This is a genomic window from Mycobacterium sp. (assembly GCF_004298145.1).
Taxonomy (GTDB): Bacteria; Actinomycetota; Actinomycetes; order Mycobacteriales; family Mycobacteriaceae; genus Mycobacterium.
The window spans coordinates 57,672-115,342 of record NZ_SCRH01000042.1 but is presented as its reverse complement, the minus strand read 5'-3'; the positions used below and the strand labels follow the sequence as shown (position 1 = coordinate 115,342).

At 63.3% G+C, this 57,671-nt stretch carries 48 protein-coding genes and 1 pseudogene (2 of these 49 cut by a window edge); 20 read left to right on the top strand and 29 right to left on the bottom strand.

The annotated features are described in order from the left end of the window. The 5 genes from EPN51_RS17380 to EPN51_RS17360 form a co-directional block, all read left to right on the top strand. Positions 1 to 2,825 carry the 3' portion of an RND family transporter gene (locus EPN51_RS17380; RefSeq protein WP_293044759.1) on the top strand. It extends 91 nt beyond the left edge of the window, so only the last 2,825 of its 2,916 coding nucleotides appear in the window; its start codon lies off the left edge, out of view; it ends in the stop codon at positions 2,823 to 2,825. Between the two features lie 361 nt (positions 2,826 to 3,186). Next, positions 3,187 to 3,951: a hypothetical protein gene (locus EPN51_RS17375; protein WP_293044758.1), complete on the top strand. Its 765-nt coding sequence runs from the start codon at positions 3,187 to 3,189 to the stop codon at positions 3,949 to 3,951. A gap of 13 nt (positions 3,952 to 3,964) precedes the next feature. Beyond that, positions 3,965 to 4,933 carry a glycosyltransferase family 2 protein gene (locus EPN51_RS17370; protein WP_293044757.1) on the top strand — a complete coding sequence of 323 codons (969 nt, stop codon included), beginning with the start codon at positions 3,965 to 3,967 and terminating at the stop codon, positions 4,931 to 4,933. A gap of 87 nt (positions 4,934 to 5,020) precedes the next feature. Next, the gene (locus EPN51_RS17365; protein WP_293044756.1) at positions 5,021 to 5,938 is read left to right on the top strand and encodes a GNAT family N-acetyltransferase; all 918 of its coding nucleotides are present in this window, start codon (positions 5,021 to 5,023) and stop codon (positions 5,936 to 5,938) included. Beyond that, positions 5,928 to 6,707, top strand: coding sequence for a methyltransferase domain-containing protein (locus tag EPN51_RS17360; RefSeq protein ID WP_293044755.1), 780 nt, complete (start codon positions 5,928 to 5,930; stop codon positions 6,705 to 6,707). Before EPN51_RS17365 ends, EPN51_RS17360 begins: the two co-directional genes overlap by 11 nt. Here EPN51_RS17360 and EPN51_RS17355 read toward each other — a convergent pair. From EPN51_RS17355 to EPN51_RS17345, 3 genes are all read right to left on the bottom strand, one after another. Beyond that, a complete protein-coding gene (locus EPN51_RS17355; RefSeq protein WP_293044754.1) occupies positions 6,688 to 7,815 on the bottom strand; it encodes a DegT/DnrJ/EryC1/StrS family aminotransferase in 1,128 nt (375 codons plus the stop codon). The genes EPN51_RS17360 and EPN51_RS17355 overlap by 20 nt on opposite strands. Positions 7,816 to 8,001: 186 nt before the next feature. Beyond that, positions 8,002 to 8,436, bottom strand: coding sequence for an FdtA/QdtA family cupin domain-containing protein (locus EPN51_RS17350; protein WP_293044753.1), 435 nt, complete (start codon positions 8,434 to 8,436; stop codon positions 8,002 to 8,004). Positions 8,437 to 8,439: 3 nt separating this feature from the next. Then, the gene (locus tag EPN51_RS17345; protein WP_293044752.1) at positions 8,440 to 8,835 is read right to left on the bottom strand and encodes an FdtA/QdtA family cupin domain-containing protein; all 396 of its coding nucleotides are present in this window, start codon (positions 8,833 to 8,835) and stop codon (positions 8,440 to 8,442) included. Between the two features lie 556 nt (positions 8,836 to 9,391). Between EPN51_RS17345 and EPN51_RS17340 the strand changes: the two genes are divergently transcribed. From EPN51_RS17340 to EPN51_RS17320, 5 genes are all read left to right on the top strand, one after another. Next, on the top strand, positions 9,392 to 10,339 hold the full coding sequence (locus EPN51_RS17340; protein WP_293044751.1) for an ATP-binding cassette domain-containing protein: 948 nt from the start codon (positions 9,392 to 9,394) through the stop codon (positions 10,337 to 10,339). Continuing rightward, positions 10,336 to 11,076, top strand: coding sequence for an ABC transporter permease (locus tag EPN51_RS17335; protein ID WP_293044750.1), 741 nt, complete (start codon positions 10,336 to 10,338; stop codon positions 11,074 to 11,076). The genes EPN51_RS17340 and EPN51_RS17335 overlap by 4 nt, the downstream gene beginning before the upstream one ends. A gap of 32 nt (positions 11,077 to 11,108) precedes the next feature. Beyond that, positions 11,109 to 11,867 carry an ABC transporter permease gene (locus tag EPN51_RS17330; protein WP_293044749.1) on the top strand — a complete coding sequence of 253 codons (759 nt, stop codon included), beginning with the start codon at positions 11,109 to 11,111 and terminating at the stop codon, positions 11,865 to 11,867. Then, positions 11,864 to 12,829 (top strand): glycosyltransferase family 2 protein, encoded by a 966-nt coding sequence (locus tag EPN51_RS17325; RefSeq protein WP_293044748.1) that lies wholly within the window; start codon positions 11,864 to 11,866, stop codon positions 12,827 to 12,829. The genes EPN51_RS17330 and EPN51_RS17325 overlap by 4 nt, the downstream gene beginning before the upstream one ends. A 499-nt stretch (positions 12,830 to 13,328) precedes the next feature. Continuing rightward, complete coding sequence (locus EPN51_RS17320; protein WP_293044747.1) at positions 13,329 to 15,491, top strand: acyltransferase family protein; 2,163 nt, start codon at positions 13,329 to 13,331, stop codon at positions 15,489 to 15,491. A 213-nt stretch (positions 15,492 to 15,704) separates the two neighbouring features. Here EPN51_RS17320 and EPN51_RS17315 read toward each other — a convergent pair whose 3' ends face one another. The 3 genes from EPN51_RS17315 to EPN51_RS17305 are packed head-to-tail and all read right to left on the bottom strand — an operon-like array spanning position 15,705 to position 18,288. Then, complete coding sequence (locus EPN51_RS17315) at positions 15,705 to 16,352, bottom strand: metallophosphoesterase family protein (protein WP_293044745.1); 648 nt, start codon at positions 16,350 to 16,352, stop codon at positions 15,705 to 15,707. Continuing rightward, positions 16,349 to 17,302 carry an NAD(P)-dependent oxidoreductase gene (locus EPN51_RS17310; RefSeq protein WP_293044743.1) on the bottom strand — a complete coding sequence of 318 codons (954 nt, stop codon included), beginning with the start codon at positions 17,300 to 17,302 and terminating at the stop codon, positions 16,349 to 16,351. The genes EPN51_RS17315 and EPN51_RS17310 overlap by 4 nt, the downstream gene beginning before the upstream one ends. Beyond that, complete coding sequence (locus EPN51_RS17305; protein WP_293044741.1) at positions 17,299 to 18,288, bottom strand: ATP-grasp domain-containing protein; 990 nt, start codon at positions 18,286 to 18,288, stop codon at positions 17,299 to 17,301. The genes EPN51_RS17310 and EPN51_RS17305 overlap by 4 nt, the downstream gene beginning before the upstream one ends. A 385-nt stretch (positions 18,289 to 18,673) precedes the next feature. Here EPN51_RS17305 and EPN51_RS17300 point away from each other — a divergent pair, with 385 nt between their 5' ends. Beyond that, positions 18,674 to 19,804 (top strand): DegT/DnrJ/EryC1/StrS family aminotransferase, encoded by a 1,131-nt coding sequence (locus EPN51_RS17300; protein ID WP_293044739.1) that lies wholly within the window; start codon positions 18,674 to 18,676, stop codon positions 19,802 to 19,804. Between the two features lie 29 nt (positions 19,805 to 19,833). Next, positions 19,834 to 20,778 carry a glycosyltransferase gene (locus EPN51_RS17295; RefSeq protein WP_293044788.1) on the top strand — a complete coding sequence of 315 codons (945 nt, stop codon included), beginning with the start codon at positions 19,834 to 19,836 and terminating at the stop codon, positions 20,776 to 20,778. A 14-nt stretch (positions 20,779 to 20,792) separates the two neighbouring features. On the opposite strand, the gene EPN51_RS17290 is transcribed toward EPN51_RS17295, so the two are convergent. Together EPN51_RS17290 and EPN51_RS17285 are read right to left on the bottom strand one after the other, a co-directional pair. Next, positions 20,793 to 21,590: a TylF/MycF/NovP-related O-methyltransferase gene (locus EPN51_RS17290; RefSeq protein WP_293044737.1), complete on the bottom strand. Its 798-nt coding sequence runs from the start codon at positions 21,588 to 21,590 to the stop codon at positions 20,793 to 20,795. A 131-nt stretch (positions 21,591 to 21,721) separates the two neighbouring features. Continuing rightward, positions 21,722 to 22,513: a methyltransferase domain-containing protein gene (locus tag EPN51_RS17285; RefSeq protein ID WP_293044735.1), complete on the bottom strand. Its 792-nt coding sequence runs from the start codon at positions 22,511 to 22,513 to the stop codon at positions 21,722 to 21,724. A 510-nt stretch (positions 22,514 to 23,023) separates the two neighbouring features. Here EPN51_RS17285 and EPN51_RS17280 point away from each other — a divergent pair. Continuing rightward, a complete protein-coding gene (locus EPN51_RS17280) occupies positions 23,024 to 23,590 on the top strand; it encodes a methyltransferase domain-containing protein (RefSeq protein ID WP_293044733.1) in 567 nt (188 codons plus the stop codon). Here the strand turns inward: EPN51_RS17280 and EPN51_RS17275 are convergent. Next, positions 23,546 to 24,238, bottom strand: coding sequence for a hypothetical protein (locus EPN51_RS17275; protein ID WP_293044731.1), 693 nt, complete (start codon positions 24,236 to 24,238; stop codon positions 23,546 to 23,548). The two genes, EPN51_RS17280 and EPN51_RS17275, sit on opposite strands and share 45 nt — an antisense overlap. A 340-nt stretch (positions 24,239 to 24,578) precedes the next feature. On the opposite strand from EPN51_RS17275, the gene EPN51_RS17270 reads away from it, so the two are divergent. From EPN51_RS17270 to EPN51_RS17260, 3 genes are all read left to right on the top strand, one after another. After that, positions 24,579 to 25,832: a glycosyltransferase gene (locus tag EPN51_RS17270; RefSeq protein ID WP_293044729.1), complete on the top strand. Its 1,254-nt coding sequence runs from the start codon at positions 24,579 to 24,581 to the stop codon at positions 25,830 to 25,832. A 242-nt stretch (positions 25,833 to 26,074) separates the two neighbouring features. Beyond that, positions 26,075 to 27,952 (top strand): hypothetical protein, encoded by a 1,878-nt coding sequence (locus EPN51_RS17265; RefSeq protein WP_293044727.1) that lies wholly within the window; start codon positions 26,075 to 26,077, stop codon positions 27,950 to 27,952. A 1,015-nt stretch (positions 27,953 to 28,967) separates the two neighbouring features. Then, entirely contained in the window at positions 28,968 to 30,224 is a 1,257-nt protein-coding gene (locus tag EPN51_RS17260; RefSeq protein ID WP_293044725.1) for a glycosyltransferase, read from the top strand. Positions 30,225 to 30,248: 24 nt separating this feature from the next. On the opposite strand, the gene EPN51_RS17255 is transcribed toward EPN51_RS17260, so the two are convergent. The 14 genes and pseudogenes from EPN51_RS17255 to mutA all read right to left on the bottom strand — a co-directional run bounded on the left by EPN51_RS17255 (position 30,249) and on the right by mutA (position 49,701). After that, positions 30,249 to 31,004 carry a class I SAM-dependent methyltransferase gene (locus EPN51_RS17255; protein WP_293044786.1) on the bottom strand — a complete coding sequence of 252 codons (756 nt, stop codon included), beginning with the start codon at positions 31,002 to 31,004 and terminating at the stop codon, positions 30,249 to 30,251. Positions 31,005 to 31,166: 162 nt separating this feature from the next. Next, positions 31,167 to 31,973, bottom strand: coding sequence for a TylF/MycF/NovP-related O-methyltransferase (locus EPN51_RS17250; protein ID WP_293044723.1), 807 nt, complete (start codon positions 31,971 to 31,973; stop codon positions 31,167 to 31,169). A gap of 98 nt (positions 31,974 to 32,071) precedes the next feature. After that, positions 32,072 to 33,358 (bottom strand): glycosyltransferase, encoded by a 1,287-nt coding sequence (locus tag EPN51_RS17245; RefSeq protein WP_293044721.1) that lies wholly within the window; start codon positions 33,356 to 33,358, stop codon positions 32,072 to 32,074. A 417-nt stretch (positions 33,359 to 33,775) separates the two neighbouring features. Further along, the gene (locus EPN51_RS17240; protein WP_293044719.1) at positions 33,776 to 35,044 is read right to left on the bottom strand and encodes a glycosyltransferase; all 1,269 of its coding nucleotides are present in this window, start codon (positions 35,042 to 35,044) and stop codon (positions 33,776 to 33,778) included. Positions 35,045 to 35,165: 121 nt separating this feature from the next. Beyond that, a complete protein-coding gene (locus EPN51_RS17235; protein ID WP_293044784.1) occupies positions 35,166 to 35,972 on the bottom strand; it encodes a TylF/MycF/NovP-related O-methyltransferase in 807 nt (268 codons plus the stop codon). A 379-nt stretch (positions 35,973 to 36,351) separates the two neighbouring features. After that, positions 36,352 to 37,458 (bottom strand): class I SAM-dependent methyltransferase, encoded by a 1,107-nt coding sequence (locus EPN51_RS17230; protein WP_293044782.1) that lies wholly within the window; start codon positions 37,456 to 37,458, stop codon positions 36,352 to 36,354. 245 nt (positions 37,459 to 37,703) lie between these two features. Continuing rightward, positions 37,704 to 38,822 (bottom strand): NAD-dependent epimerase/dehydratase family protein, encoded by a 1,119-nt coding sequence (locus EPN51_RS17225; protein ID WP_293044780.1) that lies wholly within the window; start codon positions 38,820 to 38,822, stop codon positions 37,704 to 37,706. Between the two features lie 173 nt (positions 38,823 to 38,995). After that, positions 38,996 to 40,006 (bottom strand): sulfotransferase family protein, encoded by a 1,011-nt coding sequence (locus EPN51_RS17220; RefSeq protein ID WP_293044717.1) that lies wholly within the window; start codon positions 40,004 to 40,006, stop codon positions 38,996 to 38,998. Between the two features lie 407 nt (positions 40,007 to 40,413). Then, the gene (locus EPN51_RS17215; protein WP_293044778.1) at positions 40,414 to 41,328 is read right to left on the bottom strand and encodes a sulfotransferase family protein; all 915 of its coding nucleotides are present in this window, start codon (positions 41,326 to 41,328) and stop codon (positions 40,414 to 40,416) included. 348 nt (positions 41,329 to 41,676) lie between these two features. Beyond that, positions 41,677 to 42,849: an acyltransferase gene (locus EPN51_RS17210; protein ID WP_293044715.1), complete on the bottom strand. Its 1,173-nt coding sequence runs from the start codon at positions 42,847 to 42,849 to the stop codon at positions 41,677 to 41,679. Between the two features lie 288 nt (positions 42,850 to 43,137). Beyond that, positions 43,138 to 44,424, bottom strand: coding sequence for a serine hydrolase domain-containing protein (locus EPN51_RS17205; protein ID WP_293044713.1), 1,287 nt, complete (start codon positions 44,422 to 44,424; stop codon positions 43,138 to 43,140). Positions 44,425 to 44,476: 52 nt separating this feature from the next. Then, positions 44,477 to 45,459, bottom strand: a pseudogene (gene meaB, locus EPN51_RS17200) (methylmalonyl Co-A mutase-associated GTPase MeaB). 91 nt (positions 45,460 to 45,550) lie between these two features. After that, complete coding sequence (gene scpA, locus EPN51_RS17195) at positions 45,551 to 47,818, bottom strand: methylmalonyl-CoA mutase (RefSeq protein ID WP_293044711.1); 2,268 nt, start codon at positions 47,816 to 47,818, stop codon at positions 45,551 to 45,553. A gap of 5 nt (positions 47,819 to 47,823) precedes the next feature. Beyond that, positions 47,824 to 49,701, bottom strand: a complete 1,878-nt coding sequence (gene mutA / locus EPN51_RS17190) for a methylmalonyl-CoA mutase small subunit (RefSeq protein ID WP_293044709.1) — start codon at positions 49,699 to 49,701, stop codon at positions 47,824 to 47,826. A gap of 180 nt (positions 49,702 to 49,881) precedes the next feature. On the opposite strand from mutA, the gene EPN51_RS17185 reads away from it, so the two are divergent. From EPN51_RS17185 to EPN51_RS17175, 3 genes are all read left to right on the top strand, one after another. After that, positions 49,882 to 50,649, top strand: a complete 768-nt coding sequence (locus EPN51_RS17185) for a TVP38/TMEM64 family protein (RefSeq protein ID WP_293044707.1) — start codon at positions 49,882 to 49,884, stop codon at positions 50,647 to 50,649. Between the two features lie 49 nt (positions 50,650 to 50,698). Beyond that, positions 50,699 to 51,682, top strand: a complete 984-nt coding sequence (locus EPN51_RS17180; RefSeq protein ID WP_293044705.1) for an endopeptidase — start codon at positions 50,699 to 50,701, stop codon at positions 51,680 to 51,682. 115 nt (positions 51,683 to 51,797) lie between these two features. Further along, positions 51,798 to 52,292 (top strand): nitroreductase family deazaflavin-dependent oxidoreductase, encoded by a 495-nt coding sequence (locus EPN51_RS17175; RefSeq protein WP_293044703.1) that lies wholly within the window; start codon positions 51,798 to 51,800, stop codon positions 52,290 to 52,292. Here the strand turns inward: EPN51_RS17175 and EPN51_RS17170 are convergent. From EPN51_RS17170 to EPN51_RS17160, 3 genes are read right to left on the bottom strand one after another with little or no spacing between them, the layout of a single operon-like run. Then, on the bottom strand, positions 52,289 to 52,645 hold the full coding sequence (locus EPN51_RS17170) for a DoxX family protein (RefSeq protein ID WP_293044702.1): 357 nt from the start codon (positions 52,643 to 52,645) through the stop codon (positions 52,289 to 52,291). The two genes, EPN51_RS17175 and EPN51_RS17170, sit on opposite strands and share 4 nt — an antisense overlap. Before the next feature lie 9 nt (positions 52,646 to 52,654). Beyond that, complete coding sequence (locus EPN51_RS17165; protein WP_293044701.1) at positions 52,655 to 53,785, bottom strand: SPFH domain-containing protein; 1,131 nt, start codon at positions 53,783 to 53,785, stop codon at positions 52,655 to 52,657. Between the two features lie 35 nt (positions 53,786 to 53,820). Then, complete coding sequence (locus EPN51_RS17160) at positions 53,821 to 54,258, bottom strand: NfeD family protein (protein WP_293044699.1); 438 nt, start codon at positions 54,256 to 54,258, stop codon at positions 53,821 to 53,823. 56 nt (positions 54,259 to 54,314) lie between these two features. Here EPN51_RS17160 and EPN51_RS17155 point away from each other — a divergent pair, with 56 nt between their 5' ends. Then, positions 54,315 to 55,259 (top strand): hypothetical protein, encoded by a 945-nt coding sequence (locus EPN51_RS17155; protein ID WP_293044697.1) that lies wholly within the window; start codon positions 54,315 to 54,317, stop codon positions 55,257 to 55,259. Between the two features lie 52 nt (positions 55,260 to 55,311). On the opposite strand, the gene EPN51_RS17150 is transcribed toward EPN51_RS17155, so the two are convergent. The 3 genes in view from EPN51_RS17150 to fabG1 are tightly spaced (at most 34 nt apart) and all read right to left on the bottom strand, a layout consistent with a single transcriptional unit that may run on beyond the window. After that, positions 55,312 to 56,373: a ferrochelatase gene (locus EPN51_RS17150; RefSeq protein WP_293044695.1), complete on the bottom strand. Its 1,062-nt coding sequence runs from the start codon at positions 56,371 to 56,373 to the stop codon at positions 55,312 to 55,314. Positions 56,374 to 56,389: 16 nt separating this feature from the next. After that, positions 56,390 to 57,199, bottom strand: a complete 810-nt coding sequence (gene inhA / locus EPN51_RS17145; RefSeq protein ID WP_293044693.1) for an NADH-dependent enoyl-ACP reductase InhA — start codon at positions 57,197 to 57,199, stop codon at positions 56,390 to 56,392. A gap of 34 nt (positions 57,200 to 57,233) precedes the next feature. Next, positions 57,234 to 57,671, bottom strand: partial view of a 3-oxoacyl-ACP reductase FabG1 gene (fabG1, locus tag EPN51_RS17140; protein WP_293044691.1) — the 3' portion only. 330 nt of this gene lie beyond the right edge of the window; only the last 438 of its 768 coding nucleotides appear in the window; its start codon lies off the right edge, out of view — the gene reads right to left on this strand; its stop codon occupies positions 57,234 to 57,236.

Below are 57,671 nucleotides of genomic sequence, written 5' to 3'. Positions count from 1 at the left end.
TGCTGGTGACGTTCGGCGTGCCGCGGCTCGAGATCGTGGGTCAACAGCATTCGGTGCCGCTGGCCCCTCAGGACGCGCCGGCGGTCCAGGCCATGCAGCGTATGGGCAGGGACTTCAAAGAGTCCGATTCGGACAGCTTCGCGATGCTGGTGCTGGAGGGGCAGCAGCAGCTGGGAGACCAGGCACACGCCTACTACGACAAATTGGTTCGTGAGCTCAAAAGCGACACCAAGCACATCGAGCACGTGCAGGATTTGTGGGGAGATCGCCTCACCGCGGCGGGTGCGCAAAGTCCCGACGGCAAGGCCGTCTATGTGCAGTTGAATCTGGCGGGTAATCAGGGCACGACTCTTGGCCAGGAATCTGTGGCGGCAATCCGCGATATTATCGCGCGGACGCCACCGCCTCCCGGTCTCAGCGCCTATGTCACCGGTCCGGCAGCGCTCTTTTCCGATATGCAGCTCGCCGGTGACCGATCCATTCTGAAAATGACGATGATCGGCGCCTTGATCATCTTCATTGTGCTGCTTTTCGTGTACCGCTCGATCACCACCGTCATTCTGTTGTTGCTCACGGTGGGCATCGAAGTGTTCACTGCGCGCGGTGTCATCGCGTTTATCGCCGACCACGATTTCATCGCGCTGTCTACGTTTGCCGTCAACCTGCTGGTGGCCCTGGCAATGGCCGCCGGGACCGACTATGCGATCTTCTTCTTCGGCCGCTATCAAGAGGCGCGTCAGGCCGGCGAAGACCGGGAAACGGCGTTTTTCACCACCTATCGCAGCGTCTCCCCCGTGGTCTTGGGTTCCGGTCTGACGATCGCCGGCGCGATGTTGTGTCTGAGCTTCACCCGCATGCCCATCTTCCAGACCATGGGCCTGCCTTGCTCCATCGGCATGCTGATTTCGGTGGTGATCGCCCTGACGTTGGTTCCGGCGGTGCTGACCGTCGGAGGTGGCTTCGGGTTATTCGACCCGACGCGCACGATCGGGTTCGGCCGGTGGCGGCGGATCGGCACGGCAATCGCCCGCTGGCCCGCCCCGATCCTGTGCGCGACGATAGCGGTCGCCGTGGTCGGCCTGGCGACCTTGCCCGGCTATCAGACGAGCTACAACAACCGGCTCTACATGCCCGACGACGTTCCCGCCAACGTCGGGTACGCGGCCGCCGATCGTCATTTCAATCAATCGCGAATGATGCCCGAAATCGTGATGATCGAGGCCGACCACGACATGCGGAACCCGGCAGATTTCCTGGTGCTGCACAAGCTTGCCAAGGGAATCTTCAAAGTCCATGGGATTTCTCGTGTGCAGGGCATCACGCGGCCCGAGGGAACGCCGATCCAGCACACGTCGATCCCGTTCCTGCTCAGCATGCAACAAGCGACCATGCAGCAAGACATCAAGTACATCCAGGCGCGCATGGACGACATGCTCGTGCAAGCGGACATGATAGCCAAGCAAATTCAAATTATGAAACGTATCTATGAATTGCAGAGCCGGATGACCGACATTACGCACGACACGATCGGCAAGACCAAAGAAATGGCCGTAATCCTTTATGAGCTGCGGGACCATATATCCGACTTCGAGGATTTCTACCGGCCCTTCCGCAGCTATTTCTATTGGGAAAAACATTGCTATGACATCCCAGTATGCTGGGCAATAAGAAATATATTCGATGAGATCGACGGCATCGATACGCTCAGCGACAAACTGACGGATCTCCTCAAAGATCTCGATAATATGGACAAGCTGATGCCTCAGCTGCTCGAGCAGTATCCGCCGATGATCGCGATGTCGGAGGACATGCGGAACATGATGCTGACGAACCACAGCACCATGTCCGGGATCATCGGCCAAATGAGCAGCAACGACAAGGACGCCACCGCCATGGGAGAGGCGTTCGACGCCTCCAGAAATGACGACTCGTTCTATCTGCCGCCGGATATCTTCGACAATGCGGACTTCAAGAAAGCGATGAGCCAATTCTTGTCGCCGGACGGAAAGGCGGCTCGCTTCATCATCTCGCACCGGGGCGACCCGGCGACGTCCGAGAGCGTGTCCCGCATCGACAAGATCCGGACAGCGGCGGAAGAATCGCTCAAGAACACGCCGCTGGAAAGCGCCAAGATCAACATCGCGGGCACCGCGTCGACGTTCAAGGACTTCCGGGACGGTTCGACCTACGACCTCTTGATCGCGGGTGTTGGCGCGCTGTGTCTGATTTTCATCATCATGCTCATCATCACCCGAAGTTTTGTGGCCGCCCTCGTCATCGTGGGTACGGTGACGCTTTCGCTGGGCGCCTCGTTTGGGTTGTCGGTGCTGATCTGGCAGTACATCTTCGGTATCGAGCTGTACTGGATGGTGCTGCCCATGTCGGTCATCGTCTTGTTGGCGGTCGGGTCGGACTACAACCTGCTGCTGGTGTCCCGCATGAAAGAGGAAATTGCCGGCGGTATCAATACGGGCATCATTCGCGCGATGGGCGGCACCGGGAAGGTCGTGACGAACGCGGGTCTGGTGTTCGCGTTCACGATGGCGTCGATGGTGGTCAGCGATTTGCGCATCATCGGCCAGGTCGGTACCACGATCGGCCTGGGCCTGATGTTCGATACCTTGATCGTGCGCTCGTTCATGACGCCGACCATCGCGGCGCTGCTCGGGCGTTGGTTCTGGTGGCCGCTGTTGGTTCGGCCGCGGCCGGCCAGCCTGCTGCTTCGCTCCGTGGGCACCCGCCCGGCGGTGCGCACCCTGCTGCACCGCGACGATGACGCGGACGCACCCACCGTCGAGATCCCTGTCCCCCGGTCCACCGTCTAGGCCTGTACCCGGGGTTACCCGCTGTCGCTTTCCAATACCGTTACGCGCCAGACGGTTTCGCACCAATACGTACTCGGCGCCAGGATCGAATCGACTGCATGCGCCGAGAGCCAGATGGCAATCGTGGCTGCGGGGAAACTCCCACACGTTGATAATTGACGTCAGCGTGGGAACTATTTCGGAAATCCCCACACGGCCAGCTCACATTGTAAGATGCGTCCATGCCATTGGCTCGATGGCAATAGGTTTGGGGGCATTATGTTGAGCCAGAGCCCAATTCCGTCCGCGGTTGACCACAATAGACACGGACCCGTGCGCCGATGCCAACGCGGGGTATTCACGTCGTCGAGCGAGTGATCGCATGACAAACGAGACCCGCAGCATGGACTTGCGCGCGACCGCCGCCCTCACCCAGGCGGAGGACTCGCTCGCGCTGTTGTCGGAGCGATTCCCCGGCTCGGCCCGCGAGCGCCTCCACCACCTGCCATTATTTTTGCTGCCGCACGTCCTACGGCGGATAGCGTTCTTCGACAACGTATATCGCAGGATCTTGACGGTGCCCGGCGTCGTGATGGAGTTCGGCGTCCGGTTCGGACGCGACCTCGCGATCCTCGACGGTCTTCGGACCCTTCACGAGCCGCTGAACTATGGACGATCGATCGTTGGTTTCGATACTTTCAGCGGCTTCCCCTCTATCGATGATCGCGACGGCGACCACGAGATGGCGCAGGTCGGTGGGCTGGCGACCGGCGAGCGCTACGAGAACTTTCTCATCGATGTGCTCGCGGCGCGCGAGGAGATGAGCCCGTTCTCGCACATCCGCAAGTTCGACGTCCGTACCGGCGATGCACCGGAGCAATTGGCCGCGTACCTCGACGAAAATCCGCAGACCATCGTGGCGTTCGCCTACTTCGACATGGATATCTACGAGCCGACCAAGCGTTGCCTCGAGCTCTTGCGGAAGCACGTCACCAAGGGAACCGTAATCGGCTTCGACGAACTGAACTGCGGCGAGTTCCCCGGGGAGACGCTCGCCGTGCAAGAGGTCTTCGGGCTCGACCAAGTCCGCCTACAACGCACCGGGCACGGCAACCCCGGGCTGCCGTCGTTCCTCGTAATCGAGTAAGGCGGTGGTATCGGTGAGTATCAATAACACTCACGGTTCGTCGGCGGGGCCACTCATCTCGGTTTGCGTACCGATGTACAACAACGGCGCTACGATCGCGCGTTGTCTGCGCAGCATCGTGGAGCAGGACGGCGATTTCGAGCTTTTGGTCGTGGACGACGATTCATCGGACGATAGCGCGGCTATCGCCGAAACAATGCTTCGAGCGGGTGACCGACTCATACGCAACGACTCCAACCTCGGCGGCCACGGAAACCACACCAAATGTTTGGAACTAGCGCGAGGCAGCCTTATCCAGTTCGTACACGGCGATGACTGGTTGCTTCCGGGAGCGCTGACGACACTGGCCCGGTGTCTCGAGGATCCATCTGCGGGAATGGCTTTCGCGCCCCGGCGGGTGGTGACCGACGACGCCGACTGGCTGCGGAATTGCGGCACGCTCCATACGCACTTTCGGAAGCTCAGAGAGCACAACGAAGGCTCGTCGCTGGTCACGCAGCTGGCGATGGTGGGGTTACGTTACAACTGGATAGGCGAAGTGACCTCCGTGATGTTTCGGCGACGGCTGGCCCTGAGCGCTGGGGGCATTCGCGATGACATCTTTCATCTGGCAGACCTCGATCTTTGGTTGCGACTAATGGTCAGGTCGACGGTTTATTTTGTACCGCAAGAGCTTTCGGTGCGGTGCCATACGGCTTTTACGGCAGAAGAGTTCGCGGCACAAACATGGTGGCTCGACAATCTACGCATCATCACGTGGATGATCGTGGATCCCGCTTCGCCCGCCATCGTCCGGATTATTTCCGTCGCATGGTGGTTACCGGCATGGTTGACTGTGGCCGTCGGCGTCATACTCCTTGGTCCGGATCGGCGATCACGCTTGAAAATCTTGGCCCTCGCACCTTTTCGCGAATTCTCTCATGCTTGGCGCTTGCGTCGTGGGTTAGCCGAGTTGCCGGCCTCGACGGCAGCAGCAGGTTGAGCACCGACCTCCGGATCAGCGTGAGTGGCCGCCCATCGCAGACCCTCGCCGTGGCGCGAGCGACAGGCCACGCTCGGAGGTCACTCATTGTTGGTTGTTGACCGCTTCCTCCCCCAAGAACGTCTCCACCTGTTCAACACAGAGGCGTTCTTCCGATTGCACGAAGGCGGCAACGGTCACTATTTTCAGTGGTCGGTCAACGGCAACGCCTGCATCACAGCGCATTTCACGCAAGTATCTCCGGCGGTCTTCCGCAGCCCGGCGCGCGGTACTTTCGGTGCACTGAGTCATCTTCCTGGTGTCACGCTCAAGGACTTGCAAGTGTTTATCTCCGAGATTGTGGCCTACCTACGGGAACGCGGTGGCAAGCTCCTGCAGGTACTGCTACCTCCGTTACAGCACGACCCAGCAGACATTTCCCGACAGTACTTTCTCTTCCGCGCAAATGGGTTCACGGAATCACTCGTCGATCTCAACTACGGCCAGCGCGTGGATGACCAGCCGTTCGCTGAGAAGATCAATTCGGCCAAACGCCAACGTTTGAACAAATGCCGGCGCGAAGGCTTCGAAGTCTCCGCGGTTCCGGCCGAACGAATATCCGACGTCTACGACGTGATCACTGAAAACCGAGCCGCTCGTGGCTATCCCATGACTATGGGCCAAGAATCGCTGCGGCAAATGCAGAAGCTTTTCCCCGACGCCGTGCAGCTGTACCTGTGTGAACACCAGGGGCGGATAGCTGCCGCTGCCATCTGCCTCCGACTGAGCCAGAACGTGCTTTACGCCTTCTATTGGGGTGATCGTCCCGGTTACAAACAGTTCAGCCCCGTAGTATTGATTGCGGAGTACCTCTACCAGAGCTGCCAGATCGCTGGCATTGACCTGCTCGATGGGGGTACCGGAACCTTGGACCTGCAACCTAATTCGGGGCTGATCGATTTCAAGCGAGAGTTGGGATTCAGCGAATCGTTGAAATTTCGGTTGGAGAAGCGCCTTGAGCCGTGACATCCACTCATACAGCCGCGCGTACCGCACACTGCCATTCGAGGCGATCCAATCCGACTATCGCCGGCGCGTGGTGCTGCAACAAGTTGCCGCATTCCAACCAGCATCGCTACTGGAAGTGGGCTGTGGTCTGCGGCCGCTGTTCATCGATCTCGACCCGTCGATTTTCGCCGCAGTGGTAGAGCCTTCTCCCGAATTCTCCTGTCTCGCACGCGCATTGGCGGAGACTCGTGAAGAAGTTGTGGTGGTGGAGGGCTTTCTGGAGCAGGTGCCCGGCGAGCTGCGGCCGGGCGGTTTTGATTTCATCGTGCTGAGCGGCGTGCTGCACGAAGTCGACGAACCGCAAGAGTTGCTGCAAGCGCTACGCCCCCACTGCCACGCCGGCAGCGTGGTGCACGTCAACGTACCCAACGCGCGATCGTTACATCGCCTGCTCGCGGTCGAGATGGGCCTGATCGACAGCCCATTCGAACTGTCCTCCACACAGAAGCAGATGCAGCAGCGCTCGACCTTCGACCTTGAGAGCCTTGCCGAACTACTCCGACAGGAAGGCTTCCACGTCGAATCCACCGGTAGCTACTTCATCAAGCCCTTTACCCACGCGCAGATGCAGGAGCTGTGCGATACCGGCTTGCTCACCGAAGCTCACTTGGAGGGACTCTTTCGCTTGAGTGAGCGCATGCCCGGGTTCGGTTCCGAGATTTATATCAATGCAAGGCCGGGGTGGCTGTCGGCCGGCATCGGGGAACTCAGCGGTGCGACGGAATGAACGAGCGGCAGGCATCGACGACTCGCTTGACGTCGTCCGGGGACAAATGCGGACCTATGGGCAGGCTCAGATGAGTACACGCGGCCCGTTCAGTGACGGGGAATGCACCCTCGCGAAGGCCGAGAGAGGCAAACGCGCCCGACAAGTGCGGCGGGACCGGGTAGTGCACCAGTGTTTGGATTCCCTTGGCGGAAAGGTGCTTCTGTAGTTCATCGCGCGAGTCATGGTCGACCACGTACAGGTGCCACACATGTTCACGATCGGACGCTTCACGAGGCAATGTCAGTCCCCGGATGTCGGCGAGCTCCTGGGTGTAGCGCTGTGCGACCACTCGCCGCCGAGCGTTCCATGCGTCGAGATACTGCAATTTCTGATGCAGGACCGCCGATTGGATCTCATCGAGTCGCGAGTTTGTCCCGAGGAAGTCGTGCATGTACTTGCGGCTGCTCCCGTAGTTGCGGAGCGACCGCACGCGCGCGGCGATGTGCGGATCGTCGGTGGTCACAGCGCCCCCATCGCCGAGGGCTCCCAAGTTTTTTCCTGGATAGAAACTCCATGCCACGGCGGCTCCGTGGGCTCCGATGCGCCGGCCCTGATAGCACGCCCCGTGGGCCTGAGCGGCATCTTCCACGACCGCCAGGCCGTGCTTTCTCGCGACCGCCAGAAGCTCGGCGAGATCTGCGGGTTGCCCGAACAGGTGCACGGGAACAAGGGCACACGTTCGCGGAGTGATTGCTTCCTCTACCCGAGCGGGATCGAGGGTCCACTGACCACCAATCGGTTCCACCCCGACGGGGTGAGCGCCCGTGCGCGCTACCGCCATCCAGGTTGCGATGAAGGTATTCGTCGGGACAATGACCTCGTCGCCGGGACCTATCCCGAGTGACTGCAGCGCAAGGGCGATGGCGTCCAGACCGCTACCGACTCCGACCGCATGCGCGGCGCCGACGAAGGCAGCAAATTCACGCTCGAATGCGGCTGTCTCTTCCCCGAGTACATAGCGGCCGCCACGGACGACTCGCGCGATGGCCTGCATAAGCGGGCCTTGGAGTTCTTGGGTAGCCGCACGAATATCCAGAAATGGAACCGTGACGAGGGCGTCGGTCAATATCCGACTCCACGCCCGAATTCATTTCCTTCCGAGTTCTTCTTCAGTTTGGCTGAGCTCGGCATGCAGTGGCGGGGGCTCGACTCCTTACCGTGGCCGCCGAAAACGCAGGCCCCCGAGGTGACAATCCGAGACCGTGATTGCTGCTTGTCGCGGCGATTGTCCGGCAGCCGGATGATGCTTCGGTTAGGCATCGTCGCACTCATCGGCTGAGCCGCGGACGGCGTCCAGGAATTCTTGATAGTCCCGGATGTAGTCGGCCTCGTCGTACGGCGACGAGGCGAAGACCAAACATATAGCCCCGCTGCAGAAGTCGGTGATTTCCCGCCAAATCATGCTCGGCAGGTACAGCCCGTAGTAAGAACGATCGAGCGAGATTTTGCGTCGACCTACCCCATCGTCGAGTGTGATCGCGAAGGATCCAGAGGCCGCCACTACGAATTGCTGCAGCCTTCGATGTGCATGTCCACCACGCTCGGCTCCCCCTGGAATGTCATACAGGTAGTAGGCCCTCTTTATGTTGAAAGGAATGTCAACCCCGCTATAGAGCGGAGAGAGGCTGCCGTTAGGGCCCTCCATCCTTTTGAGCTTGGTCAGCGTGCATTCGTCGAGACGGCTCATTAACTACGTATATTTTCTGAGGCTCAAAAAATCACGATAATGATACACGTAGTCGTCAGGTTCAAACGGGCTGGAAGCCAGCACAAGCGCCACCGAATTCGTCGAAAAATTCACCATTTCCCGCCAGAGAAGATGGGGCACCCAGAGAGCGTGGTACGAACGATTCAACGTGTAGTGAACGCGATGCGAACCATCGTCCACCATGACATCGAAGCTCCCCGACAGTGCCATGATGAATTCCTGAGTCGTACGGTAGGCATGACCGCCCCGCACCGCGCCGCCTGGGACGTCATAGATCCAAAAGGCCCGTTGTATGTCGAAGGACACGTGCTGGCCCGCCTCGATGAAGGTCAGGTTTCCTCGGGGGTCGTGCACTTTGGGCAGATCGATCAAAGCCACCGCCCTGGCCTCGCAGGCAGCCGGTCGGACCTCCAAAGTGAGGTCCCCGGGTCCGTCTACAGGGGCTGCGACATCACCGTTAAGCGACACTCGGCATCCCCCTCAGCTTTGACATAATTGACATTTGTTTAATACGGTAATTAGACGTTTGCCAAATACCATAATTGACGTTTGCTAAATATCTTTTTGGTCAATAATCAATGGCACCCGTCCCGAGGTCACAGCTACTGTATACCCGTATTTAGCAAAGTCACCACATGTTGCTGGTCGTTACGAATAGCTGTAACGTTTTGTCATGGGGGCCGGTCTATTGTGGTGTCGGCAATGCGGTAGAGCGTTTTTCGGCCGCTCCGACGCGCGATATTGCTGCGGGGCATGCCGACAGAAGGCTCACCGTGTCCGCGCCAGACGCCACGCCGCCGAGCAGACGGTGCCTGAGCCGGGCCCGGAGGACCCGCCTGCAGGCACATCGTCGGTCACGGAGTCGTAACCGGCCCATATCGCTATCGACCTATACCCGCAACATGCCGGTACCCACCATGAAATACTCCCAAGTGTGAGCGCACTGGCGATCGAGGTCGAAGGCCTCACAAAGACATTCGGGGGGAACACGCCCGCGCTGGCCGGCGTGGACTTCTCGGTTCCGGCCGGGACGGTGTGCGGGCTACTCGGCCAGAATGGCGCCGGCAAAACCACCACGATCAATATCCTGTCCACGCTGATCCGCCCGACTTCGGGCAGCGCCAGGGTGGCCGGCCACGACATCGCCCGCCAGGCCGCAGAGGTCCGGGCCAGCATCGGGATGGCCGGACAGTTCACCGGCATGGATCCCATGCTCACGGGCCGGGAAAACCTGGTGTTGTTCGGCAGGCTGCGCGGATTGAACCGCCGGCGGGCGAAAGCCCGCGCCGACGAACTGCTCGAACAGTTCGACCTCGTTGCGGCCGCCGACCGGCGGCTCTCCACCTATTCCGGAGGCATGTTTCGGCGCGTGGACCTCGCCAGCGCCCTGGTGGTGCCCCCGAGGGTGCTCTTTCTCGACGAGCCGACCACGGGGCTGGACCCACGTAGCCGCCGCGACGTGTGGGCCCTGGTGAGTGCGTTGACCCTGCAGGGCATCACCGTGCTGCTGACGACGCAGTACCTCGAAGAGGCCGACGTGCTGAGCGACTCGATCGTCGTCATCGACCACGGGCAGGTGATCGCCAGCGGCACCGCCGAGGAGCTCAAGCGCGCGGTGGGTACCAGCTACTGCCAGGTGACCCCGACAAATCCCGCCGATCTGCCCCGGGTCGTGGGCGCGCTGACCGGACTCGACGGGGTGGATATCGACACCGACACGAGTTCGGTGTCGGTGTTCGCCCCGAACGGCGTGGCCACGCTGGTCGACGTATTCCGCCGGGTCGACGCACTAGGCCTCGAACTCGCCGACATCTCGCTGCGCAAGCCCTCGCTCGACGAAGCGTTCCTGCATCTGACCGAACGGACCGTCGCCCGGTCATGAGTGCCCTGGCCGCCCTCACCGAACGTTCGCTGAAATCCGCGGCACGCGACGGCGAGATGATCTTCGAAATTCTCTCCCCCGCAGCGTATTTGGCGGGGTTCAGCGTGGCGCTGCACGGCCTGATCGACACGGGGCCCGTCAGTTATACGCAATATTTCCTACCTGCGGTGGTCGCTCAATCGATGATCTTCGTCGGGCTGATGACTGCGGATCGTGCGGCACGTGACCACCTCTATGGGATCGGTGAGCGGATGCGGACCCTGCCCGTCGCTGCGGCGGCCACAGTAACCGCCCGCACGGTGGCCACCCTGATGCGCGGCGTGCTCTCCCTGGTGGTGGCGCTGATTGCCGGCTATGCCTTCGGCTTCCGGATAACCGGGGGATTTGGATACGCGGCGGCCTTCCTGCTCATTTCCTTACTGCTGTGCCTGGCCGTAACTCTGGGCGCGGACGCGCTCGGGTCGAGCGCGAAGAGTGTCCAGGGGGCCAGCCACTTCTTGTTCGTCCCCCAGCTGCTGCTGTTCATGCTGTCCACCGGAATCGCCCCCGAGAAGACCTTTCCCGATTGGTTACGCCCATACGTCCGCAACCAACCGATTTCACAATTCGCCGAAACCCTGCGCGGCCTGTCCACTGGGCAGGTGCTGCTCAGTAATCTGGCGGCCACCCTGGCCTGGTGTCTGGGCATGGTGCTGGTCTTCGGCGCGATCACGTTGCGCATGCAGAGGCGCGGCTAGTGACGCATCGCCTCGAACCGCAGGGTTCCCTGATGACCCAGAGCTGGGTGCAGGCCGGCCGACTGCTGCTTCGATGGCGGCGTGATCAAGCGGTGCTGATGGGGTCGCTGCTGTTGCCCGTCTTCCTGCTCTTCATCTACAAAATTGTGCTCGGTGAGCAGGTGCACAGGGTCACCGGTGTGGACAGCGTGTACGGCGTGGTCCCCATGTGTGCGGTGCTATCCGCGCTGTTCGGCTCCCTGGGAAACTCGGTGGGCATCACCATGGACCGCGAGTCGCGCCTGATGAGCCGGATGTGGGTGCTCCCGATACGCCGGGCGAGCCCGATCACCGGTTGGGTGACCGCGGAAGTCGTGCGCGCGTTCATCGGCACCATCCTGATCACCGCCATCGGGCTGGCAATGGGGCTGCGTTTCACGCAGGGCTGGCCCGCAGCTTTGGTCTTCATCCTGGTCCCGTCGATCGTCGTGACCGGGTTTACCGCTCTGGTGATGGCGATGGCGATCCGCAACAACGGCCGCACCGCGATGACCTGGCTGCTGAGCGCCACCTTCGCGCTGGCATTCATCAATCCCGGCGCCACTCCAATCAAGCTATTCCCGGAGTGGGCTCAGCCATTGATCCGCATGCAACCGATGTCCCCGCCCATCGAGACCATGCGAGCGCTAGCCCACGGCGGCCCGATCACATGGCCTCTCACGGCCACTTTGATCTGGGCGGCCGTGCTGCTCGCCGTGTTCATTCCAATCTCGGTACGCGGCTACCGATTAGCCGCCGAAGCCAGCGCGTGACTCACGCTGACGACACGCCGGCCAAGCCGCTGATCTCGGTGTGCGTCCCGATGTACAACAACAGCGCGACCATCGAGCGTTGTCTACGCAGCGTCCTGGATCAGGAAGGTGTCGAGTTCGAGATCGTCATCGGCGATGATCAGTCGACCGACGATGGCGCTGCTACTGCCAGATCATTGCTTCGCCCCGGGGACCGCTTGATACGCAACGAGTCTCGACTGGGCCTGAACGGAAACCACAACAGGTGTTTGGAACTCGCGCGTGGCGACCTCATCCAGTTCCTGCACGGTGACGATTGGTTGCTCCCCGGAGCCCTGCAGACGCTTGCCAGGTGTTTCGACGATCCTGACGTCGGATTGGCCTTTGCGCCCCGGCGGGTGCAGACTGACGACCTCCCCTGGAGCGAGCGGCGACGGTCGCCGAGCAAACTCCACGTCTACTTTGTGAAACTTCGGGAACACAATCGCGGGTCGTCGTTGGTCCTGCAGATCGTGGCCCTGTGGGGCGCGAGCGCCAACCTGATCGGCGAACCGAGCTGCGTGATGTTCCGGCGCCGGGTGGCACTGGACGCGGGGGGCCTACGCGACGACATCTATCAGACCGTCGACTTGGATTTCTGGTTGCGCCTCATGCTGCGGTCAGCGGTTGACTTTGTGCCACAAGAACTCTCGGTGCGACATCACACCGCCAGCACGGAGTCGGCGAACATCACCAAGGCACACCGACACTGGCTGGACCAATTACGCATTCTGACGTGGATGGTCGTGGATCCGGCATCAACCGTCGCTGTGCGGGCCGCTGCTCTGCCGTGGTGGTTACTCGCATGGCTGGGGCTGCTCCTCAAGGTGACGGTGTTTGGACCTCAACGATCTTCGCGCCTGAAGACGTTGCTGGCGGCGCCTGCTGGCGAGTTCAGGCGGGCGAGACGATTCCGGGCTACGCTGACGCGTGTATCGCGCTAGTTACCGCGCCGGACACGTCGTCCTTCCCTGTCACTCGAACCTGCGGCCCTTATTAATTGGAGTAGTGCCGTATGCACTCCTCCAAATAACGGCGCCTGACCAACTCAGCGAGGAAATAGTCCACATCGTAAGGGATTGAATCGAACTAGATCTCGCCGCTCACCGTGTCGAAGGGAAGAAGTCCGCCGAGTCGATCCACGTGCGGTTTTGCGCGATGCCGGCCGGGTTGATGATCATGAATCCAACGCGCTCGGTCCGGTAGTTGATGTGGGCATAGCGTGAAACTCGCCAATTCTCCGGTTGTGGACACTTCCACTTCCATGGGCGCTATGGTTTATGGGCCACCTGCGAGCCTGGGCTGGGCGGCCCTAAAGTTTGATGTGAGCACAAATAGATAATTGGATCACGGAGAGGGACACCCAAATTGGTGGAACCGTTGACAACGAGCGGTCAGCGGCGGATTCGTGAGCGGATCCGATCTCGAAGTACTCCCTCGAAATTGCCGAATAGCGACACCGATTTTTCCGATCGAGGGTCTCATCCAGAACGCACGGGATTTCGCCCGGACATCGAGGGATTGCGCGGCGTTGCGGTGTTGGCGGTGGTCCTGTTTCATTGCAGTGCACCGGGATTGGGTGGCGGGTTCGTCGGTGTGGACGTCTTCTTCGTCATCTCGGGCTTTCTTATTACTGGGCTGCTCTGGCGTGAGGCGACCGCCGCGGGGACGGTCCGGCTGAGCCGGTTCTACGGCGCGCGCGCCCGCCGGCTGCTGCCGGCATCGGCCACGGTGGGCGTCGTTACCACGATTGCCTCGGTCCTGCTGCTGTCTCCGTTGGAGGCGAAAGCGGTGATCGGTGACGGCATCGCCAGCGCGCTCTATGTCGGCAATTATCGATTCGCGCGACAAGGCGTCGACTACTTTCACATAAGCAAGAACACGATCTCGCCCTTCCAGCACTATTGGTCTCTGGGCGTCGAGGAACAGTTCTATCTCGTATGGCCGGCGCTGATCATCGGTACGGCGTGGCTCGTCCGGCGTGCACGTCGGCGCGCCGCGACCGCACATGCCACGTCGTCGGTGACTCCGTACCTGCTGGTCCTCGCGCTGGTCGGCGCCGTGTCGTTTGCCATGTCGCTGGCAGCTACCCGCGCGGCGCCTCCTGTGGCGTTCTTTTCGTTACACACTCGGGCGTGGGAGTTAGCCGCTGGCGGCTTGGTGGCGCTCACAACCAACCAGTGGCGGCGGCTGCCGGCGTTTTTAGCCATCATCGTGGGATGGGGGGGCATGGCCCTGATCTTGTTGGCCTGCAACCAGGTCGATGCGACCACGCCTTATCCGGGTACCGCCGCGCTGCTGCCTGTGCTCGGCACGGGGCTGGTGATTGGCGCCGGCTGTGCCGCAGCTTCTCGGGGGTGCGGCCGTGTCTTGGCGTCGCGGCCGATGCGAGCGGTTGGTCGGGTGTCATATTCGTGGTATCTCTGGCACTGGCCGGTGCTGCTGCTCGCGACGCCGTTGCTGGGCCGCCCGATGGGGCCGCTAGACGGCGTGGCAGCGGTTGTCGTCTCCTTCGGCCTGGCGGTGCTCACGCTGCGCCTCATCGAGAACCCCCTCCGATACTCCGCGTCGCTGCGCCGGTCGGCCGCCCGCAGTCTGGCGCTGGGTGCCGGTGCCACCGCGGTGGCGGTCTGTGTGGGCGTGACGCTGTTGGTATACGTGCCCACCCCGATCGGCCGCGGCCCCGCGGCTCCAGCACTGCGGGTCTCCGCGGGGCCTTCACCTGAAGGTCGAAATGTCGAGCTGTACGACGCGGCCGTTCGGCACGTCCTTGCGCAGGTTCAGGCCGCGGTGGCGTCATCCGTCGGCCTGAAGGACGTACCGTCAAACCTCGATCCGCCGCTTACCGACGCGGTTCGCGAAAGGGTGCCAAATGGCTTAGAGAGTTGCCTTCGCAACCTGATCGAAGTCGACCAACCCGAGTGCGCGACGGGCGACACCGCTTCGAAAACCACGGTTGCCCTGGTAGGCGACTCGAATGCCTTCAGTTGGAGTTCGGCGTTCCAGCAAGTCGCCGCGCAGCGGCACTGGCGACTGGAGGTCCTGACTAAGGGTGCCTGCCCGATGCTGGACCTGCCCCTCAAAGTTTTCGTTCAACGGAATTACACGGAATGCGAGCAGTGGCGCAATCAGATCATCGCCCGATTACAGGGTGAGCGTCCGCGGCTGGTGGTGCTGGGTATGTTGCGCCACGACAGCGGCACCGGCTCCCCGCCATACGCGCCGGCGTGGCTCGACAGCCTGACCCGCCTTCTGCGCCAGCTGCGGGAAACGGGCGCGAACGTGTTGGTGCTCGGGCCGACTCCTGACCTGCACTCAACGGCGCCGGATTGCCTGTCTGCCCACCTCGACGACGCGACAGCCTGTTCGGCGACAAGGTCGACAGCGGTCAACGATCCCGGCATGGCGGCGGAGAGGGCCGCCACCAACGCCGGCGGGGGGCAATACGCCGATGTCACCGAGCTGTTCTGCGCCCCGGACCGCTGCCCGGCCATCGTGGGCAACAACCTCGTGTACGGAGACGAATTCCATCTGACACCCGAGTATGCCCGGGTGCTGGCACCGGTAATGGGTGCGCTGGCCGATCGTGCGCTTATCGGTGGCTGACACACTGTGGGCTACGCGCCGCAACGCCCGTGGGTGTGTCTGGCGTCCCCTCTCGTCGGACCGTCGGCGGGCATACCGATACGAATCATTGGCCGCGATGACGTCTATTTGATCGACGCCGGCGAGACCGCCAACTACGAGATGGCAGTTCGGGCCTTGAGCTAAAGCGTCCATGGCGATAGAAACAGCACTGGGTGAGAACTACTGCGCCCGTCACCCGAACTTGCGAGCCTTGTTGGTGTAGTACTGGATGCACTGCTCCGGGTAACCGCGCCTATCCAGTTCGGTGAGAAAATAATCCACGTCGTAAGGGATTGAATCGAATTGGATCTCGCCGCTTGCAGTGTCCAAGATGAGATAGTCCGCAGCGTCGATCCACTTACGGTTTTGGCCTATGCTTCCCGGGTTGACGATCGTGAATCCACTGCGCTCGATCAGGTATTGATGGTGGGTATGGCCGATCATGTAGTGACGGTCGATCTCAATTTCCGTATCGGGGTAGATCCTTCGGTCATCGATGGTGTGTGTGCAGTGGTAGATGCCGAGATCGACATCCTCGAGGAGCTCCGTCAGGAAGCGGTCGCGTGAGAAAAGTGGACGGGAATGGCGATAGAAGTCTTGAACCAGCGGGATCTCATGATTAACGACCTCATCGCCACGAAACAGCCGTTCGTGATTGCCTTCGAGAACCTGAATTCCCGGCAGGCTCAGCACCAAGTCGATGCACTCGTCGTTCCACGGGCCGTAGTTGACTACGTCGCCCAAACACAGATAGGCATCGGCACGGTCTGCTGTCGCCGCGACAAACTGCTGCAGCGCAACGAGATTGCCGTGGATGTCGCTGAAAACCGCCACCCTCATGCGATCGCACCCTGTTCGACCAGGTAATCTCGGTATTCTCGCAATCCCGTGGCGAGTAGGCGCGGTGCAAATTGCCACGTGCGGCGTGCCTTGTCGATCGAGAGTGGCGCAAATCCCGGAAACGCGCCGGCCGCAACGGGTTCGATGTCCAGCGTCGTCGGTGAATCGCCCTGGAGAGCGACGATTTGCTGCGCAAGCTCCAGGATACTCGTGTGCTCGCCGGACGCGATGTTGTAAATTCCGCCGTCGCCTCCGCCCACCGCGTTCAATACGCTGGCGGCCACATCGGCGACGTGCACGTAGCTAAATCTGGTGACACCGCCATTGACCATGCGTAACGGCTTGCCTTCGGCCGCCATACGCAGAAACGTCGGGATGACCTTGTTGTTCGGCTCGCCGGGACCGTACGGCGTAGCGACACGCAGTATCAAGACTTCCATGCCCGTGCGCTTGGAGATATTCGAGAGATACACCTCTCCGGCGAACTTGCTGACGAAGTATGCGGCGCCTAACTGCGCCGGGAACACCGAGTCCGACTCGGTACGTGCGCTATCGGCCTCTGCATAGAAATTGGCAGTGGAGAGGTGAACAAACCGCCGAACGCCTTGCTGCGCCGCCTCCTCCGCGAAGTTCGATACGGCCAACGCGTTGATCTGGTTGCACAGGTCCGCCTCGTGGAGGTCGTCCATGCGCATGGGGATGTACGCCGACAGGTGACACACGATGCTTATCTGATCCAGCGCGGCCTCACGGACCTGCGGGTCGCGGATATCGCCGGTGGGCACCCGCTCGCAGAGCGTCGCCAGATCTGCGGGCAATGGCGTTCGATTCTGCAAGACCGCGAGGCGGTAACCGGCATCGGCGAGGGCGCGAACCACATGCCCTCCGACAAAGCCGGTGGCACCAGTCACCAGCACAAGTTCTGTCGGTGTCGCGTCACTGGTCGTCATAGCTGCGTTCCATCGCCGCGCAGGAAGCCGGTCTGGCGCAGTTGCTCGACGTGGCTGTTGGGTACAACCAGTTCCTGCCAATACCGAAGAATGGTCACTTCGCTGACCGAATAGGTTGGCTCAACACCATTGAGTAGATAGTCGGCAATGATCTGCGGCTCGTTGAAGCCGGCGAGCGCACGCGCGGCCGTCGTTCCCGAGCACCGTGCGTTGATCTCGAAGACGTAGGCCTGACCATTCTTGACACGAAGTTGAATATTGCAGGCGCCAAACGGGTTCAACGCCTCCACGATCGTCCGTACTGTCGCCTCTAGTGCCGGGTTGTGCTCGACAAAAGCCTTATAGGTATCGCCGTCACGCAGGATCCGCCGCATGACGATCACGCCTAAGCATTTGCCATCTAAAGTCACGCTGCCGCAGGTATATTCGTCGCCGTCGATGTATTCCTGCGCGACGCAGTTGTTCGGGTCGACGAGTTGCCGATAGAGGTCGAACTCGTCCTTCGTCCTCGCGACATAAGTGCCGCGGGAACGTGCGCCGCCGCGCTGTGGTTTGAGGACGATGGGGCGTTCGAAAGCCCTAACGTCACAGAGCTTTTGGGTCGCTGGCGCCGGCAGTCCCAACGAGTTCAAAAATTCGGTGGTCGCGAGCTTGTCGTCGCAGATACGGATAATTTCCGGTGAACTGACCACCGGCACGATGTCATGGGCTTTGAATCTGTCGATGCTTTCCGACAGGGGAAGTAGCTCAACGTCGTGGCCGGCAAAAATCAGCCGGCACTGCTCGGCGAGACATATCTCCAGCAGGCGATCGATGAATCGAGGGTCCGACGCGTACCGACCCGTGTAGGCCGCAGGCGCGGCATGTAGGCCGGCAGCCAGCGCTTCGGAGTCGGTGGCGACAACTTCATAGGATGTCTGTGCCAAAGCCTTGAGCACACTCTGGCCGACACCACCGCCAACGCCGGTGACCAGAACCTTCTTCACTCGGTCGCTCCAGGCTGCCAATCAGACATCCCCCATACCGACATGAGCGGCATCGTACCTGCCACACTGTGGATCGATCTCTGCTTCCGAGCACCCATGGCTACCAGCGGCCGGAACCGACGAAGGAACATAGGTAGGGGCATCACATCAACTCTCGCGCCCACTGTAATGAGACGCCAACGCCGATGAAGCCGAAGGTGCCCACGACATGAGCCGAAAATACGAATCACGTCGGGTCCGCGACTTACTGTGTCGGTCAGCACGAAGTCACGAAAGTAGGTGAATTTCGCATTGAGCGGCACGATCGAGCATCCGCTTCGCACAAGACTGCGCGACATCGCGGGTGTTCACGCATCGCAGGTCAAAGCACGAGACGGATGGTTTGATGCCTGCTGAAATCCCGTTTATCCAACCGAGCTTTCCCGTGCCCTCCGAGCTCGCCGAGGACTTCGAAGCCATCGTGCAAGCCAATTGGTATACAAACTTTGGGCCAAAGGAGCAGCAGTTTGCCCGTGCTTTGGGCGAGTACCTCGGACCTGACCTACACATAGCTACCCTGGCGAACGGCACCCTTGCGCTGATTGCCGCACTTCACGTCACGCTGGGCCGAGGCATGCGGGACCGCTACCTGTTGATGCCCTCATTTACCTTCGTCGCCGTCGCCCAGGCCGCCCAATGGACGGGATATCGACCCTGGTTCATCGACATCGATGCCGCGACTTGGCAGCCAAGCGTCGCCTCCGCCAGTGCCGTCCTGAAGACCTCCCGCGATCAGGTCGCCGGAATTTTGCTCCCGAATGTGTTCGGCGTCGGCAACCCAGACATCGATGCGTGGGAGAAGCTCGCGACGGAGTGGGACCTGCCGATCGTGATCGACTCGGCGGCGGGGTTTGGTTCGGCATATGTGGACGGCAGGCGCGTCGGCGGGCGCGGGGCCTGCGAGATCTTCTCCTTTCATGCGACCAAGCCGTTCGCGGTTGGTGAGGGCGGTGCGCTGGTCTCCCGCGATCTGCAGCTTGTCGAGCAGACACACCGTTTTCAGAACTTCGGTTTTGACGAATCACGAGAATGCACACAGCTCGGGATGAACGGCAAACTCCAGGAGATTAGTGCGGCCATCGGTCTGCGCCAGCTCGTCGGACTCGATCGCCGGCTGGCGAGCCGTCGAAAGGTTTTTGATTGCTACCGCACCGAATTAAGCAGCATAGGTTTGCAATTCCAGCCCAATGCCGAGGCGTCGTCTCTGTGCTTCGTGAGCGCCTGTTGTACCTCAGCGGACCACAAAGCCACGGTGCTCGCCGCTCTGCAAGAACAGGCAGTCCAGGCCCGCGACTACTACAATCCACCGCTACACCTGCAGCAGCATTTTGTGGCGGACCCTCAGTTACGGTCGGTCGACCTGCCCGCCACGATGGACATCTGCTCGCGAATCGTGTCGCTGCCAGTTCACGACAACATGGCCCCCGACGATGTCGCACGCGTCGTGGCCGCCGTTCAGAAAGGGAGCACAGCGTGACCGAAATTCCTACAGGGGATCACCCCAAAGTGAGCGTCGTATCGGTCAGCTACAACCACGAAGCATTTATTCGCGAAACTCTCGACGGCATCGTCGCGCAAAAGACCGACTTCCCCGTGGAGGTCATCATCTCCGACGATGCCTCAACCGACGCCACACCAGCGATCATCCGGGACTACGCCGACCGCTACCCGCACCTATTCAGGCCTGTCCTGCGGTCGGAAAATGTGGGTATTCACGCAAACGTTTCCGATGCACTGTCGGCCGCTCGCGGCGAGTACCTCGCAATATGCGAGGGCGACGACTACTGGACCGACCCGATGAAGCTCACCAAGCAGGTGGCGTTTCTCGACCAACACCCGGAGACCTCCTTGTGTTTCCATCCGGTCCAGGTGCTCTGGACCGACGGCCGTAAGGGCTCGGAGTTTCCGCCGATCAGCTGGCGCCGCGATCTAACCGTCGACGCGCTGATCAGGCGGAATTTCATCCAGACCAACTCGGTTCTGTACCGGCGTCAGGAGCGCTACGACGACATCCCGCCCGACGTCATGCCGATGGACTGGTACCTGCACGTCCGGCACGCGGCAACCGGTGGAATCGCGATGCTCCCCGAGACGATGGCGGTCTACCGTCGCCACCCCCAGAGTTTCTGGTACGGCGCGGATGTGGACCGGGCGAAGTTCTGGGCCTCGCACGGTCGCGGACATGCCGCCATGTTCGAGGCAATGCTCGACGTCTTCCCTGACGACCCGACCCGGGAAGAACTCATCGCTGACCGGGCTGACTGGATCCTGCGCGAGATCGGCAGAGTCCCGGGGCCGGAGGGCCGGGCTACGCTGCTGGACACCATCACGCACCACCCGCGGTCCGCAATGCTGGCGCTGCAGCATCGTTGGAGATCGCCCACGCGACGCCTAAAAACCCTTTGGCGAAGGGTTCGGCCGGCGCAGCGAGCCGGAAAGCGGTCGGCGTAGGGCGGCCCTTGCGTCTATACCTTCACGGCGAGTCGGTTAGTGAAGTTCACCCGCTTAAGCAGCAAACGCCGAGCCGGGTCGGCAAAATACTCGTCGACTGCCCGTCGCGCACCGAAGGCGTGACCATAGTCGTCAATGATAAGGATGCCGCCAGTGACCAATTTAGGATAAAAATACTCTAGCTCGGCCTTTGTGCTGTGGTAAGTGTCTGTATCGAGGCGCAATAGCGCAATATCGCCATTCTCATTATTCGCCGCGGTTTTTTCAACGTCGCCCTCAACTAACCGTAACTTATCCAGAGGGTAGCCCGTTGAGGCGATATTGTTCTGGGCGATGTCACCGAAATCGGGGTAACGATCTTTGATCGAATCGCCATACCACGTAATGTCATCATCCGCCTGTTCGCCGACGAAGCCGCGAAAACTGTCGTAAAGCCAGAGCTCGCGCGAAGTATCTCCGACCGACAGCAGCGTCTTGGCAATCAACATTGATGCGCCCCCGAATAACACGCCGCACTCGACAATGTCGCCCTTGATCTCTCGGGCGGCGAGGTACCGGACGGCTTCGTAAAGACTCCACATTGGCTCAATCGGAAGTTGTGTAAAATCATGAACTTCAGGCACGATCTGCCAGAATGTATCATCTTTCAATTCGTGGAATTGCTTCTGCAGCCGTTTCTTCGAATAGGCTGGCTTACAAGTCGGAAAGTCGCGCTGCGGCAGGGACACCTGTTGCCCGTATGTAGGTAACGCACTCCCAGCCGACGCCCAACTAAGTCTGCTGCGGATGGTTTCGCGAAGCTGGCTGAGCATGTCCGCAAAGTCTAGCAGTCAGTCCGTGCGCAAACTCCGTTTCAGTCAGCGTGCCCCGGCGGACCGTCGCAAGGATTTCTCCGGGTTCCGCCTTACTTCGTAGCCTGGTGCCTGTGTCGTGCCCTTAACCGTCAGTCGGTGTCAACGTGTGGTTTGTGGACGATATACAGCACCGAACCGAGGGCGATGGCGTGCCGATTGAACGTCTCGGCGCCGAACGTCTGCGAGTCGAGGCCTGCGACCTCAAACCCGGCCTCCGCAATCCGCGAACACAGTGTGGAACGGTCGTAGAGGCGCACGTGGTCACCCTGGGCGAAGCGCCGCCACCGCTCGCCTTCGTCGGTGACCATAGGATCCTCGTCGAAACTGCCTTCGGGGGCCACCGGAGTCATAACGATGCCGCACCCGCCGGGTGCCAGTATTCGGTACAGCTCGTTCAGCGCGCGGCCGTCGTCCGAGACATGCTCGAGCACATGGGAGCAGATGAAGAAATCGACCGAGGCATCCGCGTAAATCGGCATGTCGACAATGTCAACGATGTCGTCGACACCGCTCATCATTAAATCCGCGTTGCGGTAAGAGAAATCGTCACGGCCTCGCAAGTACGCCGACAGGGGTGCTGACGGCGCAAACTCAAGCACCCTCCGCACGCCATCGGGCAGCAGAAACCGGTCGATATAGAGCTTGTAAAGGCGGTCCCGGTCGACGGAGCCACACACCGGACAGACGTACCTCCGGTGATTGATGGTCTCCATCTGGTCGAGAGAGTAGGGAAAGCCGTACATGGCAAGCTCGCCGCCGAGCCTGCGCGTAACGCTCAGGAAACGAATCCGGCTTCCGCATATGTTGCACTGACCTGGGCCAGCGAAGCAGACACGACGGATCAGGCGCGCGGCGCGGCGGGCTGTGTCAGAGAGCGGCATGCGACCCATTCAATAGCAGCCGTGTCGGCGATGACACCGAATTGCGATACATGCCGCAGACGCGGCAATGCCTTCCGGCCGCTCGGAGTGCAGGTGGTCGCCGTTCGGCTAGCCTCACACGCCGCAGCCGGCCGACCAAGGGACGGGAGCTGCCCGGCCAGGCCCTCCTGAAAGTCTGGAAAATTTACGGTAAATATGGAACAGGTGAGGTTCTCACTCGCATGCGAGGACGGTCGGTTATATCCAACCTTCCGAATGCGCGAACGGTCATGCTCCGGGGCAGCCAATAGGGCCCGATGTGCATTTGCTTCAAACCGGCAATCATACGAAAGGTATATGCACACAATGATGGCGGAAAAAGAGGCGTCGAATTCACGGCCCACAACATTCGTCTCGACGACGGAAGTTTTACGAAATCCGAGTCCGCAGATTTATTAGCGGATCACGCGTGGTGCGCATCGGCCCGCGTATCCTGAGCACTGTTTTCCCAGCGACAAGGATAATATTCGCGTGGCGGACGGCGGTTGTCTCGAGGGTGGATACCCTGTTGAGTTCGCTCGCATGGAATTTCAAGTTTTGGGTATCGAAGTGCGGAAGTCGAACGTAGCGGCGTGCAATTACGCCCAGTCGAAGACCGATCTACCACAGTTGGAGTTCGTCCGAGACAATGGGTGGAATATCGATCGGTGTGGTCGCTTTGACGCCGTCTTTTGCTGCGGACTTCTCAACCATCTCGATCACCCGAAGCATTTCCTGGAAGAGGTTTTCGCCGCAATGAAGAAGCTGCTGATTTTACAGACACACTTCGCACTCATCAGCGACAACGACAGAAGACTCCGTCTACCTACACGGGTGCGATGGTTTACCGACCGCATATTGAGAAAGATCACACCGACAAAGTTCGTCCTTTCGTCCCCCGCAGAGAACGAAGGACGTCCTGGACGCTGGTACACAGAATTCGTCGATCAACGACTGTTCCGCAAGAGGGAAAGCGCCAATGCGTGGGGCGACGATCTCGCACTTTTTTGCATACTACGGTCGGGAAAAAATAAAGGCATGATTCTCGAAATTAGGTAGCCGGCCGAATCTGCCACAATTCTTTTTGTACAGCAGCTTGAAACCGAGTTGAGCGATCTTTGATTCAAGGTCGGCGTCGGTGATGCCCCACTGCCAGATGTCAGGTGCGTCGCGCCATAGCTTACCGTGATCCGGATGTTTCTGATCGAGTTTTTCAAATAAATTTTGATACTCGTCATGGTGACCGTGGGGAACGTTGAGCGTGTACTCCGTTTCACCCAAATCCAACAGCCTGACCGTTCTTTCCGAACCCATCCACTGCTGGTTATAGATCAATAGTGAACGCACATTTTGTGCGTACATCTCTAGGATTTGGTCCCAGTCCGGCGATACCTGGTGCAGCAGTACGTCGAATAGCAAGATCGCATCAACGTTCCCGACGTCGTCGACGACCATCTGGTCACCGAAATTTCCGCTGATGAGCCGGAGTTGCGGATATGACTTCGCCCTTGCGATAACAGTCGGCGTCAAGTGCATATCGACCAATGCCGCGTCTGCCACCCGGTGCTTATCCAGCGCATGAAACGTATACGCGCCTTCCACTCTCCACACACCGCCGAGATCCGCGAACGACTCGATGCCAAGAGACGAGAAGGCCTGATCGATGAGCTTGATTTTATCTTTGACAACCCGACGAAATAGGCGCATGAATTCGCCTCCTCCAGACTATCGTGATCGTCGGTTTGTCCGACCGATAGGCACAACAGCTCGTTCCGCTGTCGGAATGGCTTTCTGCGCCCTCCGCTGGCTCACCCTACCGCGGCCGGCCAGCGTCAACTCGCTTCATTTGGCTTTCTGGGCCGGGCTCGGCATCGTCCCGGCTCAATCATCGGGGGCGCTGTCCTCGTCGGCCCAGCGGTGGGTTTGGCTGCCGGATGACACGCGACCACCAACCGGCGCCAGCAGCAATCGCCTACCCGACGATCGAACAACCAGACATAATGACCTCTGCCGTCGCCTACCCGCACGACCACCGGAAGGATTCGTCGTGAAATTTGCCCTGGCGAGCTATGGAACTCGCGGCGATGTCGAGCCCTGCACCGCTGTGGGCCGCGAACTGCAGCGCCGCGGACATGACGTTCGCCTGGCCGTCCCACCCAACCTGGTCCCCCTCGTCGAGTCGGCCGGGCTTGCGGCGGCCGCCTACGGGCCCGACCAGCAGGACGGCTTCTGGGACACCGACTTCCTCGGCAAATTCTGGAACTTCCCGGAGGTGCGGAGGCGGTGGCGCGAAGCCCAGGACATGCTCACCCAATCCTGGGCGGAGATGAGTACCACCCTGACATCGCTGTCCGACGGGGCCGACTTGGTGTTCACCGGCCCGGGGTTTCCTGGGGTCGCGGCGAACGTGGCCGAATATCTCGGCCTTCCGCTGGCCACGATGCATTACTTCCCCATGCGACCCAACGGCCGGCTCGCTCCAGGCCTGCCCGCACCGCTGGTCCGCTCCGCGATGACAGCGCTGGACTGGACCCAGTGGCGGGTGACGAAGAAGGCCGAGGACGCGCAGCGCCGCGCCCTCGGCCTACCGAAGGCGAAAGGTCCCGCGCCGCAACGCATGGCCGCCCGCGGCGCGCTGGAGATCCAGGCCTACGACCAGGTGTGCTTTCCCGGGCTGGCCGACGAATGGGCGAAATGGAATGGCCGGCGGCCCTTCGTCGGAACCTTGACCATGGAGCTGACGACGGAGGCAGACGACGAGGTCGCATCGTGGATCGCCGCGGGAACACCCCCGATCTGCTTCGGTTTCGGCAGCACGGCGGTCGATGCGCCGGCCGACACGATCGCCATGATCGGCGAGGCCTGCGCCCAGTTGGGCGAGCGGGCGCTGGTGTGCTCCGGCAAAACCGATTTCACCGGCGTTCGGCATTACGACCACGTCAAGGTGGTGGGTGTGGTGAATTACGCGGCGGTCTTTCCCGCGTGCCGCGCGGTGGTGCACCACAGTGGCGCGGGCACCACGGCCGCGGGCCTGCGCGCCGGGGTGCCCACGCTGAGCCTCTGGAGCATGAGCGATCAGAAGATCTGGGCCGGCCAGGTCGACCGGCTCCGGGTGGGAACCGCCCGGCCGTTTTCGAGCACCACTCGAGAAACGTTGGTCGCTGACCTGCGCCGGATTTTAGCTCCCGACTGTGTCGCCCGCGCCCGCGAACTTGCCGCGCGGATGACCAAACCCGCCGAAAGCATCGAAAGAGCCGCCGACCTCGTGGAGAAGTTCGCCCGCGTGAGGCGCGTTGACTGATTCAAGAAAGGCCGCGACGGAAGTACCAAATTTGAGGTCATGCTATTCAGCCCAGCATGAGGTCTGCTGGCGGCTATCTGCTGCACGCTCGCGACATCATAATTCCGGTCCATTCACCCTGCCGCAGCCATCATCGAGAAAACTGCCAATTCTTTCGAAGCAATTGATACCTTGCGGGTATCGCGGCATTCGCGTTGCTACCCGAAAGAACGGTAGGGCACGTGATGAGATGGTGCTCGACAATGGCATGGGGCGCCACCCGTTGGCAACGGAGCCTAGCAGCGGTTCTCGCTGCTCTCATTTTCTCGCCACAGTGGTCGGTCGATGCCATCGTCGGACTCGATCCATCTTGGGAGGCCGGGCTTGCCCTAGCACAGATCCGTCATCTCTCGTGGGGGCCGGAACTGGTCTTCACGTACGGCCCCCTCGGGTTTCTGCAGACCACCGCCTACTACTCGTTCAATCAGTCGCTGTTGGCCACGATCTACCAGCTCATAGTTGTCGCCGCCCTATTTCTCGGCGTCGCGGCCGCACTGCGGCACCACCACGCGGCGACGACCTCGCTTATCGGCGCGTTCATAGTGACCGGCATCGTCGCGATCCTCCACATCGGCCCTGTTGGTGCACCAGGCATGCGATACCCGGAGCTCGCCGTGCTCGCGGCATTCGCGTGGGCGGCGGAATCCGTGTTGCGGCGAGATCCGAGGCGCTGGCCAGTGTTCACGACCTGCATCGGACTCGGCGCAGTGGCAGGATTGCAGCTGTTAGTGAAGTTCAACACCGGTCTAGCCATCGCGGCGATCGCGCTGGCGTTGTCGGTGTTGCGCGACTGGAAGGCCGTCGGACGCCATTGCGCCACGGTGGCCACATTCGCGGCGTTCACAATCATCTGGTGGCTCATCACCGGTCAGCGGCTCGGCGACCTGCCTACCTGGCTCAGGTCAAGCGCTGGCGTGGTGTCGGGGTACGTCGAGATGGCCATTCCCCTTCCCCCGCCTGCCGTTATCGCAGTTGGGGTGACGCTCGCCTGGGTCGCAGCGCTATGCGTGATGTTTCTACGTGGCGGCCCGGAGATCCCGCGCAGCTTCGTCACGCTCGTCGGCCTCGCGACCGTATACGACGGCCGAATTGCGTTCGGACATTTCACCGAAACGCATTTCTACTATCTGCTCGGCCTGATCGTTGTTGCGGTGGCCATCACTCCTTTGCCGGGAATCCGTGGCCGCATGTTCATAGCGGTTACGACGACCATTGTCTTCGCTTGTATTGGCGTATCTCCCGGTGTCTACTACCGGGCCGTGGCGGCAATGCGGGGACCCGCACAAGCGATCGATCGCCTAGTCACATTAGCCGTGCCAGGTCGACTCGACCAACGCATCCAACAAGCTAAAGCGCGGCAGCGCGCTCTTTATGACATCCCTGAAACCTTTATCCAAACTATCGGGGCGTCGACAGTCCACATTGATCCCTACGAGACTTCGGCCGTATGGGCCTACGACCTGTCGTGGCGCCCGACGCCTGTCTTCCAAACTTATACGGCCTCAACGCCTGGCCTCGACAACATAAATAGCGACGTGCTCGCTGACGGACCCAAGTTCGTCCTGTCCCGCCGATCGTCGGCCTCACCCGCCGTCGACGTCGGCGGGCGCCTCGGCGTACAAGAATCCCCCCGGTATTCGCTTGCGCTGCTATGCAACTACACGCTGAGCGGCGTCGAGGGCCGCTGGGCGCTTTTCACCAGAAGCAAGCCCCACTGCGGGCCGGCTACAGCCTTGTCGCAGGTCGACGTGCCCCGCGACGGCACGGTGACCGTCCCTGCCCCCACCAGCCCAGACATGGCAGTACTAGTGGGGGTCGATCTGAAGCCGACCGTGCTCGACCGACTCTTCCAGGGAAACGTCGCCTCGCTGACGATCTCCACGGACGTACTCGATGGAGTCACCTACCGCCTGGTGATTAAAAACGCACCTGTGCCATTTCTTCTCAACACCCCTATGTCGGTGGACGGCACAAACCTTCAGATCCATGCCCACACAGTGGGCGTCGGCCGTACGCCATCGCTGGGGCAGAGCGCCGTCAATGCACGACTTCGTTTTTACGAGATGCGCGTCGAACGGTGATTCATATACCCGGCCGACCGGCGCGCCGAGGCGCGGGCCTGATTGTGCTGTCACGCGACAAAACATTCGTGTCGCGAGTTCCGCCATATTTGGGCACCGTCTGTCCGCCTCACTTATTATTCACACGTATGGGGCGGCTGATCCTCAGTACCCTCGCACTACTGCTCGCGGCGTGCGGAAGCGCAACCGATACAACCGCGACAGTGAGTACCTCGCGAACTGGCGCTGTGGCGCCCACCGCTGCTCAAACGGTTGGTCAAACTCTCCCTCCGCCGGCGGGCCCGAAGACCGTAATCTATTCTTTCGGCATACCGTTGGTCGTCATCGACAGTGACGGCACTTATGTTATCGGCCTTGACATTCCAGAGGGCAAGTACCGCAGTGCTGGTGGGACCACGTGTTACTGGGCGCGGCTACGTAGCCTTAGTGCAAGCGACATAATCGAGGAAAAGACGACCGGTGATCCACAGGTGGTCGGTATCCGGGCAAGCGACACCGCTTTCTTGACGCGGAACTGTGGAACCTGGCAGATGATTCCGGGGTTCTAACAGTTCCCGAACCTTTTCCGGCCCTAGTTTGCAGTCGGACTTCGCCAAGTCGCTGATGGCATCGACTAAGCGCCATTTACGCGAACGGCGGCGCGCATCGCCAGATCGGCGGCGAATACCGGGGGCCTTCCCAGACGTTTGGCCACCTTCCGCGACTCGGGCAGCTTGCCGCGGAGCGCTGGTGCAGCTCCCTTTGTCGCGCGCGAATTTCGCAGCAAGCCTTCCCATGGCTTCGACATTTGCTCGGATCCTCAAGTGGTGGGGCGGCATGGGCGCCCCACCGGCTGCGCCTCGTCGAATTGGCTCCTTATCTACGGGCAACTCTGATTCCATACCGCTCGCCTACCCCGCAGAGCAGGTTGTCTGACCTGCGTACATGGCGATCCCCGAACGGCCAGTCCACGGAACCGGCAATAATGGCCCCGACGTGGCCTATAGGCAGGACAACCGGAAAGGCAGGATGTGTCGTGAGATTTGCCCTGGCGAGTTACGGAACTCGCGGCGACATCGAGCCGTCCGCCGCCGTGGGCCGCGAACTGCTGCGCCGAGGGCACGACGTTCGCCTGGCCGTCCCCCCGGAACTGGTTGGCTTCGTCGAGTCGACCGGCCTGGAGGCGGTTCCCTACGGCCCCAAGGTGCAGGAGTTCCTCGACGAGGAATTCCTGCGGAACATGTGGACAGACTTCTTCCGCAATCCGATCAGGCTGGTACTCAAAGTCTGGGACCCGATCATCAAGTACTGGGACGACGTGGGCACCACGCTGACGTCGCTGGCGGACGGGGCCGACCTGTTGGTCACCGGCCTGAATTTCGAGCAGGCCGCCGCCAATGTGGCTGAGTACCACGACATTCCGTTGGCCTCGTTGCACCACTTCCCCATGCGCGCCAACGGCCGGCTGGTGCCGAGCATCCCGTCGCCGTTGGTGCGCTCGACGATGACGACGATCGAGTGGCTGTTTTGGCGCTCGACGAAGAAGATCGACAACGCGCAGCGCCGAAACCTCGGGCTGCCCAAGGCAACACACCGCTCGCAGCGTCGGATCGCCGAACGCGGTTCACTCGAAATCCAGGCCTACGACCAGGTGTGCTTCCCCGGCCTGGCCGCGGAATGGGCGAAGTGGGGCAGCCGCCGTCCGTTCGTCGGCGCGTTGACGATGGAGTTGACGACGGACGCCGACGACGACGTCGCATCGTGGATTGCCTCGGGAACACCACCGATTTGCTTCGGTTCGGGGAGCATACCGGTCGAATCCCCCACCGCCACCGTCGAAATGATCAGCGCAGCGTGCGCGCGGCTGGGCGAGCGGGCGCTCATTTGCTTCGGCGGCACGGACTTCAGCGATGTGCCGCATTTCGACCACGTCAAGGTCGTCGGCCCGGTGAACTACGCGTCCGTCTTTCCCGCCTGCCGCGCCGTCGTTCATCACGGCGGTTCGGGCACCACCGCCGCGAGCCTGCGCGCGGGCATCCCCACCCTGGCCCTGTGGAGTTCGGCCGACCAACCGTATTGGGCGGCCCAGATCAAACGCCAGAAAGTGGGTACCGCCCGGCGCTTTTCAGCCACCACCCCGGACTCACTGGTGGCGGACCTGCGCACCATCCTCGCCCCGGAATACGCGACCAGAGCCCGCGAACTCGCCGCCCGGATGACCAAACCCGCCGAGAGCATCGAAACCACCGCGGACCTCTTGGAAGACGCCGTCCGGCGGAAAGCGCTTGGCTGAGGCCGCTTTATCGCAGCCCGGTTCTCAGCGTGCCGGCTTGATGAGCAGGCCCTGACCGGTGGGCAATGTGCAGATCTTCACACCCAGTTCGCCGGCGACCTCGTCCATGGCGACGCGCTGTTCGTCGCGTCCGCGATTCGCGTAGTCGTCCAGCAGCACGAAGGCACCGGGGGTGAGTCGCGGCCAAAAGAAGCGCAGCGCAGCGACTTCGGGGGGAGCGCAGTTCATGTCGATGTGCAGGTACGCCACCGACTTCGCATCGACCTGCTCGAGGGTCTCCGGAACGGCGCCGACGATGATGCGGTGGTTTTGCCATTGCGCGAAATTGGCGCGGACGCTGTCAACCCCGTCGACGTACATCCCGTTGCGCAGGTGTCCCGCGCTCGTTTCCAGCGCCCCGGCCTGGCGTTCGTTGTCGGTGACGAACCGCGGGTCGAGACCGGCGAAGGTGTCGAGCAGGTAGAACGTCTTGCCCAGCCGATCCCAATCGAGGTACTCCATGATGGCGCTGCTCAAGAACCCGTAACTGACGCCGCACTCGACGAAATCGCCCTCGAGCTGGCTGGCGCTGGCCGCCGCCCACAGCCCCACGTGCACGCGCCATTGCCACTGGTACCAATCCTCGTTGCCGAGGGATCGGGCACCACGTTGGTAGGCGCGTTGGAATTCGGGGTCATCGAGGAACCCGTGAAAGTTGTTGAAAGTGATCAACGCGTCGTTGGCGTAGACGTCGGGCAGCAGCGTGCGCGCGAGCCAGTATTCGGTGCGCACCCACCACATCCTGAGGCGGGTGCCGGTTGTCAGCCCTGTTGCCACGGCGGCAACCTTAACACTGGCGCGCACCGCGTCCGCGGGAAACGGAAACGGTACGCCATGATCGTGTTCCGCCCATCCTTCACCGGAGGGCAAACCATCTCGTACACTTAGAGATTCAGCGTTCTCTTACGACTTGCGCCACAGCACGCCGGTGCCGTCGATCTCGACGATCTCGTCAGTCACCCCATGCTTGGCGCGATAGTCCGTCACCGCCTGCGCGCACGCCTTGATCGCGTGGTAGTCGTCGACGATGCAAAAGCCCCCGGGCGACAACCGCGGGTAGAGCGCATCGAGCGCCTGAATCGTCGACTCGTAAAGGTCACCGTCAAGCCGCAATACGGAAATGCGATCGATCGGGGCGTCCTGCAGCGTGTCCTTGAACCAGCCCGGGAGAAAACGCACCTGGTCATCCAGCAATCCGTAGCGCTCGAAATTCGCCTTCACGTGCTCTTGCGGCACACCCAGGATGCGCGCGTGACGATGCAGCCTGATCCCTTTATCCGCCTTGTAGTTGACGGTGTCGGGGGGCGGCACTCCGGCGAACGAATCGCACAACCACACGGTTCGCTTCTCGTCTCCGTGGGCCGCCAACACGGCGCGCATCAAAATGGAGGCGCCGCCGCGCCACACCCCACACTCGACCAGATCGCCGGGGACGTCCTCTGCCAGGACCGTCTCCACGCAGTGCTGCAGACTGGTCAGCCGTTGCATCCCGATCATCGTCAACGCGTCCGCCGGCCAATCCAGGCCCAAGTCACGCGCCTGCTTGTTGAACGGGCGTTTGCGCACCAGTAGCAGGTTGCGGGTACTGAACAGGGGACGCCCCAGGCGGTACAAACCCACCGGCACCAACTCGTCGCTGCCGTACCGGGTGAGGTCACGCCGGAGCAGATCGAGGTATGCAAACCGCGTGTCGTGATCGGTCACGGCCAAGACTGCCCCTTACTCCGCATGCCAGTACTACCAGGTAGAGAGCCTAGACGTCTATCGACGCCGTTAATGCGTTTCGCAGTGTACCCATCGCCGGCGCCTCAGCGACTTCGCTCTGCTGGGACGCCGGGGACACAGCGGCCCGAACGGGCGAATTCTTCCAACAGATCGACGGCATGACCTGCGCTCTCGGCGGGTTTGCTCATCCGGGTCGCCAGCCCACGGGCGTCGGCGAGGTATTCGGGCGCAAGGATTTTCCGCAGGTCCGCCACCAGCGTTTCGGGCGTCGTGGCCGAAAACCGCCGAGAGGCGCCCACCTTCAGTTGCTTGATGTGAGATCCCCAGAGCGGCTGATCGCCCGCCGTCCAGAGGATGAGCGAGGGTATTCCCGCGCGCAGGCCGGCGGCCGTGGTGCCCGAGCCGCCGTGGTGGACGACCGCGCGGCAGGCGGGGAAGATCTTCGTGTAGTTGACCACGCCGACGACCTTGACGTGATCCAACTGGGGGACGTCGCTGAAGTCGCTCCAGCCGGAGCAGATCAACGCCCGCTCCCCCAGCTCCGCGCAGGCAGCGGCGATCATTTTGACCGTTTCGGCGGGCGATTCGGCGACCGGCATGCTGCCGAAACCGAAGCAGATCGGGGGCGTGCCCCGGGCGATCCACGACAAGACCTCGTCATCGGATTCCGTCGTCAGTTCCATGGTCAGCGAGCCCACGAACGGCCGCTGGCCGCCCCACTTGGCCCATTCGTCGGCCAGCCCCGGGAAGCAGACGTCGTCGTAGGCCTGAATTTCCAGCGAGCCGCGTTCGGCGATCCGTCGCGGCGAGGCAACGGTGGCGGTCGGCAGGCCGAGCTCACGCCGCTGCCGATCCTCTGCCTTCTTGTTCATCCGCCAGCACATCCAGTCGTAGACCGCCATCCCGGTGCGGACCATGGGCCCGGGCATCCGCGGAATAAGCCGGCCGTTGGGACGCATCGGAATATAGTGCAGCGTGGCCATCGGAATGCCGTAATAGTCGGCGACGTTGATCGCCAAATCCTGGTAAAGCTGGCCCGTGAACAGCAAATCGGCCCCGGCTCCGACCGACATCAGCGCCGAGCTCATTTCCTGCCAGTTCTGCAGTACCGGTTCCCAGGCTTCCCGGATCAACGTGACCGGGCCCCGAAGGAAGTTCTTGAAAAAGTCCCGGATGAACTCGTCGCTCCAAAAGTCATGCATATCGGGCCCGTAGGCGATCGCCGGGAGGCCGGCCGCCTCGGCCAGATCGACGAGATTGGGCGGAACAGCCATGCGCACCGAGTGGCCCCTGCGCATCAGTTCACGACCGATGGTAAGGCAAGGCTCGATATCGCCACGCGTTCCATAGCTTGCCACAGCAAATTTCATCGCGACTGTTACCTTAATCAATCTCTGACAGCACGGGCAACTTTGACTGCGGCGTTTCCGCTCGGTAATCTGCGGCCCGGCATTGGCCCTGGGAGTCGGTCAGATTCATTGGTTGTTGTTGTTTCGCAACGGATTCGGCGTGCCGCGACCACCGCGAACAGCAACGGCGCACCGAAACAGCCGAGTGCGACAAAGCCAACCTCATCGGCCCCTTCCCCCCGACCGTAGAAGTTTGACGACCCATGGGCAGTGTGGTTCAAAGCCCAAGCGTCGTCGCCCGATCTTCCCGTCAGTCTGCCAGACGATCGACATCGTGTCCCGAAAAACGGGAAGTCGGCCCGGATGCGTCACCATACGAAATCCGGTAGCGGATCTAGCTATTATCCCAGTACAAAGACACCGAATCTGTTTGCCGCGTCAGGCACGACTGCGCGAGCTGACAAACTTCTCCACGACATCGGCGGCCTTGACAACGCTGTCGGCCGGCTTCGTCATCCGGGTGGCGATCTCGCGTGCGCGGCGCGCGTAATCGGGGGCGAGAATCCGGCTTAAATCCTTTATCAAGGATTGACGATCGGTGGCCGAAAATCGCCGTGTGGTACCCACTTTCAGCCGTTTGAGCTGAGCACCCCAAATGGTTTGATTGGCATCCATCGACAGGATCAGGGTGGGAACCCCGGCACGCAGGCTGGCGGCGGTGGTTCCCGAGCCGCCGTGATGAACGATCGCGCGGCAGGCGGGGAAGATCGTCGCGTAATTCACCGGGCCCACCACCTTGACGTGATCGGCAAGCGGAACGCCGCTGAAGTCACTCCTGCCGGCACAGATCAGCGCCCGCTCGCCCAGCTGCGCGCAGGCCGTGCTGATCATTTCGACAGTGTCAGCCGGAGATTCGACCGGCATGCTGCCGAAGCCGAAGCAAATCGGCGGTGTGCCCGCGTGAATCCAGGACATCACGTCGTCGTCGGCCTCCGTGGTCAACTCCATCGTCAGCGTGCCGACAAAGGGCCGCAGGCCGTCCCATTTCGCCCATTCGTCGGCCAGCCCGGGAAAACAGGCCTCGTCGTAGGCCTGGATTTCCAGCGATTCACGGTCCGCGATCCGCCGCGGTGACGGCCCTGTTGCCTTGGGCAGGCCCAGTTCCCGGCGCTGGGTGTCCTCGACCTTTTTGTTCAGGCGCCAGCAGTACCAGTCGAACGCTGTCATCGCCGAGCGGGCCAGCGGCGGCGGCAGGATCGCAACAACCTGACCGTTGGGCCGCATGGGGACGTGATGCAGTGTGGCCAACGGAAGGTCGTAATACTCCGCGACGTTGGCGGCGGGCTCCTGGTAGCTCTGCCCGGCGAACAGCAGATCGGCACCGTCCGCCAGCGACATCAGCGTCGCGTTCATCTGCGCCCAGCACTGGTCACTGAGGTCCCACATCTCGCGCCACATGCCGCGCATCTCCCGGATCTTCCAGAACCCGCGGAAGAAAGACGTCCAGAAGTTGCGGTACACATCGAGCCAGGCCTGCGATTCCAGCCCGTACGGGACCGCGGTCAGCCCCGCCGCCTCGGTGAAGCTCACCGAGTCGGGTGGGACGGCCATGACCATCTCGTGCCCTCTGCGCTGCAGTTCGCGGGCGACAACCACGGAAGGCTCGATATCGCCGCGCGTTCCATAGCTGGCCAGCACACATTTCATCGCGAATCCAGGCCCTTCGGTTGCGCCATCACAGTGATGCACCGATCACTTTAAATATCGACGAATCCTCGCAGCACCGGTTTGCGCGACTGTACCGGTGACGAAATCGGGGCCGGGGTCTTCATGGCTTGCGCCACAGCACGCCGGTGCCGTCGATCTCCTCGATCTCTGCGGTCACGCCGTGTGCCGTACGGTAGTCGGCCACCGCCTGCCGACATGCGTCGATGGCGTGGTAATCGTCGATGATGCAAAACCCGCCCGACGACAGCCGCGGGTAGAGGGCATCGAGAGCCTGGATCGTCGATTCGTAAAGGTCGCCATCGAGCCGCAACACGGCAATGCGATCAATCGGGGCGTCCTGCAGGGTGTCCTTGAACCAGCCCGCGATGAAACGAACTTGGTCGTCGAGCAACCCGTAGCGCTCGAAATTCGCCCGGACTTGTGCTTCGGGGACCGCCAGCACTCCGGCGGCACGATGCAACCTGATGCCTTTGTCCGCCTCGTAATGCGCGGTGTCGGGGGGTGGCACCCCTTCGAACGAATCGCATAGCCACACGGTTCGCTTGTCGTCTCCGTATGCGGACAACACGGCGCGCATCAAAATCGACGCCCCACCGCGCCACACCCCGCACTCGACCAGATCGCCGGGCACGTTCTCGTCCAGAACCGTCTCGACACAGTGCTGCAAACTGGTCAGCCGCTGCATCCCGATCATCGTCAAGGCGTCCGCCGGCCAATCCAGGCCCAACTTCCGTGCGTGCTCATTGAACGGGCGCTTGCGGACCAGCAGCAGATTGCGGGTATTGAAAAGTGGGCGGCCGAGGAAATTCCATCCCACCGGCACCAACTCGTCGCTGCCGTACCGGGTGAGGTTACGTCGCAGCAGATCAAGATAGGCGGATCTGGTATCGAGGAACGGAGATCGCATGTCACGATCGGTCACGGTCAAAGCTGCCCCTTGGTTCAAATGGTTCAAATGAAAGACTGGCGGTAATGACCTCGACACCGCCGCAGCCGTCAATGAGTTCGCAGTGGTCCAACAAGCTCGCCTGACGGCCTCCTTGACCTGTCCCCCCGCGCCTACCGGCTGGCCCAATCCTTGCCCCTACCGGGGAGTAGCAACCATCATAGGCTTCCAATGGGCACTACCTTGATGCCCGCGGATGCCGATTCGCAACGGGGAGGCTGAACTGCCCGCGTTCTCAGGTGTTGCGCCCGGGGCACCCCAGGGATCGCCGAGCGGCAGGCCCACGACGACATCCGTCCCGGCACCCGCACCGACGTAAACCGATCGACAACACGCGCCACTAATGCTGCAGGTCAAGTTTGCCGAGGCCGGTAATCTCAATACTCACCGATTTCCGTGACCCAGCAACGCCGAGCATAAAGAATATGTCCCCTTTGGGTGCGCCCAGCCAAAATCGCCAAAACGGTTCGCGGAAGCATGCCCAGCAGTAGCGGCCGTCCCCGAAGATCACATGCAACGGAATCGCGGCAATGGAATACAGCAAGCGCTTCCAACGCGACGTAACCATCGCGACGTTCATTTCGATCATCTCGAGGCCCCAGGCCCGATATTCCCATTCCAGACCATAGCGCCGTTGAAAATCGTAGAAAGCGCGCATTTCGCCATTGGTAACCAGATACTCGTCAAAGACGAGGATGGATCCCCGGATGAAGTGGTCTTTGCAGGTTTCTAATGCGTGCAGGCAACTCTCATATGTGTCCAGATCCATGTGAAAGAGCCTGATTGGGGCCCCTGGTCGGTCGGCCAGGAACGGCGCCAACGTATTATAAGTACTCCCCTTGATGAATTTCACATCGCGGCCGAGCGCGGCAGGCACGCCGTCGTCGAAAGTCACTCCGGTATCGCGGATAAAACGTTGCGCGATCGGTTCTGACAGTGAAAATGTCCCGCGTTTGACGACCCGGTCCTCGAGTTGCCAGTCTTCAACAAGGCCGGAAAAGGTATCGAAGCCGTATACCATTCGGTGGCACGCATCAAATGTGAGCCTCGTCGACCAGCCGATCCAGACACCCAGATCCAACAACAGCTCCTGAGAATTCTCAGCGCAGGGCCCCGCCAGTCGCGATGCTTCCCACAACAGCGTGTGGCCTCGAATCCTGCGCCGACGCAAATCGGAAAGCGTCCTACCGACGAACTCACGATATTCTTCGTCGTAGACCCTGATGTCCCGGGCATATAAATTTGGAATGTAGCGGTCCCGATCCCGACGGGGAATGCGCGCGCAGACGAGCAACAACAGAAGTGTGCCGATCGCCATGAGCAGCACCGACCAGAAGTAACATGCGGTGGCCACGATGAGCGCGATGCCGACCAGAACCGCTTTCCATAGCCGATGAATGGTCGTGCGATCTGCCTTCGGCAAACGGTGAAGGCTCGGCCGGCTCATTGTCCGCCTATCGACAATGCCCACCGGTTCACCTCCTGGTTCGTAGCTACCCTAGTACGAAACCTCGCCGGACGATTCAGTAAATTGCTCGATTCCCGCGCCACCTCAGTGCTCATGAGGTCTACCCTTTCGCCGCGGGCTGGAGCTGGATCGCGTATTCGATGCATAGAGATAGGGGCGGCCGAATGCGACGTTCGCGGCTTCGGGGCTGACTCGGGTTGCGGCTGTTCGAACTGGAGACGCCGTTAAAGGCGCCCCGCCCGTTCCGCAGGACGGCCCGATGCAGGCGCGTGCTCGCCTTGCTCCAGGGAGACTTCGGGCCGCTCACCGATCCATTCGAGCAGCGCGCGCAGACCGTCGTCGAGCGTCCACTTCGGATCCCAGCCGAGCTCGTTGATCGCCGGCTCGATATCGCAGCTCGCGGCGCGCACGTCGCCGTCGCGGAATTTCGGGACGACGGTCGGTTCGGGCGCGTCACACATGGCGGCGATCTTGTTGGCCAGCTCGTGGATGGTGGTGGCATGGCCGGACCCGATGTCGAGACAACGCGGCTGGGTTGCGGGCTGCTGCACCGCCGCGAACAACGCATCGACGACGGCGTCGATGTAGACGAAATCGCGCACTATCCGGCCGTCTTCGTAAACCTCCAGCACCAGCCCCTGGCGCGCTAACCGCGCGAAGAGGGCGACGATTCCGGTGTACGAATTGGTCAGCGACTGACCAGGGCCGTAGACATTCTGCAGGCGCAGCACGCTGAGGTTGGTGTCGTGCGCGGACGTCCAGGCGGCCAACAGGTGCTCCTGGGCGAGCTTGGTCGCCGCGTACACGTTGGTGGGACGGGGTTCGGTGCGGTCGGCGCGGCTCGGCAGCGGCACGGCCTGCTCACCCCCGGGCCCCCGCGGATCCCAGACACCCGCCACGAGTTGCGCGTGGCTTCGAGGTCGCGGGTAGAAGACCTGCGGGCCGGACTGCCACGAGCCCTCGCCGTACACGGCCCTGGACGACGCCAGCACCAGTTGTTCGGGCACGAGTCCCGAGCGGCTCAACGCGTCGAGCAGTTGCGTGGTCCCGACGACGTTCACCGAGCCGTGCCGTGTCGCCTCGGACAGCGATTGCGCGGTTCCCGTCTCGGCGGCCAGGTGGACGATTTGGGAAGGGCGGAACAACCGCAGCACCGCGTCAAAGTCGGGCGCGTGCGTGACGTCGCCGGTGAACAACCGCACGGACGGCGGCAGTTCGATCGGGCGATCTCCCCCGTGCACCTGCGGATGCAGGACATCCATCACGGCGACGTCGTATCCGGCCCCGGCGAGGCGACGAGACAGCGCCGACCCGATGAATCCTGCGCCACCGGTGATGAGCACGGACGCTGACACGAATCGACGCCTCCCTTTCGGATGCCGAGGAAAATAACCGACCGGCACATGTCGCCGATATCGCGGTCGGGTCGATCATATCGGGGACGTACCGCGGCATCAGAGGATTCTGCCAAGCAGGTCGGCGGCACATCGGGGTCGCACCAAATGCGCGAAATACCCTAGGCCCAGGTCCCCCTGTGCCGATGGGCCATTGCGACGACCTCCATCACCGGCCTCGCGATGATCGGCCGGAAAATCCGGAAGAGCATGCTGTTGGACAAGCCACGACAATCCTCGTACGCCTTGCGGAAATCACGCTCGCATGACCGATAGGACTCGAAAACTCGGTCCATCGTTGATATGTCGATGGGGTCGTCCTGCGCGGCCTCGCACAGTGCTTCGTAGACCGTGGAAATCCAATCGGCGCCGAACAGATCCGTCACCGGGCCGCAGTGCCGCTGCCGATGCAGACCGGGAGTGAGGAACTGCTCGATGGCGTCCTCGTCCTGGGCATACAGTTCGACCGGCAGCTCCGCGGAGATACGCTTCATTTCCCGGCGCCAGTCATCGAGAAGGTTCGCGTAGTCGACGAATACCCGGGGTACGCCGCGCGTGTTGCGTTCGGCCAGGATGTTGCATTTCAACCACAAGGCGCTCGCGAGCGCGGGAGAGACGCGCCAGGACTTCACAATCGACGCAATGACCTCGTGCGGATGACGCACCGCGATCACGGCTGCGACGTCGAACCCGGCCACGCGCGCCGCGTCGAACCACAGGTCGGACAGCGTCGTGATCCTGGGTTCTTTGATCACCACGAGCGGCGCCGACGGCAGTGTGGACAGATACTCCGCGACTTTGGCGACGCAGGCCCTGTTCTCCGCGTTGGGCGAACCGTCCTCCAGAAACCGCAGTGACGGGTCGTACCAATAGGTCCCGAGACGGCGCAGGATCGTTTCGTTGAGCGAGATGGCCGCTCGCGGTTCCCAATACCCGAGCGGGTTGTTCGCGTCGGCGCCCAGCATCGCGGCCGGGAGCGTGCCGCCGCACAGCGAGAGCACCCGGGTGAGCGCCGACGTTCCCGACCGTTGCGGCCCCAGCACGAAAAGGGCGACCGGGCGGTTCCCGGGCCCGAGGGAGTCGGAGGAATTGACAGCGTTTTCGACGGGCTTGGTCATCCTGGCCAATCTCATCGCGCATCCAAACCTTTCACTGGTCGTGCACCCGGGCGGCTTTCGGAGTTCGGTTGATATCCACGGTTTTCCGATTTGGCGCACGCACGATCACGGGTGCGCAGCAACCGAGTCGGGATCGATACCGTCGCGCACACGACCATGTCAGACAGCCGAACCTCAGCCTTTTCAATAACTTTGGCAAAGAGGAGACGATCTATGCCGCGCTCCTCATGCAGGGTCAGGCTTGACTTGTGACCGGCAACTTCTGCCCCCCGGTGAGAACCATCGAATCATTGCGCCCGCTAAGCACTATAGACAGGCGCGAAGGATCCGGGTGCCGTTTTACGAAACTGTTTTGCTTACTTGACCTTTGGATGGTTGCGCTGATGACCACACGATCCGATTTGCGTGGGCCGGCCTTGTGTCTACGCCCAGGCTCCCCTGCGCCGGTGGACCATCGCGGCGACCTCGAGGATCCGCTTCACGATGAACGGCCTGAATACCCGGCGAACCACGCTATTGGTGCGGGTGTGGAATTCCGTGAACGCCATCCGGAAATCATGCTCGCAGGCCTGATATGACTCGAAAACCCGGTCCAGGGTCGATACATGCAGGGGGTCGTCCTGCGCGGCACCGCGCAGTGCTTCATAGACAGCCGAGATCCAGTCCGCGCCGAAGAGGTCCGCCACCGGGCCGCCGTATTGCTGGCGACGAAGGTCGGGGGTGAGAAACTCCTCGATCGCACTCTCGTCGGTGGTATCCAGATCGATTTCGAGCGTCGCGGCAATGCGCTTCATCTCCCGATGCCAGTCGTCGAGGAGGTTGCCGTAGTCGACGAAAACGCGCGGCATACCGCGGGTGTGCCGCTCGGCGAGCAGATTGTATTTGAGCCACAGCGCGCTCGACAGCTCCGGCGAGGTGTCAACGTATTTCGCCGCCGAGGCGACAACCTCTTGCGGGTGGCGCACGGCGATCACAGCGGCAACGTCGAAGCCGACCTGGCGCGCCGCCTCGAACCAGAGGCCGGACAGCGCCGTTATCCTCGGCTCCTTGATGACCACGAGCGGTGCCGCCGGCAGGGTGCCCAGGTACGCCGCGATCTCCGCGACACAGGCGGCCTTTTCCTCGGCGCCGAACGCGCACTCCTCCTGTAGGCGCAGCGTCGGGTCGTACCAGTTGCTGTCATGGCGGCGCAGGATCGTTTCGTTGAGCATGATGGCCGCGCGCGGCTCCCAATAGCCGCGGGGGTTGTTCCCGTCGGCGCCACACATTCCGGCCGGGAGCGTGCTGCCGCACAGCGACAGAACCCTGGTAAGTGCCGACGTCCCAGACCGCGCCATACCCAGCACGAACAGCGCGACCGGACGAACCGCGGTCCCCGAGCGGGTGCAATGCTCCGCGGGATCGGCGCCATCGGCGGGCTGGCTCGTCCGGGTAGCTGCCATCGCGGACCCACACCTTTCCGTGCGCGTGTTACGGCCCCCGGGGATCACGGGTCATTATGCATGAGTTTGCAATTTCTGGGGCAAAGTTCAATTACGTGTGCCCGGCAACGCCGTCGTCAGCTCAGGAGGCGTTCCCAGCAAACGCGTATTAGCAGGTCGAAGGCCTACGATCCGCGCGCGCTCAATATCTGTAGGTAAAGGTGAGATTGAGGTTTTCGAGCGCCGCGAAAATCCCACGGCGAGTTAGTCGCCAGCGGCGGTGTGCGCCGGCGGTGGCGCCTCGGCGACCACACCGTCCCATCCGCGCGCCTTGCGCTTGAAGCGGGATTTGAGCGCAAGCGCACGCTTTTCAACCAGGAACCAGCTCAGTGCGGCCAGCGGGAGGGTCGCGATGGCGGCGACCACCGTGAACGCGAGCGGATGCAAGAAGCCGAGCCCGCAGATCACCAGCAACTGCTGCAGGGGCCACGCGTAGATGTAGACGCCATATGACAGATCCGTCCGTAAACGCAAGCGCTGGTTACGGATCAGCGCGCCGGAAACGACGACGGCGTAGGCCAGCGGAACCGCGCCGAGCACTCGGTAATTGGGCACCAACAAGCCGGCCACCACGACGATGGCCGCGCTCACGGCGACGAGTGACCACCGAGCGGGAATCCTGTCCTGGAACTGATGCAGCAACGTTCCGGCGGCGAACACGAGTGCGAAACGCGTGATCATCTGGACGATATTCTCCGCCCTCCCAACCGGGTAAGAGACCAGTGCCGCGGCCACCAGGAACAGGCCGAACACCACCGGAGCGGGCCACCGACGCTTGAGGAGTCCGGCTACACCGGCAACGGCAATGGCGATGTAGCAAAAGAATTCGAATATGAGGGTCCACAGCACCCCGTCCCACACACCCGGGAAGGGGACGTTTCGGGGCGTTCCGTCGATGCCGGTGTGATACACGTTCAGTACGGCGTTGTTCAGCACGTACTGGATCGGGGCGGGAGACAGCAGCAACTTGGCGGGCGAGCCTCCCTGGATCGCCACACCGATCGGGGCAATGACAAAAGCCACCACGGCCAGGCAGACCCACAGTCCCGGAAAGATGCGCAGAATCCGGGCGACGAAGTATTCGCGAAGCCGCGGGTTGCGGACCCAGCTCGCCGTGATGAGGAAGCCCGATATCGCGAAAAATCCGTCGACCCATACCTGGGTGAGAAGCTGCTCGATCGGTGGGTAGATCTTGCGGCCGGTGAGCGGCCAGGAGTGTTGCAGGATAACGCCCGAAGCCAACACCAATCGCCAGACGTTCAGTGCGTTATTTCGGGTATCGAATGCCTGGGCGAGGCTCGGGCTTGCCGACCAGCGCCGCGTCGGCCGGCGGTTGACGGTTGTATTCGGCCCAGAAACGGTCGGACTCGCACTCATCTGGATGATTTCCGTTGCCCGGCGCCCGGTGCCCAATATCGCAATCCAGTCATCAACGCACCCGCAAAGCCTGGATTACCCGCCGGTATTTTCGGGCAACGCCGCGGGAATACGCAGGAATGAACTGAGCAAACATCGGCACAGATTACATCCCCCGCAAACAACTGCACAGGGGCGGTCGAACACATCGTCCGAATCGACCGGCCGATTTAAGCACTCCCGTCAATTACGCGACCATTTGTTTTGCCGTGGTCGCTTCACTGAACTCAGGGTAGACGGCTTTCGGTCTCAGCCGGCGACGGCTCCCGGCTCGTAGAACGGCGCCCCGAACTCGGTGACCGGCCGGAACCCGCGTTGGCGTGCCTTTTCCGCGGCCCTGCGGATCAGCGCATAAATTCCCACGAACGCCGCATGGTCGGTCATCACCAGCGGCGTCAGCAGTCGATTGTGTACCAACGAGAACGCCACCCCCGAGGCGGGGTCGGCCCATCCGACCGAACCGCCCATCCCGACGTGACCGAAGCCGGGCATCACACCGCCGATCGGTAGACTGTGATAACCCAGGTGAAAGGCCAACGGCACGTAGATGTTTCGGTCCGGCCGCAGGCTGCGCTGACCCGTCAGGCCCGCCGCCAGGTCGCGGGAGAGGAATCGGATGCCGTCGACCTCGCCGCCATTGGCGATCGCGCCGTACATCCGCGCCAGGCCACGCGCCGTGGCCACCCCGTTGGCGGCGGGGATCTCGGCGTCCAGCAGGGGGGTGTCGCCCTGGACCGCGGCGATCATGCCCGGGAAATAGATCGCCCGGAAACCGGGGGAAAGCTCGTTGGCGACCTTGCGTGAGACGTAGTTGACGGTCGAACTGCCCAGCAGGTTCTGCGGTGCGACGATCTCGGCGACTCGCGTCGGCGCCCCGGCCGGCGGCCGGCCCAGATACAGGCCGTCGACACCCAGCGGCTCGGCGAGCTCCTCGCGAATCAGCACGCGCATACCTTTGCCGGTCACCGCCCGGCCGAGACCCGACATCAGCCAGCCGAAGGTCAGCGCGTGGTATGCCGATTTGCCCAACAACCGCCCGGGGGCCGCGGCAGCCAGCCGCTCCTCCATCACGATGTGATCGAGCAAGTCTTCCTTGGTGGCGCCGCGCAGACCCGAGAGGCCGGCCTGGTGCCGCATCACCTGGCGCACGGTCAAATCGGCCTTGCCATTGGCCGCGAACTCGCGCCAGTACTCGGCAACGGGAGCCTCGTAGTCGATCAGCCCGCGGTCGGCGAGCCGGTGGATGACGGTCGCGGCCATCCCCTTGGTCGCGGAGAAAACCATCGGTGCGGTGTTCTCCGACCACGGCCGCTGACCGCCCCGGTCGGCAAAGCCCGTCCAGACGTCCACGACGGGCCGGCCGTCGATATACACAGCCAGCGCCCCGCCACCGAACCGGCGGGCCGGGAACATGCTGGAAAAGCCACGAACGACGCAACCAAAGTGTGAGTCCGCCGCGCCGGACACACGGTGACCTGCGTCAAGGTCATCGTGGACACGGACCGCGCGGCGATTGACTCGGCTATCCACCGTCACACTCTAAATTTACTTGGATTACACACCCGGCAGGAGCGATATCGGAGATTATTTACCTATCCGTTAGCCCGACGCGGCCGTCAATATTTGCTGGGCCGCCAGGGCCGGAGTTAGCTCCCCCGCCTTGACCTTTCGCTCCACGTCGGCCCGGATCTTCCGCACCGCCGCGTTGGACGCCAGCCGGTCTAAAACCGTGTCGCGCACCATCTGCCACGTCCAGTCGACGAGCTGGGATCGGCGGCGCGCCTCGAATTCCCCGGCCTCGCTGAGCACCTGGCGATGACGTTCGATGGTGTCCCACAGTTCGTCGAGGCCGGATCCCTCGGCCGCGCTCATCGTGAGAACGGGTGGCCGCCAGAGGGTTTCACGCGGATGTATCAGCCTGATCGCGCCGGACAGCTCGCGCGCGGCCGACCGTGCCTCGGCGAGGTGTTTCCCGTCGGCCTTGTTCACCACGACGATGTCAGCCAGCTCCAGCACGCCCTTCTTGATGCCCTGCAGCTGGTCGCCGCCGCGTGCCAGGGTCAGCAACACGAAGGTGTCGACCATGTTGGCCACCGTCACCTCGGACTGACCGACGCCGACGGTCTCGATCAAGATCACGTCGAAACCGGCGGCCTCCAGCAGCACCGTCGTTTCCCGGGTGGCCTTGGCCACACCGCCCAAGGTGCCCGACGTGGGCGACGGCCGAATGTATGCATCCGGGTGCATCGCCAGGCGCGCCATCCGGGTTTTGTCACCGAGGATCGAGCCGCCGGTGCGCGTGGACGACGGGTCGACGGCCAACACCGCCACGCGGTGGCCGAGTTCGATCAGATGCATGCCGAGGGCCTCGATGGTGGTGGACTTCCCCACCCCGGGAATCCCCGTGATGCCGACGCGATGCGCGTTACCCGAGTCGGGCGTCAGCTCCAGCAGCAGCTGCTGCGCCTCCTCGCGATGGTCCCTGCGGGTGGACTCCAGCAGCGTGATAGCTCGCGGCAACGCCGCGCGGTCACCGCTGCGGACCGCCTTGGCCAGTTCCTGGGCGTCCATTACTTACCCACCCACGCCAGAGTGCCGCTACCGACGCATTCCTCGAGTGGCGGCGTCGATAGTTGCACTCTCGCGGCGGTTCTGGAGGTGGTCACTGGCCGAGGTCGTAACCCAGCCGCTCGGCGAGCTTGTGCAGCAAGCCGATTGCGGCGTCGGCGATCACCGTCCCGGGCGGGAAGATGGCGTCGGCCCCGGCCTCGTACAGCTCGTCGAAGTCACCGGGCGGGATGACGCCGCCCACCACGATCATGATGTCGGGCCGCCCCACTTGGGCCATCGCCTCGCGCAGCGCCGGCACCAGGGTCAGGTGACCGGCCGCCAGCGAGGACACCCCGACCACGTGCACGTCGTTGTCGGCGGCCTGGCGGGCCACCTCCTCGGGCGTGGAGAACAGCGATCCGACGTCGACGTCGAAGCCGATGTCCGCGAACGCCGTCGCGATCACCTTCTGGCCCCGGTCGTGGCCGTCCTGACCCATTTTGGCCACCAGGATCCTGGGGCGACGACCGTCGGCTTCCGCAAACTTCTCGACGAGTTCGGTTGCGCTGGCCATGTTTTCGGCCTTTCCAGCTTCGTCGCGGTAGACGCCGGCGATGGTACGAATCTCCGCCTGATGACGGCCGTACACCTTCTCCAGCGCGTCGGAGATCTCGCCGACGGTGGCCTTGGCGCGGGCCGCGTCGATGGCCAGCGCCAGCAGGTTGTTGCCCAGCCCGTCTCGATCCCCCTTACCGGCTCCGCCGGAGTGCGCCGCCGCGGCACGCGACAACTCCGCCAGCGCGGCGTCGACGGCCTCCTGGTCGCGGCTTTCCCGCAGCTCCTCGAGCTTGGCCAGCTGCTCGGCGCGGACCCGGCTGTTCTCGACCTTGAGGACCTCAACCTCCTGGTCCTCTTCGACCTGGTACTTGTTGATCCCGATCACCGGCTGGATCCCGGAGTCGATGCGGGCCTGCGTGCGCGCGGCCGCCTCCTCGATGCGCAGCTTGGGGATCCCGTCGCTGATGGCCTGGGCCATGCCGCCGTGCTCGGTGACCTCCGCGATGTGGGCACGGGCCTTCTGCGCGAGCTGATGGGTCAGCCATTCCACGTAATACGAGCCCGCCCACGGGTCGATGGGCCGCGTGGTGCCCGACTCCTGCTGCAACACCAGCTGGGTGTTGCGGGCGATGCGGGCCGAGAAGTCGGTGGGCAATGCCAGCGCCTCGTCCAACGCGTTGGTGTGCAGCGACTGCGTGTGCCCCTGCGTCGCGGCCATCGCCTCGATGCAGGTGCGGGCGACGTTGTTGAAGGCGTCCTGCGCGGTCAGCGACCAGCCCGAGGTTTGCGAATGTGTGCGCAGTGAAAGCGATTTGGCGTTCTTCGGATTGAACTGGCCGACCAGCTCGCTCCACAGCAACCGGCCCGCCCGCAGCTTGGCGACCTCCATGAAGAAGTTCATTCCGATGCCCCAGAAGAAGGACAGCCGGGGCGCGAACTTGTCGATGTCCAGCCCGGCGTCCAGGCCCGCCTTGATGTAATCGACCCCATCGGCCAGCGTGTAGGCCAGCTCCAAATCCGCTGTGGCGCCGGCCTCCTGGATGTGATAGCCGGAGATCGAGATGGAGTTGAACTTGGGCATCTTCGCGCTGGTGTAGGCGAAGATGTCGGAGATGATGCGCATCGACGGCGTGGGCGGATAGATGTAGGTGTTGCGCACCATGAACTCTTTGAGGATGTCGTTCTGGATGGTGCCGGCCAGCTTCTCCGGCGGAACACCCTGCTCCTCCGCGGCCACCACGTACAACGCCAGAATCGGCAACACCGCGCCGTTCATGGTCATCGACACCGACACCGTCGACAGGTCGATGCCGTCGAACAGCTGGCGCATGTCGAGGATGGAATCGATTGCCACACCCGCCATTCCGACGTCACCCTGGACGCGCGGGTGGTCGGAGTCATACCCGCGGTGGGTGGCCAGGTCGAAGGCCACCGACAGACCCTTCTGGCCCGCCGCCAGGTTGCGGCGGTAGAAGGCGTTGGACTCGGCGGCGGTGGAGAAACCGGCGTACTGCCGAATCGTCCACGGCTGGTTGACATACATCGTCGGGTACGGCCCACGCACGAACGGCGGTTCGCCGGGGAAACTGTGCAGCGGATACCCGTCGGCCTCGACGGCGGCGCGGTCGGCGGCGATGTAGACCGGTTTGACGTCGATGTCTTCCGGTGTATGCCATTGCAGTTGGTCGGGTGTGTACCAGTGCGCGGCCGCGGCCGCGGCGACGTGTTCGGTGACGGCGGCCTCGGTCGCCGGTGCGATGGTCCGTTCGCTGTGCAGCGGCACATCGGCGAAGCTGCCGACAGCAGGTGCGGTGGTTGTCATCCTAACTACGCCCCCAGCCTCGTGAGCAGATCCGACAGAGCTTCGACCGCATCGATTTTCGCGGTCAGGAATTGGTCCGGCTGGTGCTCGGCCTCAGCCACGGCCTTTTCGGGTCCGGCCAGACAAACCCGGGAGATGCCGGCGCCCCGCGCCGCCTGCACGACCCCTGACACCTCATCGTGGTAGCGCTTGTCGGTGCCGCAGATGACCGCCACCGTCGCCGACCCCGCTTCGGCCACCGCCGCCGCGACGCCGGTGACGTCGACGGTTCCCGGGTTGATCGCCTCGATGCCTCCGGAGGCCAACAGATTCGAGGCGAACGTCGCGCGAATGTTGTTCTCCGCCAGCGGACCCAGAGGTAGCAACAATGCTTGCGGGCGCGAGCCGGTGCGGCCCAGGTAGGCGTCCGAACGGTCGCGCAGGGCTTCGAAGTCCGCGGCGTAACGCACCAGCTTTCCGGCGGCGAGCGGCGAATACGACGAGTCGCTTTGCGGCAGCGGCGGTTCGGTGAGGTTCGGGAATTCATTGACGCCGGTGATCGCGGTCCGGCGGTGCGCGATGTCGTCGCCGCGGCGGGCCGCCACCTCGGCGATCTGGCCGGCGATGAAGTCGCCCGCCTGGGTGAATCCCCCCTGCGCCTCGATGGCCTGGAACTGCTGCCAGGCCTGTTCCGCCAGCCGGCCGGTGAGGTCCTCCACGAACCACGACCCACCGGCGGGGTCCAGCACGCGGCCCACATGGGACTCCTCGAGCAGCAACAGCTGGGTGTTGCGCGCGATGCGTCGCGCGAAACTCGTTGCTATGTCCGGGAATCCGCCGTCGATCGCCACGTCGAACGGGAACACCAGCAGCGAGTCGGCACCGCCGACACCGGCGCCGAAGGCGGCCAGGGTGCAGCGCAGCATGTTCACCCAGGGGTCGCGCTGGGTCATCATCGGCAGCGAGGTCTCGGCGTGTATGACGGCCGCACCGGAATCCGGCTCGCCGACCACCTCGGCGACACGCGCCCACAAGTTACGGGCCGCGCGGAGCTTGGCGATCGTCATGAACTGGTCGTCATCGGCGGCGAACCGGAAGCTGATCTGCCGCAGCGCCTGGCCGATCGGCATCCCGGCTTCGGTGAGCACGCGGAGGTAACTCACCGCGGCCGCGATGCCGGCGGCCAGCTCCCACGTCGCGTTGGCGCCCAGATTGTGGAAGGCGGGCCCGTCGACCGTGACCGCGCGCACGCCGGTGTGATCGGCGGCCCGCTTGGCGACAGCGACCACGTCCTCGATCTTCGGGGCCGGCCGCCCACTGAGCGTCGCCGTCAGAGGGTCGCCGCCCAGGTCGATCGACACCGTGGCGCGCTGTTCGGGTTCCACCTCGTCGGCCAGCGCCAACACAACGTCGCTGGCGGCCGCGTAGTCGGCGCCGGCCTCGAGGATCACCGGCGCCATGCTCAGGTAGACACCCTGCAGCGTCTCCGCCAGCTGGTCGGGCGCCACGCCCGACTCGCCGATCCGCAGGACCAGGGCGCTGGCTCCGTTGCCGAGCGCGTCGAGCACCGCCGAGTTGACGTCCTTTGCCGCGATACCGGGCACCGGGGTCGCCGGGAACGCCTCGGCGACCCGCCAGCCGGTCTTGACGTCGCGCAGCGCGTCGCCGCCGCGCACGTACGGCCACTCGCCGGGCAGCGGCGGTTCGGGCAGCTCGTCGAGCGCCGTGTAGAGGGCGCGAATCCCGATCCCGTCATACGTCGGGGTCTCCAGCAGCCGCTCCGGCGCGTCCCCCAACTGCTCGGGGTCCTTCCGGGTGCTCTTGGCCAGCACTCCGGCGACCGCACTGCGCCAACGCCCGCGAACCTGTTCGAGGCCCGCGAGCTCGGGTACATCAATGGACACCGATTGCTCCCTTTTCCCAGCATTTGGGCTACAGCTTTGGGGATACCACTTAGCTACTGAGGCTAATTGATGGGAGCTCCCGGCTAAAAACCGCCAGGTGCGGCGAGCTGGGCCGGCTCGGGATGAAACGCCAGCCGCGGGAAACGCCTTATTCATCTGCGCCCCGTAACCTTAGATCACGTGACGGGTTCCGCCACCAGCAACATCACCGCAACACTTCGTGATCTCGGCTGCGCCATCGGCGCGGCGGCGCGAAGCGTGTCTCGGTCGCGGATCGTCTGGACGGTGGTGGGCATCACAGCGTTCCTGGTGCTGGCATCGTGCCTCCCGCTGCCCTCGCCGGTGCAGATGCGCGACTGGGCGCAGTCCCTCGGGCCGTGGTTCCCGCTGGCGTTCTTGGTCGCACACGTCGTCGTGACGGTGGTGCCCATTCCGCGTACCGCGTTCACCCTGGCCGCCGGTTTGCTGTTCGGCCCACTGGTGGGCGTCGCCATCGCGGTGGTCGCCAGCACCGCGAGCGCGATGATCGCCATGCTGCTGGTCCGCGCGGCGGGCTGGCGGTTGAACCGCCTGGTGCGCCACCGATCGATCGACACGGTGGAAGAACGGCTACGGCGGCGGGGCTGGCTGGCCATCGTGTCGCTGCGATTGATTCCCGCGGTGCCGTTCTCGGTCCTCAACTACGCCGCCGGTGCGTCGACCGTGCGGGTGCTGCCGTATGCCTTGGCGACGCTGGCCGGATTGCTGCCCGGCACCACCGCCGTCGTGGTCCTCGGCGACGCGCTGGCCGGTCACCCCAGCTCGCTGCTGTATTTGGTGTCGGCGGCCACCAGCGTGCTGGGACTCGCGGGGTTGATCATCGAGGTCCGCCACTTCCGCCGGCACCACCGCCGCGCGCACCGCCGCCTCGACGACGAGCACGCCCCCGAGCCGGCCACCATCAGCTGATCAACCCACTTCGTTGAGAGCGCCGCGCGATGCGGCAAAGATCGATCTAATGGGGGACGTGTACGCGCTGGAGTTCGCCAGCTGGGGGGCGTCATACTCGCCGGCTCGTACCGTCGCGCTGCCGCTCAGTGCCCTGGTGCTGGCGGTGCTCGCCGTGTTGGGCTTCCTGCCCAGCCGGACCCAGCGGCGTCGCAGACCGACGACGCGCGCGTTCGCCGACGTAGGGCCGCGGCGCGCCAAACTGCACACCACATTGCTCACCCTCGCGGCGGTGTGCAGCGCCACCGCACTGGTGGCAGCCATCTGCTTGTTTCCCAGGGCCGCCACCCCGGCACAGCAGCCACCCCCGCCGCCCGCCCAGGCGCCGATCGACCTGCCCGCGGCCAGCGCCATCGGACCGGGCGCCGGAATTTACGTCGACTATGCCGACGGCTCCGGTGGAATGGGTTGCACCGCAGGGTTTCTGGTGTACACCAGTGGCGGCCAGGCCGGAATTCTCACCGCCGGTCACTGCAATCGACCCGGCGCGCCGAGCAGGGTGACGATGAACCTGGGCGGGATCCTCCCCTACACGACGCTGGGCACGTTCAGTCATACCGTCAACGAGGGGGCGCACGACGAACAGCACGACATCGGCCTGATCACGCTGGACGGCGACAACGTGCCCCGGTCCTCGGCGATCGCCGCGTCGTTGCCGGTCACTGGCGTCGCCACCAATTTGCAAGTCGGCCAGCAGTTGTGCAAATTCGGCATGGGCTCCGGCGCCGACGCCTGCGGACAGATCGTGGAGATCACCGCCAGCAAGGTCGTGTTCCTGGCGAGCGGCCAATGCGGCGATTCGGGCGGCCCGGTATACCTCTACCAACGCGACGGTACCGTCAGCGCCGTCGGCATCCTCATCCGCGGCGGTGACCCCTACACACCCAAAGCCGGGTGCGCGGCCCGCGCCAAATTCTCCGTCGCCGAGTTGGTGCGGCCCTGGCTGGACAAGTGGCATCTGACCGCCGTCACCGCACCGTCTTCCCCGGGCTGACCACGTGTTCGGGGCGGCCGCCGCTCACCGTGAAGGCGCCGATTACGTTTAGCCGCCGTCACCATCGCCATCACCCGCGCCCGGCGTCGAGCCGGCCCGCACCCCTGAGGGCAGGATGGGGAGAATGTCACGAGATCAACCGTCGTCGCTCCCCGCCAAGCTCGCCGCAGGGCTGCTGAGGTCGCGCCGTCTCATGCGCGCACCGATCTGGATCTACAAGGCTCGCGCGGGCGCGCTGTTCGGCTCGCGCATCCTGTTGCTCGAGCACATCGGCCGCAAGTCGGGTGTGCCGCGCTACGCGGTGCTGGAGGTCATCGATCATCCGTCACCCGACGTCTACGTCGTCGCCTCGGGATTCGGCCGAAAAGCCCAGTGGTTCCGCAACATCGCGGCCAACCCGCGGGTGCGCGTCTACGCCGGCAGCCACGCCCCCAGGCCCGCCACCGCGCGCGTGCTCGACCCGCACGAGGCCGACCGCATCATGGCCGCGTACCGCACCCGTCACCCCAAAGCGTGGGAGCGGATGCGCCCCGTGCTCGAGGACACGCTCGGCGCGCCGATCACCGACACGGACACCCCGTTGCCGCTGGTCGAGCTGAAGCTGGACTAAGCGCGGTCCGGGCCCTTGACCGTCATCGCGGCGGACAGGGCCAAAAACAGCGCGGCCGGAAGGCAATTGACGACTTTGTCGCGCACCCGGACGTGCGCGCCGACCGCGAACACGAAGTACAGCGTCAGCATCGCCGTCGTCAGCCTCGCCAGCCCGGGGAAACGGGTGACCGACAGCAGGCCGACCGCGGCGGCCGCCTTCACCGCCGGCAACACGGGCCGAACGTTCTCCGGGACACCCAGGTCATCCAGTGTCTTCTTGATGGGAGCCAGCTGCACGCCGCAGGCCACCGCGTCGACGGCGTGGAACGCGGCCAGCGCCGCATAGGTCTTGGGTGAAGTCAACGCACTCATGGGGCCATCCTATTGAGTCAGCTCGCCCGGGCCGTCCGCAGGCTTGCGGGCTATCGCCTCCGCCTTGGCCACCGCCTCCGCGATCGCGGGGTCGGTTTCGGTGGAGAACCAGTCCGCCACGTCGGCGTCGTCGTCGGCGCCGTGCTTGGGCGCGTCCTCGACGGGCGAGGGCTGGAACCGGAACACCCCGTCCTGGCCCGGGGTACCCAGGAGTTTGGTGAATCCCTGCAACGCCGCGCTGAAGTCGCTGGGCACCACCCACACCTTGTTGGCGTCGCCGCGCGCCATCTCCGGCAGCGTCTGCAGGTACTGGTAGGCCAGCATCTCCGGGGTGGGCCGGCCGGCCTTGATCGCAGCGAACGTCTTCTCGATGGCCTTGGCCTGCCCCTGCGCCTGCAGGTAGGCGGCGGCGCGTTCACCCTGGGCGCGCAGCATCCGGGACTGCCGGTCGCCCTCGGCGGCCAGGATCGCGCCCTGCTTGGCGCCCTCGGCCGCGAGGATCTGCGCCTGCTTCTGACCCTCGGCCTCCTTGATCGCCGCCTCGCGCATACCTTCGGCGGTCAGGATCATCGCCCGCTTCTCACGGTCGGCCTTCATCTGCTTTTCCATCGATGCCTGGATCGACGGCGGCGGGTCGATGCTGCGCAACTCGACCCGGGCGACCCGCAGGCCCCAGCGGTTGGTGGCTTCGTCGAGCACGCCGCGCAGCTGTCCGTTGATCTGATCGCGCGACGTCAGTGTCTGCTCCAGAGTCATGCCGCCGACGACGTTGCGCAGCGTGGTGGTGGTCAGCTGCTCGACGCCGACGATGTAGTTGCTGATCTCGTAGACGGCCGCCTGCGGAACCGTGACCTGGAAGTAGACGACGGTGTCGATGTTGAGCGTCAGGTTGTCTTCGGTGATCACCGGCTGCGGCGGGAACGACACCACCCGCTCGCGCAGATCCACCCGGGCCCGGATCCGGTCGATGAACGGCACCAACAACGTCAGTTGCCCGCTCACCGTGCGGCTGTATCGACCCAGCCGTTCGATCACCGCGGCCTCCGCCTGAGGTATCAGCGCCACCGACTTGGCCACCACGACGATGGCAAAGATGACCAGAACCGCCAGCAGCACCAGACCAGCAACCGCACCTTGCATCGGAGTTCCTCTCTTTCGCAGCCGTTCTCGCCGCCCTACAGGCTGGTCTTGAAGACCACTGCGGTCGCGCCGTCGATCTGCATGACCGTGACCGGCTCGCCCGGTTCGTAGACGTCGTTCTCGTCGAGCGGACGCGCGGTCCACACTTGGCCGTCGAGCTTCACCTGACCGTTGTCCCGGGCCACCCGCTCGAGCACCAGCGCGGTTTTGCCCTCCAGCGCCTCGATCCCCAAGCGCGGCACGTTCGCCGGTGTCAACCGCCGCCGCAGCGGCGGACGAACCAGCACCAACAGCAGCACCGAGACGACCAGGAACACCGCCCCGTCCACCCACACCGCAGAATCCAGCAGCCAACTGGTCAGCGCCGCGGCCAGTGCGCCCCCACCGAGCATCACCAAAAACAGATGGCCGGTGAGCGCCTCCGCACCGGCCAGCACCAGCGCGAATATTAGCCAAAGCAGCGCGGCGTGCATGCGGCAAGGATACGCGTGATCGGCCTTTGCGGGGCAAAACAACTACACTGCGTCACGTGTGGTGTCCCAGTGTTTCGCTGTCCCTGTGGGCCAACGCCTGGCTCGCGGGCAAGGCCGCGCCCGACGACGTCCTGGACGCGTTATCTGTTTGGGCGCCAAAGCAATCGGTGACCGCGTATGATGCCGTCGCGGCGGGCCATACCGGGCTGCCGTGGCCCGATGTACACGACGTCGGGACGGTCACGCTGTTGCAGACTCTGCGTGCCGCGGCGGGCCGGCCGACGTCGACGCCGGGTGTGCCTCCCCTGATGCGCGGGACGATCAACATGGTTTTGCCGGTACCGGGCGATGTGCGCGGACTGGCCCCGGGAACACAGTTCGAACGCGATGCGCTGGCCGCCGGCGAGGCGATCATCATCGCCAACCCTCAAAGCCCCGCCACCGCCGTCGGCCTGGTCCCCGAATTCTCGTATCAGGATGACGCCGACATACCCGACGACTATGAGACGGGCCTGGCCGAATTGTGCGCGCTCACGTGGACGGTCTACTCCCTTCCCGGCGTGCCGATACTTGACCACTACGAGCTCGGCGACGCCGAGTACACGCTGCGGTCGGCCGTGCGATCGGCGGCCGACGCGCTCGGCGCCATCGGCCTGGGATCGGCCGCGGCCGACATCGACGATCCGCGAGGGCTCGTCGAGCAATTGCTGGAATCCGCACGGCAACACCGCATTCCCGATCACGCGCCGGCGCGCGCATTGCGGGTACTGGAGAACGCCGCGCACGTCGACGCCATCATCGCGGTCAGCGCGGGGCTGAGCCGGTCCGACTCGCCGGACCGTTTCGCCGCGCCGATCGCCGCCGGCCTGGAGCCGGTCGGAACGCAATCGTCGTCGGAGGCACGCATCGCCAGCGATGCGCTGCGACCGCTGACCGCCGTGGTGCGTTCGGCGCGGATGGCCGCCGTGACCGCGATCCTGCATTCGGCCTGGGCCGACTAGTTCTGTTGGCGGCGACCCGCTTCACCCGGCTCCGCCGCGCTCGCGATCCCCGCTAATCCTGATCGCCGGCCGCGCAGTGCGGCGGGCGGCATGGCGCGCCGTCGACGCTGGCAAGGCACCCGGGCACCGGGTCGGGACCACTCACCCGTTCCGGCGCCCGGCCGTAACGCAATTCGTCGATCAGGTCGGCGGCCATCTGCGCGAAACGCGGATGGGCGTTGGGCGTTGAGGCCCGCACCATCGTTATCCCCGCCGCCTCGGCCTGAGCCGCCAACTCGTGGTCGAGGTCCCACACCACCTCGATGTGGTCGGCCACGAACCCGATCGGGCAGATGATGACGGCCGTGGTGCCGGCCTCCGCCAGCGTCGCCAGGTGGTCGGCGACGTCGGGCTCCAGCCACGGAACCTGGGGCGGCCCCGACCGCGACTGCCACACCAGGTCGTACCCGGCGTATCCGGCGGCGGAGGCCACAAGGCTTGCAGCGTAGGCGACTTGGCGGCTGTACAACCGTGGGCCCAGGCGCTCGTCGGCCGCCACCGGGATCGAATGGGCGGTGAACACCAGACGCGCGCCGGCCGGTCCCCCGCGAGCGGGCGGTGCCCCCAGCTCGGCGGTCAAGGCCCCGGAGGCCGCACCGATGGTATCGGCGAAGATCTGCACGAAACGCGGGTGGTCGAAATACGGCCGCAGCTTGACCAATTCGGGGGCATCCGGCCCCGCCGCCCGGCGCGCCCGGGCGATGTCCTCGACGTATTGAGTGCAGCTGGAATAGCCGCTCCACGCCGAGGTCGCGAATACCGCTGCCCGCCGAATTCCGTTGTCGCGCATCGTTGCGACGGTGTCTTCGACGTAGGGCTCCCAGTTGCGGTTGCCGAAGTAGACCGGTACGTCCAGACCGCGGCCGGTCAACTCGGCGCGCAACTGCTCGATCAGCGCCAGGTTGATCCGGTTGATCGGTGACACCCCGCCGAAATGCATGTAGTGCTCGGCCACATGGTCGAGGCGTTCCGGCGGCACGTTGCGGCCCCGGGTGACGTTGTCCAAGAACGGCCGAACCTGCTCGGGACCTTCCGGGCCACCGAAGGACAGCAGCAGGACGGCATCAAAATCCATGGAATTCCATTGCTGTCTAGAGCAATTGGGTGCTCGCGCCGCCGTCGGCGTAGATGATGGTCCCCGTCGTCGCCGGCAGCCAATCCGACAGCAGCGCGCACACCGTCTTGGCGACCGGTGTCGGATCCTTCATGTTCCAGCCGATCGGCGCGCGCTGATCCCAGCCCTCTTCGAGCAGCTGCATCTGGGCGCCGGCCTCTTCGCCGAGCGCGCCGCCGACGATTGCGCTCATGGCCAACGTCCGGATCGGCCCCGCGGCAACGAGATTGGAACGGACGCCCACCTTGCCCGCCTCGCGCGCCACGAACCGGTTGACCGATTCCAGCGCGCTCTTGGCCACCGTCATCCAGTTGTAGGCCGGCATCGCGCGGCTCGGGTCGAAGTCCATGCCCACGATGGAACCGCCGGGGTTCATGATCGGCAGCGCCGCCTTGGCCAGCGAGGCGTACGAATACGCCGAGATGTGAATACCTTTGGAGACATCCTCGTACGGCGCGTCGAAGAACGGGTTGATGCCCATTCCCGTCTGAGGCATGAAACCGATCGAGTGCACCACGCCGTCAAGCTTGTTGCCGTCGCCGATCTCGGCCGTCACCCGCTCGGCGAGCGAGCCCAGGTGCTCCTCGTTTTGCACGTCGAGTTCGATCAGCGGCGCCTTCTCCGGCAGCCGGTCGGCGATGCGCTGAATCAGGCGCAACCGGTCAAATCCGGTCAGCACCAACTGCGCCCCCGCTTCCTGGGCCGCCTTGGCGATGTGAAACGCAATCGACGAGTCGGTGATGATCCCCGAGATCAGGATCCGTTTGCCGTCGAGCAGTCCCGTCATGTCCGTCCTTAAAGTTCTTGTCTAGTAGATGTATTCAGTGGCCCATACCCATGCCGCCGTCGACCGGGATGACCGCACCGGAGATGTAGCTCGCATCCTCGGACGCCAGGAAGCTGACCACCCCGGCGACCTCGGCGGGGGTGCCGACCCGCTTCGCAGGGATGAATTGCAGTGCCCCCTCCTGGATCCGCTCATCGAGCGCGCGGGTCATGTCGGTGTCGATGTAGCCCGGCGCCACCACGTTCGCGGTCACGTTGACCTTCGACAGCTCCCGGGCGATCGAGCGGGCCATGCCGATCACACCGGCTTTCGAGGCCGCGTAATTGGCCTGGTTACCGATGCCCCAACTGCCGGAGACCGAACCTATGAAGATCATTCGGCCGAATTTGTTTCGCTGCATGGTCCGCGATGCCCGCTGAGCCACCCGGAACGCCCCGGTGAGGTTGGCGTTGATGACCTTCTCGAACTTTTC

Coding starts and splice junctions, on each gene's coding strand:
- EPN51_RS17375 (WP_293044758.1), top strand. CDS start 3,187: ATGACAAACGAGACCCGCAGCATGGACTTGCGCGCGACCGCCGCCCTC.
- EPN51_RS17350 (WP_293044753.1), bottom strand. CDS start 8,436: ATGAGCCGTCTCGACGAATGCACGCTGACCAAGCTCAAAAGGATGGAG.
- EPN51_RS17335 (WP_293044750.1), top strand. CDS start 10,336: ATGAGTGCCCTGGCCGCCCTCACCGAACGTTCGCTGAAATCCGCGGCA.
- EPN51_RS17330 (WP_293044749.1), top strand. CDS start 11,109: ATGACCCAGAGCTGGGTGCAGGCCGGCCGACTGCTGCTTCGATGGCGG.
- EPN51_RS17315 (WP_293044745.1), bottom strand. CDS start 16,352: ATGAGGGTGGCGGTTTTCAGCGACATCCACGGCAATCTCGTTGCGCTG.
- EPN51_RS17310 (WP_293044743.1), bottom strand. CDS start 17,302: ATGACGACCAGTGACGCGACACCGACAGAACTTGTGCTGGTGACTGGT.
- EPN51_RS17300 (WP_293044739.1), top strand. CDS start 18,674: ATGCCTGCTGAAATCCCGTTTATCCAACCGAGCTTTCCCGTGCCCTCC.
- EPN51_RS17290 (WP_293044737.1), bottom strand. CDS start 21,590: ATGCTCAGCCAGCTTCGCGAAACCATCCGCAGCAGACTTAGTTGGGCG.
- EPN51_RS17285 (WP_293044735.1), bottom strand. CDS start 22,513: ATGCCGCTCTCTGACACAGCCCGCCGCGCCGCGCGCCTGATCCGTCGT.
- EPN51_RS17275 (WP_293044731.1), bottom strand. CDS start 24,238: ATGCGCCTATTTCGTCGGGTTGTCAAAGATAAAATCAAGCTCATCGAT.
- EPN51_RS17265 (WP_293044727.1), top strand. CDS start 26,075: ATGGCATGGGGCGCCACCCGTTGGCAACGGAGCCTAGCAGCGGTTCTC.
- EPN51_RS17255 (WP_293044786.1), bottom strand. CDS start 31,004: ATGTGGTGGGTGCGCACCGAATACTGGCTCGCGCGCACGCTGCTGCCC.
- EPN51_RS17245 (WP_293044721.1), bottom strand. CDS start 33,358: ATGAAATTTGCTGTGGCAAGCTATGGAACGCGTGGCGATATCGAGCCT.
- EPN51_RS17240 (WP_293044719.1), bottom strand. CDS start 35,044: ATGAAATGTGTGCTGGCCAGCTATGGAACGCGCGGCGATATCGAGCCT.
- EPN51_RS17235 (WP_293044784.1), bottom strand. CDS start 35,972: ATGCGATCTCCGTTCCTCGATACCAGATCCGCCTATCTTGATCTGCTG.
- EPN51_RS17230 (WP_293044782.1), bottom strand. CDS start 37,458: ATGAGCCGGCCGAGCCTTCACCGTTTGCCGAAGGCAGATCGCACGACC.
- EPN51_RS17220 (WP_293044717.1), bottom strand. CDS start 40,006: ATGAGATTGGCCAGGATGACCAAGCCCGTCGAAAACGCTGTCAATTCC.
- EPN51_RS17215 (WP_293044778.1), bottom strand. CDS start 41,328: ATGGCGCGGTCTGGGACGTCGGCACTTACCAGGGTTCTGTCGCTGTGC.
- EPN51_RS17210 (WP_293044715.1), bottom strand. CDS start 42,849: ATGAGTGCGAGTCCGACCGTTTCTGGGCCGAATACAACCGTCAACCGC.
- scpA (WP_293044711.1), bottom strand. CDS start 47,818: ATGACAACCACCGCACCTGCTGTCGGCAGCTTCGCCGATGTGCCGCTG.
- EPN51_RS17180 (WP_293044705.1), top strand. CDS start 50,699: ATGGGGGACGTGTACGCGCTGGAGTTCGCCAGCTGGGGGGCGTCATAC.
- EPN51_RS17175 (WP_293044703.1), top strand. CDS start 51,798: ATGGGGAGAATGTCACGAGATCAACCGTCGTCGCTCCCCGCCAAGCTC.
- EPN51_RS17170 (WP_293044702.1), bottom strand. CDS start 52,645: ATGAGTGCGTTGACTTCACCCAAGACCTATGCGGCGCTGGCCGCGTTC.
- EPN51_RS17165 (WP_293044701.1), bottom strand. CDS start 53,785: ATGCAAGGTGCGGTTGCTGGTCTGGTGCTGCTGGCGGTTCTGGTCATC.
- EPN51_RS17160 (WP_293044699.1), bottom strand. CDS start 54,258: ATGCACGCCGCGCTGCTTTGGCTAATATTCGCGCTGGTGCTGGCCGGT.
- EPN51_RS17150 (WP_293044695.1), bottom strand. CDS start 56,373: ATGGATTTTGATGCCGTCCTGCTGCTGTCCTTCGGTGGCCCGGAAGGT.
- inhA (WP_293044693.1), bottom strand. CDS start 57,199: ATGACGGGACTGCTCGACGGCAAACGGATCCTGATCTCGGGGATCATC.